Annotated in this window: 53 protein-coding genes and 1 tRNA gene (1 of these 54 running past the window's edge); 28 read left to right on the forward strand and 26 right to left on the reverse strand. The window is 72.5% G+C overall.

Going from position 1 to position 54,485, the window contains the following annotated elements; translation table 11 throughout:
- The coding region (locus D3A59_RS26105) for a cbb3-type cytochrome c oxidase subunit I (RefSeq protein ID WP_240635881.1) at positions 1-504 on the reverse strand (504 nt) is incomplete at its 3' end.
- A gap of 282 nt (positions 505-786) precedes the next feature.
- Between D3A59_RS26105 and D3A59_RS01295 the strand changes: the two genes are divergently transcribed.
- The 4 genes from D3A59_RS01295 to D3A59_RS01310 are packed head-to-tail and all read left to right on the forward strand — an operon-like array spanning position 787 to position 2,522.
- Positions 787-1,014 carry a hypothetical protein gene (locus tag D3A59_RS01295; protein WP_119153130.1) on the forward strand — a complete coding sequence of 76 codons (228 nt, stop codon included), beginning with the start codon at positions 787-789 and terminating at the stop codon, positions 1,012-1,014.
- Positions 1,015-1,016: 2 nt separating this feature from the next.
- The gene (sdhC, locus tag D3A59_RS01300) at positions 1,017-1,463 is read left to right on the forward strand and encodes a succinate dehydrogenase, cytochrome b556 subunit (RefSeq protein WP_119153131.1); all 447 of its coding nucleotides are present in this window, start codon (positions 1,017-1,019) and stop codon (positions 1,461-1,463) included.
- A 4-nt stretch (positions 1,464-1,467) separates the two neighbouring features.
- Positions 1,468-1,809 carry a succinate dehydrogenase, hydrophobic membrane anchor protein gene (sdhD, locus tag D3A59_RS01305; RefSeq protein WP_119153132.1) on the forward strand — a complete coding sequence of 114 codons (342 nt, stop codon included), beginning with the start codon at positions 1,468-1,470 and terminating at the stop codon, positions 1,807-1,809.
- Between the two features lie 17 nt (positions 1,810-1,826).
- A complete protein-coding gene (locus D3A59_RS01310; protein WP_119153133.1) occupies positions 1,827-2,522 on the forward strand; it encodes a succinate dehydrogenase iron-sulfur subunit in 696 nt (231 codons plus the stop codon).
- 51 nt (positions 2,523-2,573) lie between these two features.
- Here D3A59_RS01310 and D3A59_RS01315 read toward each other — a convergent pair whose 3' ends face one another.
- A complete protein-coding gene (locus tag D3A59_RS01315; protein ID WP_119153134.1) occupies positions 2,574-3,644 on the reverse strand; it encodes an NAD(P)-dependent alcohol dehydrogenase in 1,071 nt (356 codons plus the stop codon).
- Positions 3,645-3,747: 103 nt separating this feature from the next.
- Here D3A59_RS01315 and D3A59_RS01320 point away from each other — a divergent pair, with 103 nt between their 5' ends.
- Positions 3,748-4,740 (forward strand): LLM class flavin-dependent oxidoreductase, encoded by a 993-nt coding sequence (locus D3A59_RS01320; protein ID WP_119153135.1) that lies wholly within the window; start codon positions 3,748-3,750, stop codon positions 4,738-4,740.
- Positions 4,741-4,802: 62 nt separating this feature from the next.
- Positions 4,803-5,702 carry an EamA family transporter gene (locus D3A59_RS01325; RefSeq protein WP_119153136.1) on the forward strand — a complete coding sequence of 300 codons (900 nt, stop codon included), beginning with the start codon at positions 4,803-4,805 and terminating at the stop codon, positions 5,700-5,702.
- Here the strand turns inward: D3A59_RS01325 and D3A59_RS01330 are convergent.
- Both D3A59_RS01330 and D3A59_RS01335 read right to left on the reverse strand, forming a co-directional pair.
- Positions 5,635-5,928 carry a YlcI/YnfO family protein gene (locus D3A59_RS01330; RefSeq protein WP_119153137.1) on the reverse strand — a complete coding sequence of 98 codons (294 nt, stop codon included), beginning with the start codon at positions 5,926-5,928 and terminating at the stop codon, positions 5,635-5,637. The two genes, D3A59_RS01325 and D3A59_RS01330, sit on opposite strands and share 68 nt — an antisense overlap.
- Positions 5,925-7,121 carry an amino acid aminotransferase gene (locus tag D3A59_RS01335; RefSeq protein WP_119153138.1) on the reverse strand — a complete coding sequence of 399 codons (1,197 nt, stop codon included), beginning with the start codon at positions 7,119-7,121 and terminating at the stop codon, positions 5,925-5,927. Before D3A59_RS01335 ends, D3A59_RS01330 begins: the two co-directional genes overlap by 4 nt.
- Positions 7,122-7,542: 421 nt before the next feature.
- Between D3A59_RS01335 and D3A59_RS01340 the strand changes: the two genes are divergently transcribed.
- Positions 7,543-8,283, forward strand: coding sequence for a hypothetical protein (locus D3A59_RS01340; RefSeq protein ID WP_119153139.1), 741 nt, complete (start codon positions 7,543-7,545; stop codon positions 8,281-8,283).
- Positions 8,284-8,290: 7 nt separating this feature from the next.
- Positions 8,291-9,313 (forward strand): DUF6976 family protein, encoded by a 1,023-nt coding sequence (locus tag D3A59_RS01345; RefSeq protein WP_119153140.1) that lies wholly within the window; start codon positions 8,291-8,293, stop codon positions 9,311-9,313.
- A gap of 32 nt (positions 9,314-9,345) precedes the next feature.
- Here the strand turns inward: D3A59_RS01345 and D3A59_RS01350 are convergent, their stop codons facing one another.
- The 3 genes from D3A59_RS01350 to lplT form a co-directional block, all read right to left on the reverse strand.
- The gene (locus D3A59_RS01350; protein WP_119153141.1) at positions 9,346-9,831 is read right to left on the reverse strand and encodes a glutathione peroxidase; all 486 of its coding nucleotides are present in this window, start codon (positions 9,829-9,831) and stop codon (positions 9,346-9,348) included.
- A gap of 47 nt (positions 9,832-9,878) precedes the next feature.
- Entirely contained in the window at positions 9,879-10,775 is an 897-nt protein-coding gene (locus D3A59_RS01355; protein ID WP_119153142.1) for a DMT family transporter, read from the reverse strand.
- Positions 10,776-10,836: 61 nt separating this feature from the next.
- Positions 10,837-12,114, reverse strand: a complete 1,278-nt coding sequence (lplT, locus tag D3A59_RS01360) for a lysophospholipid transporter LplT (protein ID WP_119153143.1) — start codon at positions 12,112-12,114, stop codon at positions 10,837-10,839.
- A gap of 222 nt (positions 12,115-12,336) precedes the next feature.
- Between lplT and alr the strand changes: the two genes are divergently transcribed.
- Together alr and D3A59_RS01370 are read left to right on the forward strand one after the other, a co-directional pair.
- Positions 12,337-13,446 carry an alanine racemase gene (gene alr, locus D3A59_RS01365; protein WP_119153144.1) on the forward strand — a complete coding sequence of 370 codons (1,110 nt, stop codon included), beginning with the start codon at positions 12,337-12,339 and terminating at the stop codon, positions 13,444-13,446.
- A gap of 77 nt (positions 13,447-13,523) precedes the next feature.
- A complete protein-coding gene (locus D3A59_RS01370; RefSeq protein ID WP_119153145.1) occupies positions 13,524-14,600 on the forward strand; it encodes a calcium/sodium antiporter in 1,077 nt (358 codons plus the stop codon).
- Positions 14,601-14,629: 29 nt separating this feature from the next.
- Here D3A59_RS01370 and D3A59_RS01375 read toward each other — a convergent pair whose 3' ends face one another.
- Entirely contained in the window at positions 14,630-16,105 is a 1,476-nt protein-coding gene (locus D3A59_RS01375) for an aminotransferase-like domain-containing protein (RefSeq protein ID WP_170162266.1), read from the reverse strand.
- Positions 16,106-16,286: 181 nt separating this feature from the next.
- Between D3A59_RS01375 and D3A59_RS01380 the strand changes: the two genes are divergently transcribed.
- Positions 16,287-16,652, forward strand: a complete 366-nt coding sequence (locus D3A59_RS01380) for a DUF2917 domain-containing protein (RefSeq protein ID WP_157991346.1) — start codon at positions 16,287-16,289, stop codon at positions 16,650-16,652.
- A 63-nt stretch (positions 16,653-16,715) separates the two neighbouring features.
- Positions 16,716-17,204, forward strand: a complete 489-nt coding sequence (locus D3A59_RS01385; RefSeq protein ID WP_119153205.1) for an acyl-CoA thioesterase — start codon at positions 16,716-16,718, stop codon at positions 17,202-17,204.
- 49 nt (positions 17,205-17,253) lie between these two features.
- Here D3A59_RS01385 and D3A59_RS01390 read toward each other — a convergent pair whose 3' ends face one another.
- Entirely contained in the window at positions 17,254-17,634 is a 381-nt protein-coding gene (locus tag D3A59_RS01390; RefSeq protein ID WP_119153147.1) for a c-type cytochrome, read from the reverse strand.
- A gap of 213 nt (positions 17,635-17,847) precedes the next feature.
- Positions 17,848-18,915, reverse strand: coding sequence for a tRNA preQ1(34) S-adenosylmethionine ribosyltransferase-isomerase QueA (gene queA, locus D3A59_RS01395; RefSeq protein ID WP_119153148.1), 1,068 nt, complete (start codon positions 18,913-18,915; stop codon positions 17,848-17,850).
- A 141-nt stretch (positions 18,916-19,056) separates the two neighbouring features.
- Between queA and recG the strand changes: the two genes are divergently transcribed.
- From recG to D3A59_RS01420, 5 genes are all read left to right on the forward strand, one after another.
- Positions 19,057-21,054, forward strand: a complete 1,998-nt coding sequence (gene recG / locus D3A59_RS01400) for an ATP-dependent DNA helicase RecG (protein ID WP_240635885.1) — start codon at positions 19,057-19,059, stop codon at positions 21,052-21,054.
- A gap of 231 nt (positions 21,055-21,285) precedes the next feature.
- Positions 21,286-21,849, forward strand: a complete 564-nt coding sequence (gene ahpC / locus D3A59_RS01405) for an alkyl hydroperoxide reductase subunit C (RefSeq protein ID WP_119153150.1) — start codon at positions 21,286-21,288, stop codon at positions 21,847-21,849.
- Between the two features lie 237 nt (positions 21,850-22,086).
- On the forward strand, positions 22,087-23,670 hold the full coding sequence (gene ahpF / locus D3A59_RS01410; RefSeq protein WP_119153151.1) for an alkyl hydroperoxide reductase subunit F: 1,584 nt from the start codon (positions 22,087-22,089) through the stop codon (positions 23,668-23,670).
- A gap of 255 nt (positions 23,671-23,925) precedes the next feature.
- Positions 23,926-24,846, forward strand: coding sequence for a LysR substrate-binding domain-containing protein (locus tag D3A59_RS01415; RefSeq protein WP_119153152.1), 921 nt, complete (start codon positions 23,926-23,928; stop codon positions 24,844-24,846).
- A gap of 80 nt (positions 24,847-24,926) precedes the next feature.
- On the forward strand, positions 24,927-25,412 hold the full coding sequence (locus tag D3A59_RS01420) for a Dps family protein (RefSeq protein ID WP_119153153.1): 486 nt from the start codon (positions 24,927-24,929) through the stop codon (positions 25,410-25,412).
- Between the two features lie 65 nt (positions 25,413-25,477).
- On the opposite strand, the gene D3A59_RS01425 is transcribed toward D3A59_RS01420, so the two are convergent.
- Both D3A59_RS01425 and D3A59_RS01430 read right to left on the reverse strand, forming a co-directional pair.
- Positions 25,478-25,678 carry a hypothetical protein gene (locus D3A59_RS01425; protein WP_119153154.1) on the reverse strand — a complete coding sequence of 67 codons (201 nt, stop codon included), beginning with the start codon at positions 25,676-25,678 and terminating at the stop codon, positions 25,478-25,480.
- A 53-nt stretch (positions 25,679-25,731) separates the two neighbouring features.
- On the reverse strand, positions 25,732-25,917 hold the full coding sequence (locus D3A59_RS01430) for a DUF3606 domain-containing protein (RefSeq protein WP_119153155.1): 186 nt from the start codon (positions 25,915-25,917) through the stop codon (positions 25,732-25,734).
- A 104-nt stretch (positions 25,918-26,021) separates the two neighbouring features.
- Here D3A59_RS01430 and ubiA point away from each other — a divergent pair, with 104 nt between their 5' ends.
- Positions 26,022-26,879 (forward strand): 4-hydroxybenzoate octaprenyltransferase, encoded by an 858-nt coding sequence (ubiA, locus tag D3A59_RS01435; RefSeq protein ID WP_119153156.1) that lies wholly within the window; start codon positions 26,022-26,024, stop codon positions 26,877-26,879.
- A 33-nt stretch (positions 26,880-26,912) separates the two neighbouring features.
- Here the strand turns inward: ubiA and proC are convergent, their stop codons facing one another.
- Both proC and D3A59_RS01445 read right to left on the reverse strand, forming a co-directional pair.
- A complete protein-coding gene (gene proC, locus D3A59_RS01440; protein WP_119153157.1) occupies positions 26,913-27,725 on the reverse strand; it encodes a pyrroline-5-carboxylate reductase in 813 nt (270 codons plus the stop codon).
- Between the two features lie 87 nt (positions 27,726-27,812).
- Complete coding sequence (locus D3A59_RS01445) at positions 27,813-30,911, reverse strand: L-glutamate gamma-semialdehyde dehydrogenase (RefSeq protein ID WP_119153158.1); 3,099 nt, start codon at positions 30,909-30,911, stop codon at positions 27,813-27,815.
- A 95-nt stretch (positions 30,912-31,006) separates the two neighbouring features.
- Here D3A59_RS01445 and D3A59_RS01450 point away from each other — a divergent pair, with 95 nt between their 5' ends.
- Entirely contained in the window at positions 31,007-31,489 is a 483-nt protein-coding gene (locus tag D3A59_RS01450) for an Lrp/AsnC ligand binding domain-containing protein (RefSeq protein ID WP_119153159.1), read from the forward strand.
- An 18-nt stretch (positions 31,490-31,507) separates the two neighbouring features.
- On the opposite strand, the gene D3A59_RS01455 is transcribed toward D3A59_RS01450, so the two are convergent.
- Positions 31,508-32,194 (reverse strand): YggS family pyridoxal phosphate-dependent enzyme, encoded by a 687-nt coding sequence (locus tag D3A59_RS01455; RefSeq protein ID WP_119153160.1) that lies wholly within the window; start codon positions 32,192-32,194, stop codon positions 31,508-31,510.
- Between the two features lie 81 nt (positions 32,195-32,275).
- On the opposite strand from D3A59_RS01455, the gene D3A59_RS01460 reads away from it, so the two are divergent.
- From D3A59_RS01460 to D3A59_RS01470, 3 genes are all read left to right on the forward strand, one after another.
- A complete protein-coding gene (locus D3A59_RS01460; protein ID WP_119153161.1) occupies positions 32,276-33,319 on the forward strand; it encodes a type IV pilus twitching motility protein PilT in 1,044 nt (347 codons plus the stop codon).
- 67 nt (positions 33,320-33,386) lie between these two features.
- Complete coding sequence (locus D3A59_RS01465) at positions 33,387-34,523, forward strand: PilT/PilU family type 4a pilus ATPase (RefSeq protein ID WP_119153162.1); 1,137 nt, start codon at positions 33,387-33,389, stop codon at positions 34,521-34,523.
- A gap of 17 nt (positions 34,524-34,540) precedes the next feature.
- Entirely contained in the window at positions 34,541-35,434 is an 894-nt protein-coding gene (locus tag D3A59_RS01470; RefSeq protein ID WP_119153163.1) for an NAD(P)-dependent oxidoreductase, read from the forward strand.
- Between the two features lie 49 nt (positions 35,435-35,483).
- Here D3A59_RS01470 and D3A59_RS01475 read toward each other — a convergent pair whose 3' ends face one another.
- The 3 genes from D3A59_RS01475 to D3A59_RS01485 are packed head-to-tail and all read right to left on the reverse strand — an operon-like array spanning position 35,484 to position 37,140.
- Entirely contained in the window at positions 35,484-36,125 is a 642-nt protein-coding gene (locus D3A59_RS01475) for a BON domain-containing protein (protein WP_119153164.1), read from the reverse strand.
- A complete protein-coding gene (locus D3A59_RS01480; RefSeq protein ID WP_119153165.1) occupies positions 36,125-36,718 on the reverse strand; it encodes a phosphoheptose isomerase in 594 nt (197 codons plus the stop codon). Before D3A59_RS01480 ends, D3A59_RS01475 begins: the two co-directional genes overlap by 1 nt.
- 50 nt (positions 36,719-36,768) lie before the next feature.
- Positions 36,769-37,140, reverse strand: a complete 372-nt coding sequence (locus D3A59_RS01485) for a YraN family protein (RefSeq protein WP_119153166.1) — start codon at positions 37,138-37,140, stop codon at positions 36,769-36,771.
- Between D3A59_RS01485 and rsmI the strand changes: the two genes are divergently transcribed.
- The 3 genes from rsmI (at position 37,133) to D3A59_RS01500 (ending at position 40,922) form a co-directional block, all read left to right on the forward strand.
- Positions 37,133-38,074 (forward strand): 16S rRNA (cytidine(1402)-2'-O)-methyltransferase, encoded by a 942-nt coding sequence (rsmI, locus tag D3A59_RS01490; protein WP_240635882.1) that lies wholly within the window; start codon positions 37,133-37,135, stop codon positions 38,072-38,074. The genes D3A59_RS01485 and rsmI overlap by 8 nt on opposite strands.
- A gap of 164 nt (positions 38,075-38,238) precedes the next feature.
- Positions 38,239-39,927, forward strand: a complete 1,689-nt coding sequence (locus D3A59_RS01495) for a cation:proton antiporter (protein WP_119153167.1) — start codon at positions 38,239-38,241, stop codon at positions 39,925-39,927.
- Positions 39,924-40,922, forward strand: a complete 999-nt coding sequence (locus tag D3A59_RS01500; RefSeq protein WP_119153168.1) for a universal stress protein — start codon at positions 39,924-39,926, stop codon at positions 40,920-40,922. The genes D3A59_RS01495 and D3A59_RS01500 overlap by 4 nt, the downstream gene beginning before the upstream one ends.
- A gap of 12 nt (positions 40,923-40,934) precedes the next feature.
- Here D3A59_RS01500 and D3A59_RS01505 read toward each other — a convergent pair whose 3' ends face one another.
- The gene (locus tag D3A59_RS01505; RefSeq protein WP_157991347.1) at positions 40,935-41,816 is read right to left on the reverse strand and encodes a septal ring lytic transglycosylase RlpA family protein; all 882 of its coding nucleotides are present in this window, start codon (positions 41,814-41,816) and stop codon (positions 40,935-40,937) included.
- Positions 41,817-42,172: 356 nt separating this feature from the next.
- Between D3A59_RS01505 and D3A59_RS01510 the strand changes: the two genes are divergently transcribed.
- Positions 42,173-42,694, forward strand: coding sequence for a YfiR family protein (locus D3A59_RS01510; protein WP_119153170.1), 522 nt, complete (start codon positions 42,173-42,175; stop codon positions 42,692-42,694).
- 67 nt (positions 42,695-42,761) lie between these two features.
- Positions 42,762-44,573, forward strand: a complete 1,812-nt coding sequence (locus D3A59_RS01515) for a putative bifunctional diguanylate cyclase/phosphodiesterase (RefSeq protein ID WP_170162267.1) — start codon at positions 42,762-42,764, stop codon at positions 44,571-44,573.
- Positions 44,574-44,834: 261 nt separating this feature from the next.
- Here D3A59_RS01515 and D3A59_RS01520 read toward each other — a convergent pair whose 3' ends face one another.
- The 4 genes from D3A59_RS01520 to D3A59_RS01535 form a co-directional block, all read right to left on the reverse strand.
- Positions 44,835-45,776, reverse strand: a complete 942-nt coding sequence (locus D3A59_RS01520; RefSeq protein WP_119153172.1) for a hypothetical protein — start codon at positions 45,774-45,776, stop codon at positions 44,835-44,837.
- Between the two features lie 179 nt (positions 45,777-45,955).
- Positions 45,956-48,187, reverse strand: coding sequence for a hybrid sensor histidine kinase/response regulator (locus D3A59_RS01525; protein ID WP_170162268.1), 2,232 nt, complete (start codon positions 48,185-48,187; stop codon positions 45,956-45,958).
- A gap of 13 nt (positions 48,188-48,200) precedes the next feature.
- On the reverse strand, positions 48,201-50,357 hold the full coding sequence (locus D3A59_RS01530) for a PAS domain-containing hybrid sensor histidine kinase/response regulator (RefSeq protein WP_119153174.1): 2,157 nt from the start codon (positions 50,355-50,357) through the stop codon (positions 48,201-48,203).
- A gap of 325 nt (positions 50,358-50,682) precedes the next feature.
- Positions 50,683-50,758: transfer RNA gene (locus tag D3A59_RS01535), tRNA-Arg, on the reverse strand.
- A 147-nt stretch (positions 50,759-50,905) separates the two neighbouring features.
- Here D3A59_RS01535 and D3A59_RS01540 point away from each other — a divergent pair.
- The gene (locus tag D3A59_RS01540) at positions 50,906-51,784 is read left to right on the forward strand and encodes a c-type cytochrome (protein WP_119153175.1); all 879 of its coding nucleotides are present in this window, start codon (positions 50,906-50,908) and stop codon (positions 51,782-51,784) included.
- Between the two features lie 36 nt (positions 51,785-51,820).
- Here the strand turns inward: D3A59_RS01540 and D3A59_RS01545 are convergent, their stop codons facing one another.
- The 3 genes from D3A59_RS01545 to D3A59_RS01555 form a co-directional block, all read right to left on the reverse strand.
- Positions 51,821-53,341, reverse strand: a complete 1,521-nt coding sequence (locus D3A59_RS01545) for a diguanylate cyclase domain-containing protein (RefSeq protein WP_119153176.1) — start codon at positions 53,339-53,341, stop codon at positions 51,821-51,823.
- Between the two features lie 83 nt (positions 53,342-53,424).
- Entirely contained in the window at positions 53,425-53,967 is a 543-nt protein-coding gene (locus D3A59_RS01550) for a DUF2946 family protein (protein WP_119153177.1), read from the reverse strand.
- Between the two features lie 14 nt (positions 53,968-53,981).
- A protein-coding gene (locus D3A59_RS01555) for a YheT family hydrolase (protein ID WP_419187225.1) crosses the window boundary here: on the reverse strand, positions 53,982-54,485 show its final stretch. 522 nt of this gene lie beyond the right edge of the window; the window shows 504 of its 1,026 coding nt (coding positions 523-1,026); the start codon falls outside the window, past its right edge — the gene reads right to left on this strand; the stop codon is at positions 53,982-53,984.

Below are 54,485 nucleotides of genomic sequence, written 5' to 3' on the forward strand. Positions count from 1 at the left end.
GATGTGCAGCGCGAAGATCGCCATGTCCATCGACGGGCCCATCTGCAGCGTCAGCGGCGCGTAGATCGTCCAGCCCGCGCTCGGCGCGCCGCCGTCGGTGAAGAAGGAGGCCACCAGCAGGATCGCTGCGGGGATCGTCAGCCAGAAGCTGAAGTTGTTCATGCGCGCGAAGGCCATGTCGGAGGCGCCGATCTGCAGCGGCAGCATCCAGTTCGCGAAGCCGACGAAGGCCGGCATGATCGCGCCGAACACCATGATCAGCCCGTGCATCGTCACGAACTGGTTGTAGAGGTGGGGGTTGGCGATCTGCAGCCCGGGCTGGAACAGCTCGGCGCGGATCAGCAGCGCGAGCACGCCGCCGACCATGAACATGGTGAACGAGAACAGCAGGTAGAGCGTGCCGATGTCCTTGTGGTTGGTGGCGAACAGCCAGCGCCGCCAGCCGTGCGGGTGCTCGTGGTGCTCGTCGTGTGCGGCGTCGTGCGCGGGTGCAAGCGTGGTCATCGGGGTTCCTCCTGCCCGGGTGCCGGAATGGCCCTGCTCGCGGCGGGCAAGAGATGTGCCCCCGCCCCCCGTGACGCGGGCCGCCCACCGCTCGCGACGCAGCGCCCCGGGAGGGGCCGCGCCGGCCAGGCAGGCGCGTCGCCGCAGGAGGAGGCGCCCGCTGTAAGGGCTACCGAAGGCTCGCGAATTTCCACGCCCGCCTTTCAAGCCGCGGCAGGCCTTGCGGGAACGCCGCTTGCCGCTGCCGCGATGCCCCACCTTCCCTGCGACAGGAGAATGCGCATGAAGCCTTCCGACGAATCCTCCCGTCCCGCCGCCCCCGGCTCCGCGGAGCCGCGCGACGCGAGCGGCGGGCGCGTGTCGCCGCGCTCCAACGAGGCCGGCAGCGGCAACACGTTGGGTGACGGCCGCACGGCCGGCGGCGACTACAACGCCGAGCAGCGGGACGAGCTTGCCGACGACCGGGACGGCCCCGGGGCCGAGGGCGGCGACTCCGGCGGGGGCGACTGATCATGGCCACCCGCGCTGACGAAGCCCTGCGCCCGGCGGCCGAGGACCCGGGGGGGCCGCGCCGCCTGTCCGCGCACACCAAGCGGCCGGTGTTCCTCAACCCGCTGCAGACCAAGCTGCCGGTGACCGCGACGGTGTCGCTCGCGCACCGCATCAGCGGCGCGCTGCTGGTGCTCGCGCTGCCGTTCACGGTGGCCGCGCTCGAGCGCTCGCTCGCCAGCGCCGAGGGCTATGCGCGCCTCGCCGCGGTGTTCGGCCACCCGCTCATGCAGTTGCTGCTGCTGCTCGCGACCTGGTCGGTGGCGCATCACGTCGCCGCCGGCGTGCGCCACCTGCTGTTCGACGTCGGCGTCGGCACGCGCTACGGCGCCTCGCGCCAGAGCGCCTGGGCGGTGCACGCGATCGCCCTGCTCGCGACGCTCGCGGCCGCGCTGGCCCTGTGGAGCTGAGGCGATGGCGATACGGACCTTCACCGGCATGCGCGCCTGGACGGTGCAGCGCGTCAGCGCGCTCTACCTGCTGCTCTTCACCGTCGGCTTCCTCGTCGCGCTGCTGCTGCAGCGGCCCGCCGGCTTCGAGGCCTGGCGCGCCTGGGTGCTGCAGCCCGGCATGCGGCTGGCGCTGCTGATGTTCTTCGTCGCGGTGGCCTTCCATGCCTGGGTCGGCGTGCGCGACATCACGCTCGACTACGTCAAGTCGCTGCCGCTGCGCGCCGTCGTGCTGTCGCTCGCCGCCGGGGGCCTGCTCGCCTCGGTCGGGTGGGCCGCGCTCGTGCTGCTGCAGTCCCGAAGCTGAAGGAAGAAGGGAATCCAATGCGCCTGTCGATCTACCGCTACGTGCCGGACAGCGACGACCGTCCCCGCATGCAGGACTACGACATCGAGCCCGGTCCGCACGACCGCATGCTGCTCGACCTGCTGCAGCGCGTGAAGGAGCAGGACCCGAGCTTCAGCTACCGCCGCTCCTGCCGCGAGGGCGTGTGCGGCTCGGACGCGATGAACATCAACGGCAGGAACGGCCTGGCCTGCCTGACCAACGTGTCGCGGCTGAAGGAGCCGGTGGTGCTGCGGCCGTTGCCGGGCTTCCCGGTGATCCGCGACCTGATCGTCGACATGAGCCGCTTCTTCGCGCAGTACCACTCGATCCGGCCCTACGTGATCGACGAGGGGCCGATGCCGGAGAAGGAGCGGCTGCAGACGCCCGAGGAGCGCGACTCGCTCAACGGCCTGTACGAGTGCATCCTGTGCGCCTGCTGCTCGGGCCAGTGCCCGTCCTACTGGTGGAACCCGGAGCAATTCCTCGGGCCCGCGGTGCTGCTGCAGGCCAGCCGCTTCATCGCCGACAGCCGCGACCACGCCACCGAGGAGCGCCTCGAGCAGCTCAACGACGTCTACAAGATGTTCCGCTGCCGCGTCATCCTCAACTGCGCCGACGTCTGCCCCAAGGGCCTGAACCCGGGCCGCGCGATCGAGGGCATCCGCCGCCAGATGCTGATCCGCAGCATCTGACGGCGTGGTGGCGACCGCCGGGGGGCCGGCCCGGCCGCCTGCCACCCCGCCTCAGGCCGCCTGTGCCGGCTCCTGCTTCAGCGTCGCCATGTCGATCACGAAGCGGTACTTCACGTCGCCCTTGAGCATGCGCTCGTAGGCCTCGTTGATCTGCGACATCGCGATCGTCTCGATGTCGCTGACGATGCCGTGCGCGGCGCAGAAGTCGAGCATCTCCTGCGTCTCGGCAATGCCCCCGATCAGCGAGCCGGCGATGCGCCGGCGCCGGAAGATCAGGTTGAACACGTCGGGCGAGGGGTGCGGCTCGCCCGGCGCGCCCACCAGCACCATCGTCGCGTCGCGCTTGAGCAGCACGAGGAAGGCGTCGAGGTCGTGCGGCGCGGCCACCGTGTTGAGGATCAGGTCGAAGCTGCCGGCGTGCGCGGCCATCTGGTCCGCGTCGCGCGACACCACCACCTCGTCGGCGCCGAGCCGCCTCGCGTCCTCCGCCTTGCCCGGCGAGGTGGTGAAGAGCACGACCTGCGCGCCCATCGCGTGCGCGATCTTCACCGCCATGTGGCCGAGCCCGCCCAGGCCCACCACGCCGACCTTCCGCCCCGGGCCGGCGCCCCAGTGGCGCAGCGGCGAGTAGGTCGTGATGCCCGCGCACAGCAGCGGCGCGACCGCGGCGAGGTTCTCCGCGTGTGAGATGCGCAGCACGAAGTCCTCCCGCACGACGATCGTTTCCGAGTAGCCGCCGTAGGTGTTGGCGCCGCTGCCCTGCTCCGGGCCGTTGTAGGTGCCGGTGAAGCCGGTCTCGCAGTACTGCTCCAGCCCCTCGCGGCAGGCGCCGCAGTGCCGGCAGCTGTCGACCATGCAGCCGACGCCGGCGAGGTCGCCGACCTTGAAGCGCGTCACCTCGTCGCCCGTCGCGATGACGCGGCCGACGATCTCGTGCCCCGGCACCGAGGGGTAGAGCGTGTTGTGCCACTCGTTGCGCGCGGTGTGCAGGTCGGAATGGCACACGCCGCAGTAGAGGATGTCGATCTGCACGTCGCGCGGGCCGGGCGGGCGGCGCACGAAGCCGAAGAGGGCGAGCGGGGCGGTCGCGTGCTGCGCCGCGTAGCCGCGGGTCTGGATCATGGAAAGGCTCCTCGCGTCGGGAAGATGGCAGGGGGCCGCATCGGCGGCAGGGTGTAGCAGCGGGGCAAGCGCCCTGCCCGGCGCGCCGTGCCATATTCGGCGCATGATTCCCTTTTCCGTCCTGGACCTCTGCCCCATCGTCGAAGGCGGCGACGCCGCACAGTCCTTCCGCCGCTCGGTCGACCTCGCGCAGCACTGCGAACGCTGGGGTTTCGACCGCTTCTGGCTCGCCGAGCACCACAGCATGCCCGGCATCGCGAGCGCCGCCACCGCGGTCGTGATCGGCCACGTGGCCGGCGCGACGTCGACGATCCGCGTCGGCGCCGGCGGCGTGATGCTGCCCAACCACTCGCCGCTCGTGGTCGCAGAGCAGTTCGGCACGCTCGAGTCGCTCTACCCGGGGCGCATCGACCTCGGGCTCGGCCGCGCGCCGGGCTCCGACCCCGCGACCGCGCGCGCGCTGCGCCGCGACCAGGGCTTCGACGCCGCCGATCAGTTCCCGCGCGACGTGGTCGAGCTGATCAACTACTTCCGGGCGGCGCAGCCCGGGCAGGCGGTGCGCGCGGTGCCGGGCGAGGGCCTCGCGATCCCGGTGTGGATCCTCGGCTCGAGCCTGTTCGGCGCGCAGCTCGCCGCGATGCTCGGCCTGCCCTACGCCTTCGCGTCGCACTTCGCGCCGGCGCTGCTGATGCAGGCCCTCGAGATGTACCGGCGCCACTTCCGCCCCTCGGCGCAGCTCGAGCGGCCCTACGTGATGCTCGGCTTCAACGTCTTCGCCGCCGACAGCGACGAGGAGGCGCGGCTGCTGGCGAGCTCGATGCAGCAGGCCTTCGTGGACCTGCGCAGCGGCCGCGCGCGCCGGCTGCAGCCGCCGGTGGCGGACTACGAGCGCGGCCTCCCGGCTGCGGAGCAGGCGATGCTCGCGCAGACCCTGTCGTGCTCGGCGATCGGCTCGCCGGACACGGTGCGCCGGCAGATCGGGGACTTCGTCGCGCGCACCGGCGCCGACGAGCTGATGATCACCTCGCAGATCTTCGACCACGCGGCGCGGCTGCGCTCCTACGAGATCGTCTCGGGGCTGCGCTCGCCCGGCTGAAGCGGCGTCAGCGTCGCGGCAGACCGGTCTGGATAAACTGCCCGGTTCACCCGCTGCGACCCATGCCCCTGCCCCACCTGCTGCTCGCCCTGGCCGTCGTGTTCGTCTGGGGCACCAACTTCGTCGTGATCAAGTGGGGCCTGGCCGAGCTGCCGCCCTTCCTGTTCGCGACGCTGCGCTTCGCCGCCTCGTCGCTGCCCTTCCTGCTGTTCGTGCGCCGCCCGGCGGTGCCCTTGTACAAGCTCGCCGCCTTCGGCGTGCTGCTCGGCGCCGGGCAGTTCGGGCTGCTGTTCTACGCGATGCGCGCCGACATCTCGCCGGGCCTGGCCTCGCTCGTGATCCAGACGCAGGTCTTCTTCACGATCGGGCTGGCGATGCTGCTGTCGGGCGAGCGCATCCGGCGGCTGCAGCTCGCCGCGCTGGCGCTTGCGGTGGCGGGCATGGCGGTGATCGCCACGCACCTCAATGCGAGCGTCACCGCCACCGGCTTCGTGCTGGTGCTGCTGGCGGCGCTGTCGTGGGCGGCGGCGAACCTGGTGGTGCGCAGCGCCGGCCGCGTCGATGCGCTGAGCTTCATGGTCTGGTCGAGCCTCTTTGCGGTGCCGCCGCTGGTGTCGCTGAGCGTGGTGTTCGACAACCCGCACGTCGCGCTGCGCGGGCTGCAGCAGGCCGGCTGGCTGGCGTGGAGCACGGTGGCCTGGCAGGCGATCGGCAACACGCTGTTCGGCTACGCCGCCTGGAACTGGCTGCTCGCGCGCTATCCCGCGGCCACCGTCACGCCGATGGCGCTGCTGGTGCCGGTGTTCGGCATCGGCGCCTCGGTGCTGGCCTTCGGCGAGCCGCTGCCCGCGTGGAAGCTCGTCGCCGCCGGGCTCGTGATCGGCGGGCTCGCGCTCAACGTGCTGGGGAGCCGCCAGCCGAAGCCGCCGGTGCCGGCGCAGCAAGCGGGCGAACGTCCCTGAGCCAGGCGTCGAGCTGCCCGAGCAGCTCGTCGGCGGCATGCCGGCGGCCGGCGGGCGGCGCCGGCTCCGGCACGAGGGCGCTTTCCGCCGCCGGCGCGCGCCGGCGCTCCAGCTGCTGCCGCACCGCGGCCTCGACGAAGGCGGCGAGGCTCTCGCCCTCGCGCAGCACCTGCCGCACCGCCGCGCACAGCTCGCCCGGCACGGGGAAGGACTGCGGCTCGCTCACGCGCCGAGCACCGCCGCCATCGCCACCGCCGTCTGCTCGACGTTGGCCGAGTTCAGGCCCGCGACGCACATGCGGCCCGAGCGCACTAGGTAGACCGCGTGCTCCTCGCGCAGCCGGTCGACCTGCGCGGCCGACAGCCCGGTGTAGCTGAACATGCCGCACTGCGTCAGGAAGTAGCCGAAATCGCGGCCCGGCAGCTTGGCCGAGAGGACGCGGTGCAGCTCGGCGCGCATCGCCTGGATGCGCCCTCTCATGCCGGCGAGCTCCGCCTCCCAGTTCGCGCGCAGCACCGGGGTCTGCAGCACGCGCGCGACGATCTGGCCGCCGTGCGTCGGCGGGCTGGAGTAGTTGCGCCGGATCGCCACCTGCAGCTGGCCCAGCACCAGCGCCGCCTGTGCCGCGTCGGGGCAGACCACGCTCAGGCCGCCGCAGCGCTCGCCGTAGAGCGAGAAGCTCTTCGAGAAGCTGTTGGCGACGAACAGGCTCGCGCCCGCGTCGGCGAGCGCGCGGATCGCGAAGGCGTCCTCGTCGATGCCGTCGCCGAAGCCCTGGTAGGCGATGTCGACGTAGGGGATCAGCCGCCGCGCGACGATCACCGGGACCAGCCGCGCCCACTGCTCGCGCGTCAGGTCGACCCCGGTCGGGTTGTGGCAACAGGCATGCAGCAGCACGATGCTCTGCTCGGGCAGCGCCTCGAAGGCCGCGAGCATCTCGTCGAAGCGCAGCCCGCCGGTGGCCGCGTCGTAGTACGGATAGGTGTTCACCTGGAAGCCCGCGCCCTCGAACATCGCGCGGTGGTTGTCCCAGGTCGGATCGCTTACCCAGACCTGCGAGTCCGGGAAGTAGCGCTTGAGGAAGTCGCCGCCGACCTTCAGCGCGCCGGAGCCGCCGATGGTCTGGATCGTCGCGACGCGGCCGGACTGCACCGCCTCGTGGCTGCGGCCGAACAGCAGGTGCTGCACCGCCTCGCGGTAGTTCGCCGCGCCCACCATCGGCAGGTAGGGCTTCGGGCCGATCGCGGCGAGCAGCTCGCCCTCGGCCTGGCGCACCGCCTCCATCACCGGCAGGCGGCCGGCATCGTCGAAGTAGATGCCGATGCTGAGGTTGATCTTGTTCGGCCGCGGGTCGCGCCCGAAGGCTTCGTTGAGGGTGAGGATCGGGTCGCCCGCGTAGGGGTCAACGTGCTCGAACATGGCTCATGTCTCTCCAGGGTGGACCGGGGATTATCGGCCGAGTGCCCCGCCCGCCCGGCGACGCATCGCCGGCACCCCCGCCGCGGGCGGCTTCCCGCCACTGATCCAGCCGGCAACGCTGTTTCATATGGATACAAGAGGGTGCTCCTTCCCGGGAACGGCGCCTGGGGTGATCTCGGATTGCCTTGCGGCCGGCCAGCATCCCTAGACGACGCGGCTGCGCTGCCGACACGGCAGGGACCAGCCCGATCCGTGATCTTTTCCACGCTTTCCGGCGCCGGCTCCCCGGCGCGGCGGAGCCGACCGCTCGGGCGGCCCCGGGCTTGCAACCGCGCCCCCTGCAACAGAAGGTGGGCCGGAGCCCGCCGGCGAACCGCCGGCGCGCAAGCCCGGACCCATCGCCCACCGAAGGAGACAGCCGATGACGGGGATCGACAAGGCGCTGCTGCGCCATCTGCTGGCGGTCGAGGGACCGTGGGAGGTCAGCGACTACCAGCTCGACCTGCGCAAGCGCCGCTGCGAGGTCTGGATCGGGCCGCAGGTCGAGCGCGGCTGGTTCGGGCGGCCGAAGGCTCTCGCCGCCGCGCTGCAGACGCACACCTGGCAGCACCTGTCCTTCGGCGGGCTGCGCTTCGTCGTGCACGCCTCGCTGCCGGCGGGACTTGCCGAGGCGCAGCGCCAGCCTTGGATGGGCGAGCCCGGCCTGCCCTTCACCACGGCGCTGGCGCGGCAGGTGTTCGCCTTCTTCAACGAGGGCGTGCCGCTGCGCTCGGTCTGCACGCTGCTCGGCCTGTCGCTCAACGACGTCTGGCACTACCGGCACGCGCTCGACACGGGCCGCGCGCACGTGCAGTCGGCTCCCGCGCCGGCCGAGTCCGCAGCGCCGGCGAGCGCCGCGCTGCCGCCCGAGGTGGCGCAGGACGCCGGCTCGGGCCGCGTGCCGGAGCCGGGCGACCCGATCTGGCTGCGGCTGGCCAGCGGCGAGCTGCAGCTCGACATCCGCGTGCTGAGCCTGAAGCTGATGCTCGCGCGCGTGCGCTCGCAGCTCGACGTGATCTCCGACGAGGAGGTGCGGCAGCTGAAGCTGCGCGAGCTGCACCGCTACTTCGTCAAGAACGAGCGGGTGCTGTCGCACGAGCTCTCGCAACTGAGAATGGGATGAGGCCCGCATGAACGCACGCAACCCCGCCGCGCCGCTGCCGGCCACCGGCGCCCTGATGTCCGTCGACGAGGCCGCGGCGCGGCTGCGCGGCGGCGGCTTCCACTGCGTCGCCGGCGAGGAGGCGCTGCTGCGCCGGCTGCCGCGTGGCCGCTGGATCGGCGGCACGATCCCCTACTTCATGGGCCAGGAAGGCGGCCGCACCACGCGCGAGCAGGTCTTCGTCACCACGCTGCCGGACGGCGCGCTCGCGCCCTCCGTCCGCTGGTACGACGCCGCCGGGCTCGCGAACGTCTGCGTCGACGCGCCGGACAACGGCTTCTCGCTCGTCATCATCCCCGCCTTCTCGGCGATCCATTCGCGCTTCGCACGCGAGGCGCCGCAGTACGAGGACATGTACCTGAAGCCGCTGCTCGGCTGGATCGCCGGCCTGCACCTCGACGACCTGGGGCGCCGCGCGCCGCTGGTCGTCAACGGCGAGACCGGCGAGCTCTGCGGCGAGCGCGCGGTGGTGATGCACGTCCCGCTGCCCGACGACCGGGTGGCGCACCTCGACATCGTCAACCTGTTCCGCCAGGGCGACGGCGACCGCATCCGCTTCACCGAGCCCGGCTTCCACGCGCACGACTGCCTCGTCAACGGCCGCCCGGTGAACTTCGCCGACTACCTCGCGCAGAACGGGATCGACACGCGCTGGCCCTTGGTGGCCGACTACGCGGGCGCGATGGTCAACGTGTCCTTCAAGGGCGTGGACGCGGAGCAGCGGCGCGTGGACTTCTACGCGCCGGTGTTCGACGACGCCGAGTACCGGCTCGCCGCGCCGGTGGAGGACTACCAGCGCGCCTTCGCCGCCGCGATGCCCGGCGGCGGCGCGTCCGTCGCGTGGAGTTGCAACTGCATCCTGAACTACCTGTACTCGGGGCTGGAGGGGCAGCGCACCGGCGCGATCACCGGGCCGATGACCTTCGGCGAGATCGCCTACCAGCTGCTCAACCAGACGATGGTGGTGCTGTCGGCCGACTGGCTCGACTGAGTGAGGCCGGGCGCGCGACGCGCCCGCCGCGCTCAGCCGAGCGCCGCCTCGATGTCGCGCGCGAGCGCCTCGGGCCGGTGCATCGGCGCGTAGCGCCCGAGCACGCGGCCGTCGCGCCCGACCAGGAACTTGGTGAAGTTCCACTTGACCGCCCGGGTGCCGAGCACGCCGGGCTTCTCCTCGCTGAGCCAGCGCCACAGCGGATGGGCGCCGGGGCCCTTGACCTCGACCTTGGCCATCATCGGGAAGCTCACGCCGTAGTTGCGCTGGCAGAAGCCGGTGATCTCGGCCTCGCTGCCCGGATCCTGCGCGCCGAACTGGTTGCAGGGAAAGCCCAGCACCACCAGCCCGCGCTCGCGGTAGCGCTGCCAGAGCTGCTCCAGCCCCGCGAACTGCGGCGTGAAGCCGCAGGCGCTCGCGGTGTTGACGAGCAGCAGCACCCGGCCGCGGTAGTCGGCCAGGCGCACCGGGCGGCCGTCGATGCCGACGGCCTCGAAGTCGTGGAAGCGTACGGACATGGAGGCTCTCCCGAAGGAACTGGAAGGCAGGGATCCTAGCCGGTGCGTCAATGGCCGGACTGCGGCTCGAGCCAGGACAGCGCGGCGGCCGCGAGGATCAGCGCGCCGCCGAGCAGCGTCGCGCCGCCGAGCACGGCGCTGCCGAGCAGCACCGCGGACACCGACGCGAACACCACCTCGACGAGCATCACCACCGCGGTGACGTTGGCCGGCAGCCGCGCCGCGCCGTACTGCAGCGCGAGGTTGCTCAGCAGGAAGGCGACGGCGAGCAGCAGCGCCGGCAGCAGCCACGCGGCCTGCGGCAGCGGCGGCCAGGACGCGCGGCCCGCGCCGACGAGCAGCGACGCGACGAGGCCGGCCACCAGCGCGCCGCCGACGAACATCGCCAGCGCGCGCTGCTCCTGCGGCCGGTGGCCCTCGCGGCGCAGCATCACGTTGTTGAGCGCGAAGGCGAAGCCGCCGAGCAGCCCGAGCCAGTCCGCCAGCCCCTGCGGCAGCGGCAGCCCCTGCCCCTCGGGCCTGAGCACGATCGCCGCGCCACCGAGCGCGAGCGCGACGCGCGCCACCGACAGCGGCGTCAGCCGCTCGCCGAGCAGCAGCCGTGCGAGCACCACCGCCCACAGCGGCATCAGGTAGAACAGCAGCACCACCCGCACCACGTCGCCGATGCTCACCGCCCAGTTGAAGGCGGCGTTGGTCGTGCCCGAGGCCAGCACCAGCACCCACAGCGCCGGCACCGACAGCGCCTCGCGCAGCGCGCGCGGCCGCCACGCGGCGATGCCCAGCACCGCGACGAGGTAGATCAGCACGGTGGACCACAGCGGGTGCAGGCCGAGATCCTGCAGCGTGCGGAAGGGCCACCAGGACACGCCCCACACGAAGGCGTTGAACATCAGCGCCAGCACGGGCAGCGCGAGCGGGGCGGCGGGAAGGGGTCGGGTCATCGGAAGAGGAGGCGCAAGCCGCCCGGCGCACAGGCGCGGGGCGGCGCAAACGGGTCGGGGATCAGTGCCGGTCGGCGCGAGCGATTGCGAGCAGGCGCTCGACCTCGGCGGAGTGGCTCACGGCGTTGCACTCGTGCCAGCGGCGGATCGCCCACATCACCGCGGCGACCACCACGCCGAACAGCGTGATCGCGCCGAAGGCCGACAGCCCGATCAGCGTCGAGCCGGCGTAGAAGGCGCCGAGCAGCAGGATGCACAACTGCTCGTTGAAGTTCTGCACCGCGATCGAGCGGCCCGCGCCCATCAGGTTGTGGCCGCGGTGCTGCAGCAGCGCGTTCATCGGCACCACCAGGTAGCCGCCGAGCGCGCCGAGCAGGATCAGGAAGGGCACCGCAACCCAGACGTTCTCGATCAGGTTCATGCCGATCACGAGCACGCCCATCGTGATGCCCAGCGGGATCACGCGCGTGGCGTGCTCGAGCCTCACGCGCATCGACGCGAACACCGCACCGGCGGCGGTGCCGATCGCCACCACGCCGACCAGCGACGAGGCCTGCGTGGTGGTGTAGCCGAGCGCGGCGGCGGCCCAGGCGAGCACGATGTAGCGCAGGTTGCCCGAGACGCCCCAGAACAGCGTCGTCGTCGCCAGCGAGATCTGGCCGAGCCGGTCGCGCCACAGCCGCTGGTTGCATGCGGCGAAGTCGCGGCTCATCGCGACGAAGGTGCAGGGCAGCGGCTGCAGCGGCGCCTCGGTGCGCGGGATGCGCAGGTTGAAGAGCGCGGCGACGAGGTAGAGCGTGATGAGCGCGGCGATCGCCGCCTCAGGCGCCGACTCGATGCCGGTGTCGACGAGCGGCAGGTCGAAGGCGAGCAGCGCCTGCGAGACCGCCGGGCCGACGAGCTGGCCGCCGAGCAGCACGCCGAGGATGATCGAGCCGATCGTCAGCCCCTCGATCCAGCCGTTGGCCTTGACGAGCTGCGAGGGCGGCAGCAGCTCGGTGAGGATGCCGTACTTGGCCGGCGAGTAGGCGGCGGCGCCGAGGCCGACGATCGCGTAGGACAGCAGCGGGTGCACGCCGAACAGCATCATCAGGCAGCCCGCGACCTTGATGGTGTTCGAGATGAACATCACCCGCCCCTTGGGGATGCAGTCGGCGAAGGCGCCGACGAAGGGGGCGAGCACGACGTAGAACAGCGCGAACATCGGCACCAGCGCGGCGCGCTGCCATTCGCCGGAGCCCGACGCGCGCAGCAGCTCGACGGCGGCCACGAACAGTGCGTTGTCGGCCAGCGAGCTGAAGAACTGCGCCGACATGATCGTGTAGAAGCCTCGTTTCATTCCATGCGTTCTGGTTCTGATTCGCGGCTTCCGGCCTGCTGTTGTGCCCCCTTCGTCAGGCCCGGCCACCCCGGCAAGGATGGGGGGCGGGCCTGAGCGCCCGGGTTTATAGCACGCCCTCCGGGGCTTGCGGCCCCCGGGTCGGCCCCAGTGCGCCGTGGCCGCACGCAGGCGGAATCGGCGTGAAATCCGCCCGCCGCGACCCACTGGCAGAATCGCCGCATGCCCCGCCCGATCCGCGCCCTGATCCACACCGACGCCCTCGCCCGCAACCTGCAGCGCGCCCGCCGCGCGGCACCCGACGCACGCGTGTGGGCGGTGGTGAAGGCCAACGCCTACGGCCACGGCATCGAGCGCGCCTACGCCGGGCTGCAGGGCGCCGACGGCTTCGCGCTGCTCGACCTCGCCGAGGCCGAGCGCGTGCGCGCGCTCGGCTGGCGCGGCCCGATCCTGCTGCTCGAGGGCTGCTTCGAGCCGCGCGACCTGGAGCTGTGCTCGCGACTGAACCTGTGGCACGTGATCCACCGCGACGCGCAGATCGACTGGCTCGCGACGCACAAGACCACCTGGCCGCAGCGCGTGTTCCTGAAGGTCAACACCGGCATGAACCGGCTCGGCTTCGCGCCCGCCGAGGCGCGCAGCGCCTGGCTGCGGCTGTCGGGGCTGACGCAGGTCGACGAGATCTCGCTGATGACGCACTTCTCCGACGCGGACACCGGCCGCGGCATCGCGCACCAGGTGGCGGCCTTCGAGGCGGCCTGCGGCGACCTGCCGGGCGAGCGCTCGCTCTCCAACAGCGCCGCGACGCTGCGCTTCGCGCCGGACCACCCGGCCGTGCGCGCCGACTGGGTGCGCCCAGGCATCATGGTCTACGGCTCCTCGCCCGACTTCCCCGCGCACTCGATCGAGGACTGGGAGCTGCGGCCGACGATGACGCTCGAGAGCGAATTGATCGCGGTGCAGCGGCTGCAGGCCGGCGACACGGTCGGCTACGGCAGCCGCTTCGTCGCCGAGGCGCCGATGCGCATCGGGGTGGCGGCCTGCGGCTATGCGGACGGCTACCCGCGCCACTGCCCGGGCGACAACGAGCGCAGTACCCCGGTGCTGGTGGACGGCGTGCGCACGCGGCTGGTCGGCCGCGTGTCGATGGACATGATCACGGTGGACCTGACGCCGGTGCCCTCCGCGCAGCCCGGCAGCCGCGTGACGCTGTGGGGCGAGGGGCCGCGCGGCACGCGGCTGCCGATCGACGAGGTGGCGCAGGCCGCGGGCACCGTCGGCTACGAGCTGATGTGCGCGCTGGCGCCGCGCGTGCCGGTGCAGGTCCTGTAGCTCGCGGCGCCCTGCCGGCGCGTCGCTGCGCCGGGCTCCCGAGGCAATCCCGGAGAAGACGACGGAGGACGCGAACGATGAACCTGCTGCTGTTCCTGCTCGGACTCGGGGCGCTGCTGGCCGGCGCCGAACTGGTGGTGCGCGGCGCCTCGCGGCTGGCGCTCGCCTTCGGCGTCTCGCCTCTGGTGGTGGGGCTGACGATCGTCGCCTTCGGCACCAGCGCGCCGGAAATCGCGATCGCGGTGGGGGCGGCGCTCAAGGGCAGCGCCGACCTCGCCGTGGGCAACGTCGTCGGCAGCAACATCTTCAACGTGCTGTTCATCCTCGGGCTGTCGGCGCTGATCGCACCGCTCGTCGTGCACCTGCAGATCATCCGCCAGGAGGTGCCGTTCATGATCGGCGCGTCGCTGGTCGTTGCGGTGATGGCGCTCGACGGCGTGCTCGGCCTGTGGGATGCGACGCTGCTGTTCGGGCTGCTGCTCGCCTATGTCTTCTACCTGATCCGCCAGTCGCGCGCCGAGCCGCAGGAGACGGCGGCGGAGTTCGAGCGCGGCATGCCGCATGGCGGCTGGGACACGAAGCGCCCGGTGCAGCTGCTGATGGTGGTGGCGGGCGTCGCGCTGCTGGTGCTCGGCTCGCGCTGGCTGGTCGCCTCGGCGACCGCCTTCGCACAGGCGATCGGCGTGAGCGACCTCGTGATCGGGTTGACGATCGTCGCGGCCGGCACCTCGATGCCCGAGGTCGCGACCTCGGTGATGGCGGCGGTGCGCGGCGAGCGCGACATCGCGGTCGGCAACGTGATCGGCAGCAACATCTTCAACCTGCTCGGCTGCCTCGGGCTCGCCGGGCTGGCGGCCGGCGGGGACCTCTTGATCGCGCCGGCGGTGCTGCGCTTCGACTTGTGGGTGATGGTGGCGGTGGCGCTCGCCTGCCTGCCGGTCTTCATGACCGGCTTCCGCATCGGGCGCTGGGAGGGCGCGGTATTCCTGGGCTACTACGTCGCCTACACCGTCTACCTGATCCTCGCGGCGCAGCAGCACGATGCGCTGGAGGCGTTCTCGAACGTGATGCTCGGCTTCGTCGTGCCGATCACGATCATCACGCTGATGGTGCTGATGCTGCGCTGGATGAACCGCGACCGGCCCGACGCCTGAAGCGGCGCAGGCGCGGGCAGACCCCGGATTCAGGCCGGCGGCAGGCCCGCGTCGACGCCCGCGGGATCGGCCGCCAGTTCCGCCACGATCGCGCCCAGCCGCCGGATCGCCGCCTCCAGGCGCGGCGACCAGGGGTCTCCATACTGCAGCCGGATGAAGTGGTCGAAGCGCCGGCTGCAGCTGAAGGCCGCGCCGGGCGCGACGCCGATGTGCTCGCGCCGCGCGCGCTCGAACACCGCGCGCGAATCGATCCCGCGCGGCAGCTCGATCCACAGCATCAGCCCGCCCTGCGGCACGCTGAGCCGGCAGCCGGCCGGGAAATGGCGCGCGACCGCCTCGGCCATCTGCCGCATCTGCGTGCGCAACGCCGCGCGCAGCCGGCGCAGGTGGTGGTCGTAGCCGCCGTCGCGGATGAACTGTGCCAGTACCTCCTGCTGCAGCATCGGGCAGGCTACCGACGTGCGCCACTTCAGCCCCTGCGTCTTCAGGAAGTGCCGCCCCGGCGCGACCCAGCCGAGGCGGTAGCCCGGCGCCACCGTCTTCGTGAAGGCCGAGCACAGGATCACGTCGCCGTCCGGGTCGAAGCTGCGCAGCGCCGGCGGGCGCTGCTCGCCGAAGTGCAGCTCGCCGTAGATGTCGCTCTCGATCAGCGTGAAGCCGCGCTCGGCGGCGAGTCCGACCAGGCGGCGCTTGTGCGCCACCGGCATCAGGCTGCCGAGCGGATTCGGGAAGTTCGGCAGCAGCACGCAGGCGCGCACCGCACCGGGCTCCCGCGTCGCGAAGTCGAGCGCCTCGATCGACAGGCCGTCCCGTGGATGGCTCGGGATCTCCAGCGCGCGCATGCCCAGGCTCTCGATCACCTGCAGCAGGTGGAAGTAGGTCGGCGACTCGAGCGCGACCGTGTCGCCGGCGTTCGCGACCGCGCGCAGCGCGAGGTAGACCGCCTCCATGCCGCCGTTGGTGACGACGATCTCCTCGGGCCGCAGCTGCACCCCCGACGAGATCGCCCGGCGCGCGATCTCGCGCCGCAGCGCGGCGCTGCCCTCCATCCGGTAGCCGCTCGCGTATTCGGGGTGGCGGCGGTTGATGCCCGCCAGCAGGTGCTGCAGCTTGGCCTCGGGCAGCAGGGTGCGCGCGGGCGCCGCATGGAAGGACGGCAGCGCCTCGGGGTCCTCGACGACCCGCATGAACTCCTGCAGCACCGCGTCCACGCTGACGAAGGAGGCCTGCTCCATGCACGGATCGAGCCGCGGCTCGGGCAGCGGGGCGGGCGGCGTCGGGGCCACGAAATAGCCCGACCTCGGCCGCGCCTGCACGAGCGCCCGGTTCTCGAGCCAGCGGCAGGCCTGCAGCGCGGTGTTGAGGCTCACGTCGTGCTGCTGCGCGAGCCGGCGCACCGAGGGCAGGCGGTCGCCCGGTTGCAGCGCACCGCTCGCCATCGCGCGCTCGAGCAGGCCGGCGAGGCGCCGGTAGAGCGGGGCGGGGTCGTCGTGGGCAGCGTCCATGCAGGGCGATTGTCGCGGGCCGCCGGGCGGCGCGCACAGGTACAGATGGGCGGGGGAAGGACCGGCACAGTTGCGCGGCACGCGATCTGTTGCGGTGCGCTTCGTGCGGCCCTGCATCTGTGCGAGCGCGCGCCGCGCGGCAACACTGGAGACCGCTCGATTCCCTTCCAGGAGGCCCGCCATGCTCAGGTTCGAAACGCCCCTCGTGCTGCAACTGCAGGACGGCCAGCTGCTGCGCTGGGAGCAGCCCGACAGCGCCGTGCTTCGCGTCGAGGAGGGCCGGATCTGGCTGACCCGCGCCCACGACCCGCTCGACCATTTCCTAGAGGCCGGCGCCCGCTTCGTGCTGCGCCCCGGCGAGGCGGTGCTGATCGGCGCCGAGGGCCGCGCCCAGATCGGCCTGTCGGCGCTGCCCGGCCCCGCCGCCTGGCTGCTAGGCCGGCTGCGCGACGCCGCCGCGCGCTGGAGCGAGCGGCACCTCGGCGGACGCGCCGCGCCGCGCCTGCCGGGGCAGGCCGGAGAGACCCGCCGCCGCGTGGGTGCTTGACGCCGGCAGGGGAGCGTTCCCCCGCCCGACAATGCAGGCCCCCTCCACTTCCGGTCCCACATGATGAACCTGCCCAACCACCAGCTGACGATGACGGTGCTGATGACGCCCGACATGGCGAACTTCTCGGGCAAGGTCCACGGCGGCGCGCTGCTCAAGCTGCTCGACCAGGTGGCCTACGCCTGCGCGAGCCGCTACGCGGGGCGCTACGTCGTCACGCTGTCGGTGGACCAGGTCACCTTCCGCCAGCCGATCCAGGTCGGCGAGCTCGTCACCTTCCTCGCGTCGGTGAACCACACCGGCAGCTCGTCGATGGAGATCGGCATCAAGGTGGTGGCCGAGGACATCCGCAGCCAGGCGGTGCGCCACGCCAACAGCTGCTTCTTCACGATGGTGGCGGTGGACGACGACGGCCGGCCGACGCCGGTGCCGACGCTGGAGCCGGTCACGCCCGACGAGCACCGCCGCTTCGCTGCGGCACAGGTGCGCAAGCAGCTGCGCCGCGAGCTCGAGGCGCGCTTCACGCAGACGCGGCAGGCGCCGGGCGTCTGAGGCCGCCGCCCGCACGCCCGGCTGCCGCGAGGCGTGCGGGGCGGACCGCTCACTTCGCCAGCCCGAGGATCCACTGCACGAGCTGCTGCGCGTCCTCGCGCCTGATCGCCACCGCGTTGGGCGGCATCGACAGGCCGCTGACCTCGCCCTTCCAGTGGCTCTCGTAGGGGCTGGAGCCGCGCATCACCGTCTCGGTCAGCGCGGCAAGCGCGTTCGCGTCTCCCCGGTACTTCACCGACACGTCGCGCCAGGCCGGGCCGATCGGCTTGGCGCCGCCGGGGCCGGGACGGCCGGTCTCGATGCCGTGGCAGGCCGTGCAGCCGCTGGTCGCGGCGAGCTTGACCATCTGGTCGTCGCGCGCGTCGGCATGGGCCGGGGCGGCCACGGCGAACAGCAGCGCGAGGGCGGGGGCGGCAAGCGTCTTTCTCATCGGGTTCCTCCTGTTGACATCAAAGAAAAAGTGTCTTTCGGAGGAGCACGCTACCGGCGGCGCCCACCGCGCGATTGATGCCGCTCAAGCGCGGTCGGAGGCTGTGCCGCATTGGCGCAGGCCGCACGACCAACGGTTGCCGCCTGTCGCAGGCTGAAGCAGCCGCCCGGCGCCAAGCGAAAGCCGGGCCGGGCGGGCGCAGCCACTGCCGGCTCAGCGCCGCGGCAGCAGCATCGCGTCGCCGTAGCTGAAGAAGCGGTAGCGCTCCCGGATGGCGTGGCGGTAGAGCGCCATGATCGGCTCGTAGCCGGCGAAGGCGCTCACCAGCATCATCAGCGTGCTCTTGGGCAGGTGGAAGTTCGTCACCAGCAGGTCCGCGGCGCGGAAGGTGAAGCCCGGCGTGATGAAGATGTCGGTGTCGCGGCTGCCGGCCATGAGCTCGCCGGAGACGGCCGCCGACTCCAGCGCGCGCAGCGTCGTGGTGCCGACCGCGACCACGCGCCCGCCGGCGGCGCGCGTCGCGCGGATCGCGTCCACCGTCGCCTGCGGGACCTCGAACCACTCGCTGTGCATCCTGTGCTCGGCGATGTTCTCGACCCGCACTGGCTGGAAGGTGCCGGCGCCGACGTGCAGCGTGACGCTGGCGCGCGCGACGCCGCGCGCATCGAGCGCCGCGAGCAACGCCTCGTCGAAGTGCAGCGCCGCAGTCGGTGCCGCCACCGCGCCGGGCTTGTCGGCGAACACCGTCTGGTAGCGCCGCGCGTCGTCGGCCGAGTCCTCGTGCTCGATGTAGGGCGGCAGCGGCACGTGGCCGTGCGCCTCGAGCAGCGCGAAGGGGTCGGCGGGGAAGCGCAGGTGGAAGAGGCCGCCGTCGGGGCCGCCGCGGCCGAGCACCTCGGCGTCGAAGGCGTCGGCGAAGCGCACCGTGCTGCCGGGCTTCGGCGACTTGCTCGCACGCACGTGCGCGAGCACCTCGCAGCTGCCGGGCAGCACCCGCTCGACGAGCGCTTCGACGCTGCCGCCCGTGGCCTTGGCGCCGTGCAGCCGCGCCTTGATGACGCGCGTGTCGTTGAAGACCAGCAGGTCGCCGGGAGCGATCAGCGCGGGCAGCTCGCGGAAGACGCGGTCGACGGGCGCGTCGGCGCGGCCGTCGAGCAGGCGCGAGGCGCTGCGCTCGGCGGCCGGGTGCTGCGCGATCAGCTCGGGGGGCAGCTCGAAGTCGAAGTCGGAGACGGTGAAGGCGCGCGCGGCGCCGCGATCGGTGGGGGCGTGAGAGGACATGCCGTTGAGGGCCGGACGGACCCGTGCCAAGGAAGGGGGCAGAATTGTCCCATGTCGTCCCCTCTCCCCCGCGACCTCCCCGGCGATGCCCCCGCGGCCGCCCCGCCCCCGAAGAAGGACAAGTCCGCGCCGCAGCGCGCGATGGAGAAGCTCGGGCTCGTGCGCGACATCGACCTCGCGCTGCACCTGCCGCTGCGCTACGAGGACGAGACGCGCTTGACCTCGCTGCGCGACGTGCGCGAGGGCGAGACGGCGCAGATCGAGGGCGTGGTCGCGCACTGCGAGGTCTCGCTGCGACCGCGCCGGCAGCTGGTGGTGCGGCTGAAGGAGGGGCGCGAGGAGCTGATGCTGCGCTTCCTGCACTTCTATCCCTCGCACCAGAAGACCTTCGCACCGGGCGCGCGCATCCGCGTGCGCGGCGAGGTGCGCGGCGGCTTCTTCGGGCTGGAGATGGTGCACCCGAGCTTCCGGGCGGTCGACGAGGACACGCCCCTGGCCGAGGCGCTCACGCCCGTCTACCCGGCCAGCGCCTCGCTGCCGCAGGCCTACCTGCGCAAGGCAGTGGCCTCGGGACTGCAGCGCGCGCCGCTGCAGGAGCTGGTGCCGCCCGAGCTGCTGCCGCCGGGGCTGCCCACGCTGAAGGAGGCGCTGAACTTCCTGCACCACCCGACGCCCGAGGTGTCGCTCGCGACGCTCGAGGACCACAGCCATCCGGCCTGGCAGCGGCTGAAGTACGAGGAGCTGCTCGCGCAGCAGCTGTCGCAGCTGCAGGCGCAGCGCGAGCGCGCCGCGCTGCGCGCGCCCGAGCTGCCGCTGCGCCGCGACGGCCTGCAGGAGAAGCTGCTTGCCGCGCTGCCCTTCGCGCTCACCGGCGCGCAGCGTCGCGTCGTCGAGGAGATCGCGCACGACCTGGCGCGCCCGCAGCCGATGCACCGGCTGCTGCAGGGCGACGTCGGCTCGGGCAAGACGGTGGTCGCAGCGCTCGCCGCCGCGATCGCGATCGACGCCGGCTGGCAGTGCGCGCTGATGGCGCCCACCGAGATCCTCGCCGAGCAGCATTTCGCCAAGCTCGTGCAGTGGCTCGAGCCGCTGGGCGTCGGCGTCGCGTGGCTGACGGGCAGCAGGAAGGGCAAGGCGCGCGCCGAGATGCTCGCGCGCGTCGCCGACGGCAGCGCGCAGCTCGTCGTCGGCACGCACGCGGTGATCCAGGACCAGGTCGAGTTCGCGAAGCTGGGGCTGGCCGTGATCGACGAGCAGCACCGCTTCGGCGTCGCACAGCGGCTCGCGCTGCGCCACAAGCTCGAGAGCCAGGAGCTCGAGCCGCACCTGCTGATGATGAGCGCGACGCCGATCCCGAGGACGCTCGCGATGAGCTACTTCGCGGACCTAGACGTCAGCACGATCGACGAGCTGCCGCCCGGGCGCACGCCGATCGTCACGAAGGTCTTCGCCGACGCCAAGCGCGAGGCGGTGATCGAGCGCATCCGCGACGAGGTCGCGCGCGGCGCGCAGGCCTACTGGGTCTGCCCGCTGATCGAGGAGAGCGAGAAGATCGACCTGCAGAACGCCACCGAGACGCACGCGCAGCTGTCCGAGGCGCTCGCGGGCTTCGAGGTCGGGCTGCTGCACGGGCGCATGGCGCCGGCCGAGAAGGCCGCGGTGATGGCGCGCTTTTCCTCGGGCGAGATGAGCGTGCTGGTGGCGACCACGGTGATCGAGGTCGGCGTGGACGTGCCCAACGCGAGCCTGATGGTGATCGAGCATGCCGAGCGCTTCGGCCTGTCGCAGCTGCACCAGCTGCGCGGCCGGGTCGGGCGCGGCGCGGTCGCGAGCGTGTGCGTGCTGCTCTACACCACGCCGCTGTCGGAGACCGGCCGCTCGCGGCTGAAGGCGATGGCCGAGACCACCGACGGCTTCGAGATCGCGCGGCGCGACCTCGAGATCCGCGGCCCCGGCGAGTTCATGGGCGCGCGCCAGAGCGGCGCGCCGCTGCTGCGCTTCGCCGACCTCAACGAGGACGAGGCGCTGCTGAAGCAGGCGCGCCGCATCGCGCCGCTGATGCTCGATCGCCACCCTGACGCCGCACGCCGCCACGTGGAGCGCTGGCTCGGCGGCAAGGCGGAGTTCCTGAAGGCCTGAACCCGCCGCCGGCGCCCGCTTCCCCAATGCCCCCGGGGCCTTCCGGGCAGCCGCTTGCCCGCGGACCGGCAGCTCTGCTGCAATGCCCAGTTCCCGACTCTGCGCAAGCCCTGCGGCTTGCGCCTAAAGTCCGATAGGCAGTCTCAATCGCGGTCATTTATTAACTTTAACAATTGATCCTAGATTGCCGATAAGATTTCATCCATCCCATCAACCAACCCACTGCACGCCATGTCGCTGATCAACACGCAAGTCCAGCCCTTCAAGACCCAGGCCTTCCACAACGGCAAGTTCATCGAGGTCAGCAACGAGACGCTCAAGGGCAAGTGGTCCGTCCTGATCTTCATGCCCGCGGCATTCACCTTCAACTGCCCGACCGAAGTCGAGGACGCGGCCGACAACTACGCCGAGTTCCAGAAGGCCGGCGCCGAGGTCTACATCGTCACGACCGACACGCACTTCTCGCACAAAGTGTGGCACGAGACCTCGCCGGCCGTCGGCAAGGCCCAGTTCCCGCTGGTCGGCGACCCGACGCACCAGCTGACCAACGCCTTCGGCGTGCACATCGCGGAAGAAGGCCTGGCGCTGCGCGGCACCTTCATCATCAATCCGGAAGGCGTGATCAAGACGATGGAAGTCCACTCCAACGAGATCGCCCGCGACGTCAAGGAAACCCTGCGCAAGCTCAAGGCCGCCCAGTTCACCGCCGCCAACCCCGGCCAGGTCTGCCCGGCCAAGTGGAACGAAGGCGCCAAGACGCTGACCCCGTCGCTGGACCTCGTCGGCAAGATCTGACCTGACTTGTCCCACCCCCTACGCGCTTCGCGCGCCCCCTCGAGGGGGCACCGCCAGCGGCCCGGCGAAGCCGGTTCCGCGGCGGTCGCCGGGTGGGGGCTCCTCCCCTGCCCCCGGCCCGATCCCCGGATCAGGCCCCGCTGAAAGCGTCCCGCGGCTTGTCCCCGGACGCTTTCGACGGGGTCGGAACGCCTGCGCCCGAACCCGCCCGAATCTCCGCTGAACAAGGACCGCACCATGTTGGACGACAGCACCAAGGGGCAACTCGCCGCCTATTTCGAGCGCATCACCCAGCCGATCGAGCTGATCGCCTCGCTGGACGAGCGCCCCGCCTCGCAGGAAATGCGCGAACTGGTGAGCGAGATCGCCGCCATCGCCCCTGCCAAGATCAGCGCCCGCTTCGACGGCCGGGACGCGCGCCGCCCCAGCTTCCAGATCACCCGCGCCGGCAGCGACCTGGGCGTGCGCTTCGCCGCGATCCCGATGGGCCACGAGTTCACCTCGCTGGTGCTCGCGCTGCTGCAGGCCGGCGGCCACCCGCCGAAGCTCGAGGCCGACGTGATCGAGCAGATCAAGGCGCTGGACCCGGACGACAAGGGCGACTTCGTCTTCGAGACCTACATGTCGCTGACCTGCCACAACTGCCCGGACGTGGTGCAGGCGCTGAACCTGATGGCGGTGCTCAATCCGCGCATCCGCCATGTCGCGATCGACGGCGGCCTCTACCAGCAGGAGATCGAGGAGCGCCAGATCATGGGCGTGCCGACGATCTACCTCAACGGCCAGGTCTTCGGCTCGGGCCGCATGGAGATCGGCGAGATCCTCGCCAAGATCGACACCGGCGCGGCCAAGCGCGACGCCGCCAAGCTCAGCGCGAAGGAAGCCTTCGACGTGCTGATCGTCGGCGGCGGCCCGGCCGGCGCGGCCGCGGCCGTCTATGCGGCGCGCAAGGGCATCCGCACCGGCATCGTCGCCGAGCGCTTCGGCGGCCAGACGATGGACACGCTGGCGATCGAGAACTTCGTCTCCGTGATGGAGACCGAGGGGCCGAAGTTCGCCGCGGCGCTGGAGTCGCACGTGCGCGCCTACGACGTGGACGTGATGACGCTGCAGCGCGTCGAGCAGCTCGTGCCGCCCTCGCAGCCCGGCGCGTTCGCGACCGTGAAGCTCGTCAACGGCGCCGAGCTCAAGAGCCGCACCGTGATCCTGTCGACCGGCGCGCGCTGGCGCAACGTCAACGTGCCGGGCGAGCAGGAGTACAAGAACAAGGGCGTGGCCTACTGCCCGCACTGCGACGGCCCGCTGTTCAAGGGCAAGCGCGTCGCGGTGATCGGCGGCGGCAACTCGGGCGTCGAGGCGGCGATCGACCTCGCCGGCATCGTCGCGCACGTGACGCTGCTGGAGTTCAACGAGCAGCTGCGCGCCGACGCGGTGCTGGTCAACAAGCTCAAGAGCCTGCCCAACGTCACGATCCTCACGAACGCGCAGACCACCGAGATCACCGGCGACGGCCAGAAGGTCAACGGCCTGCGCTACAAGGACCGCGTCTCGGGCGAGGAGCAACTGGTGCCGCTCGAGGGCATCTTCGTGCAGATCGGCCTGGTGCCCAACACCGAGTTCCTGAAGGGCACGGTGGAGCTGAGCAAGTACGGCGAGATCATGGTCGACGCGAAGTGCCACACCAACCTGCCGGGCGTGTTCGCCGCGGGCGACGTGACCACGGTGCCGTACAAGCAGATCATCATCGCCACCGGCGAGGGCGCGAAGGCGGCGCTGTCGGCCTTCGACTACCTGATCCGCATGCCGGTCGCGGCACAGTGACCGGCCGGGGGCAGGCGCGACGCCGAGCGCCCTCCTCCATCGATGCGGGCCCCACGGGGCCCGCTTTTCTTTTCGGGCCACGGAGCGCGGCGGAGGAAGGCCCGCAGCGGCGGCGCGCGGATTGCAAGCGCCCACGGGACGTGCGCGCAAACCGTGACGCGCTGCACGCCGGCGGCGCATCCGTCGCACAATCGAAGCGATGAGCCCGACTGAATCCCTCTATCGGCCCGCCGCCTCGCACCGGAGGCCTGTGTCATGACGCTGACCGAACTGCGCTACATCGTCGCCGTCGCACGCGAGAAGCACTTCGGGCGCGCGGCGGAGGCCTGCTTCGTCTCGCAGCCGACGCTGTCGGTGGCGATCAAGAAGCTCGAGGAGGAGCTCGACGTGAAGATCTTCGAGCGCGGCACGAGCGAGATCAGCGTGACGCCGCTCGGCGAGGACATCGTGCGCCAGGCGCAGGCGGTGCTCGAGCAGGCCGCGGCGATCAAGGAGATCGCCAAGCGCGGCAAGGACCCGCTGGCTGGGCCGCTGCGCCTGGGCATGATCTACACGATCGGCCCCTACCTGCTGCCCGACCTGGTCAAGCAGGTGATCGAGCGCGTGCCGCAGATGCCGCTGATGCTGCAGGAGAACTTCACCGCGAAGCTGCTGGAGATGCTGCGCACCGGCGAGCTCGACTGCGCGATCCTCGCCGAGCCCTTCCCCGAGACGGGGCTGGCGGCCGCGCCGCTGTACGACGAGCCCTTCCTCGTCGCGGTGCCGAAGAGCCACCCGCTCGCCAAGCGGGAGTCGATCTCGTCGGAGGAGCTCAAGCGCGAGACGATGCTGCTGCTCGGCACCGGCCACTGCTTCCGCGACCACGTGCTCGAGGTCTGCCCCGAGTACGCACGCTTCTCGAGCGACGCCGAGGGCATCCGCAAGAGCTTCGAGGGCTCCTCGCTCGAGACGATCAAGCACATGGTGGCCTCGGGCATGGGCATCACGGTGGTGCCGCAGCTCAGCGTGCCGGCCGGCGGCTCCGAGCATGTCGTCTACGTGCCCTTCAGCGACCCAGTGCCCACGCGCCGCGTCGTGCTGGTGTGGCGCCGCACCTTCCCGCGCTACGAGGCGATCGCCGCGCTGCGCAATGCCATCTACGCCTGCGACCTGCGCAGCGTGAAGCGGCTGTCCTGAAGAACCCGGTGCGGCACGCGCCGTGCCGCAGCGATCCGTCCGTCCCGAAAACCCCCGCCTTTTTCCAGAAGGAGTTGCACATGGCGAAGAACCTGCAAATCAACATCGGCATCGACGAGGCCGACCGCGCGGCGATCGCAGGCGGCCTGAACAAGCTGCTGGCCGACACCTTCACGCTCTACCTGACCACGCACAACTTCCACTGGAACGTGACCGGGCCGCAGTTCAACACGCTGCACAACATGTTCATGGAGCAGTACACCGAGCTGTGGAACGCGGTCGACCCGATCGCCGAGCGCATCCGCGCGCTGGGCTTCCCGGCACAGGGCTCCTACGGCCAGTTCGGCGCGCAGGCCACGCTCGCGGACGTGCCGGCCGAGCCGCCCAAGGCGACCGAGATGCTGCGCATCCTGGTGCAGGGCCACGAGGCGGTGGCGCGCACCGCGCGCAGCCTCTTCCCCGCGGTCGAGAAGGCCTCGGACGAGCCCACCGCCGACCTGCTGACGCAGCGCCTGGACATCCACGAGAAGACCGCGTGGATGCTGCGCAGCATGCTGGAGGAGTGAACCTCCGCACGCAGGGGCGCTGAGGCGCCAGGGCGGGTGCGGCGCCCGCCCGATGGCGGCGCGGCTCAGGCGCCGCCGATGCCCTCGACGATCTTGCCCGTGCCCTGGCACTCGGGGCAGGGGCCGCCGTCGATGCGGCCGCTGCCGCCGCAGTTGCGGCACAGGTTCTCGCCGGTGCCGGGCGTCCCCGGGGGCGCCTCGTCGCCCGGGTTCATGTCCTGGCTGCCCTGCTGCGGGGCCGTCTTGCCTGATTCGCTGGTATTCACCTGAAGCTCCTTTCCTGCGTTGGACCCTGCGGTCCGTCCTGCGGGCGCGGCGCCTAGGCGGCGTGCGCCGCGAGGTACTCGCGCACCGCCTCGGCGTCGGTGCCGACGGCGGCCACCGCCTCGCGCAGCCGCGCCTCCGGCACCCCGAACTCCTCGATCCAGTCCTGCACCTCGATCGGGTCGTCGAGGTCGATGCGGGTGCGGTCGTGGATGCCGCCCCGGTCCCGTGTCTGGCTCATGTGCTGCCTCCGGCCTGTGATGGGTGTGCGCAGAGCCGGGCAGCACATCGCGTGCCTTGCACCCGCGAGGGGTGGCGCACGGCGCGCTGACGATAATCGCGCCCATGTCACGCCTCTCCCTCTACCTGCAGCTGATCCGCTGGGACAAGCCGGTCGGCTCGTTGCTGCTGCTGTGGCCGACGCTGGCGGCGCTGTGGATCGCCGCGGACGGCTTTCCCGGCTGGCACCTGATCGCGGTGTTCACGCTCGGCACTTTCCTGATGCGCTCGGCCGGCTGCGCCGTCAACGACGTGGCCGACCGCGACTTCGACCGCCACGTCAAGCGCACCGCCGAGCGCCCGGTGACGAGCGGCAAGGTCTCCCCGCGCGAGGCGCTCGCGCTCGGCGCCGCGCTCGCGCTCGCCGCCTTCGCGCTGGTGCTCACCACCAACGCCGCCACCATCGCCTGGTCCTTCGCGGCGCTCGCCGTGTCGATCTTCTATCCGTTCACCAAGCGCTTCTTCTCGATGCCGCAGGCGGTGCTGGGCGTTGCGTTCAGCTTCGGCATCCCGATGGCCTTCGCCGCGGTGCGTGGCGAGGTGCCGCTGCTGGCCTGGGCGCTGCTGCTGGGCAACCTGTTCTGGGTCGTCGCCTACGACACCGAGTACGCGATGGTCGACCGCGACGACGACATCCGCATCGGCATCCGCACCTCGGCGCTGACCTTCGGCCGCCACGACGTCGCGGCGGTGATGGCGCTCTACGGCGCCTACCTCGCCACCTGGGGCGCGATCGGCGCGGCGATCGGGCTCGGCTGGCCCTATGCGCTCGGGCTGCTCGCCGCCGCGGCGCAGATCGGCTGGCACTACACGCTGATCCGCGAGCGCGGCCGCGAGGGGTGCTTCCGCGCCTTCCGGCTCAACCACTGGGTCGGCTTCGCGGTGTTCGCGGGCCTGGTGCTCGACCGCGCGCTGGCGGGCTGAGCCCGCGGCACGCCGGCGCCGGCCGGGCGCCGCTCAGCGGCCGAACTCGTCGCCGAGCTCGCGCGCGCGCGCCTGCGCCGCCTGCATCGCCCGGACGAACGCGTCCTTCACGCCGGCCGCCTCCAGTGCGGTGAGCGCGGCGTAGGTGGTGCCGCCCTTGGACGTGACGCGCTCGCGCAGCACCGCCGGCGTTTCGCTCGAGCGCTCGGCGAGCTCGGTGGCGCCGCCGAAGGTCGCCAGCGCCAGCTCGCGCCCCTGCTCGGCGCTCAGGCCCATCGCCTGCGCCGCCTCGATCATCGCCTCGATGAAGTAGAACGCGTAGGCCGGGCCCGAGCCCGACAGCGCCGTGACGGCGTCGAGGTCCTGCTCCTGCGCCACCCACAGGCAGCGTCCGGTCGGCGCGAGCAGCTGCTCGACGCGCTCGCGCTCGGTGTCGGTGACCTCGGGGCGGGCGTAGAGACCGGCGATGCCGCGCCCGATCAGCGCCGGCGTGTTGGGCATGCTGCGCACCACGCGCTCGCTGCCGGTGGCCGCGACGATCGCCTCGCTGCGGATGCCGGCCATCACGCTGAGCTGCAGCGCACCCGCGACATGCGCGGCGCAGGGCGCGGCGGCCTCGCGGAAGACCTGCGGCTTGACCGCCCAGACGACGACGAACGCCTCGGCCAGCGTCGCGTCGGCCGCGGCGAGCGTGCGCACGCCGTGCGCCTCCTCGAGCCGCTCGCGCTGCGCCTCGTTCGGCTCGAGCACCAGGATGCTCTGCGGCGCGCGGCCGTTGCGGATCAGCCCGCCGAAGATCGCGGAGGCCATGTTGCCGCCGCCGATGAATGCCAGGGTATCTTTCATGTCGCTCCGTTCAGGGGTGGGTGGCGCCGCCCCGCTCCCCTGCGCGAGTCCTCGCGGAGGGACGGGCGGCAGCGCGAGCCCGGATTGTCAGCCCCCGCCGGCCAGCAGCGTGGCATTGCCGCCGGCGGCCGCGGTGTTGACGGTCACCGTCTGCTCGGCGCAGAAGCGCGGCAGGTAGTTCGGGCCGCCCGCCTTCGGCCCGGTGCCCGACAGGCCCTCGCCGCCGAAGGGCTGCACGCCGACCACCGCGCCGATCATGTTGCGGTTGACGTAGACGTTGCCGACGCGCGCGCGTGCCGCGATGCGCTCGGCGCGGCAGTCGATGCGCGTCTGCACGCCGAGCGTGAGGCCGTAGCCGAGCGCGTTGATGCGGCCGACCAGCGCGTCGACCTCGCCGCTCCAGCGCAGCACCTGCAGCACCGGGCCGAAGATCTCCTCGCGTACCGTGCCGAGGTCGGGCACCTCGAACGCGACCGGCGCGATGAAGCAGCCGTCGAGCCCCGCCGGCAGCGGCGTGCGCGCGACGAGCCGCGCCTCGCGCTCGAGCCGCTGCACATGGCGCGCGAGGCCGGCATGCGCCTCGGCGTCGATCACCGGGCCGACGTCGGTGGCGAAGTCGCCCGCATCGCCCACGCGCAGCGCGGCCATCGCGCCGGCGAGCATCTCGAGCAGCCCGTCGGCGACGCTGTCGTGCACGCACAGCAGCCGCAGCGCCGAGCAGCGCTGGCCGGCGGAGCGGAAGGCGCTCTGCACCACCGCGTCGATCACCTGCTCGGGCAGCGCGGTGGAGTCCACCACCATCGCGTTGATGCCGCCGGTCTCGGCGATCAGCGGCACGATCGGGCCCTCGCGTTCGGCGAGCGTGCGGTTGATCAGGCGCGCGACCGCGGTCGAGCCGGTGAAGCACACGCCCGCGGTGCGCGCGTCGGCGACGAGCGCGGCGCCGACCGTCTCGCCCGGGCCGTGCAGCAGCGCGATCGCGTCGTACGGCACGCCCGCCTCGCGCAGCAGCTCGACGAAGCGCTGCGCCACGCCCGGCGTCTGCTCGGCCGGCTTGGCCGCCACCGTGTTGCCGGCCACCAGCGCCGCCACCACCTGGCCGGCGAAGATCGCGAGCGGGAAGTTCCACGGGCTGATGCAGACGAACACGCCGCGGCCGTGCAGCCTCAGCTCGTTGCGCTCGCCGGTCGGGCCGGGCAGCAGCTGCGGCGCAAGGCGCGCCTCGGCCTGCTGCGCGTAGTAGCGGCAGAAGTCGATCGCCTCGCGCACCTCGGCGACGCAGTCGCCCGGCGTCTTGTGCGCCTCGCGCACCAGCAGCCCGCAGAAGGCGTCGAAGCGCGCCTCGAGCAGGTCCGCCGCGCGGCGCAGCACCGCGGCGCGCTCGGCCAGCGGCTGCGCGTTCCAGCCCGGGAAGCCCGCCTGCAGCCGCGCCATCGCGGCGGCGGCGTCGGCGGGAGTCGCCTCGCGCACCGCCGGCACCCGCGCGCCACGCGCCGCGGCAAGCAGCGGCTCGCGGTGCACCGGGCTCGCGAGGTCGCGACCGGCCGAGTTGGGGCGCCCCGGCCCGTACAGCGCCACCGGCAGCGGCAGCCTGGGCCCGGCCGCGGGCGCGTCGCCCAGCGGCGACGCGAGCAGCTCGGCCGGCGCCACCTGCTCGTCGGCGAGCTGGTGCACGAAGGACGAGTTCGCGCCGTTCTCCAGCAGCCGCCGCACCAGGTAGGCGAGCAGGTCGCGGTGCTCGCCGACCGGGGCGTACACGCGCAGCGCCGGCGGCGCCGGCCGGCCCGGGCGCTCGCGCATCACCTCGCGGTAGACGGCCTCGCCCATGCCGTGCAGGCGCTGCATCTCGAAGGGCGCACCGCGCTCGCGCGCCATGTTCAGCACCGCGGCGATCGTCGCGGCGTTGTGGGTCGCGAACTGCGGGAACACCGCGGCCGGCGCGCCGTCGGCGCCGGGCAGCGCCGCGTCGAGCAGCATCTGCGCGCAGGCGAGGTAGGACAGGTCGGTGTGCGCCTTGCGCGTGAAGACCGGGTAGCCGGCGAGGCCGAGCTCCTGCGCGCGCTTGATCTCGCCGTCCCAGTACGCGCCCTTGACGAGCCGCACCATCAGCCGCAGCCCGTGTGCGCGCGCGAGCCGCACCACCTCGCTCACGGCCTCCGGCGCCCTTGTCTGGTAGGCCTGCACCGCGAGGCCGAAGCCCTGCCACCGCGGGTGCTCGCGGGCGATGCGCGCGCACAGCGCGTCGAGCAGGTCCAGCGACAGCTCGAGCCGCTCGCTCTCCTCGGCGTCGATCGTCAGGTTCAGGTTCGCGCGCGCGGCCTGCTCGCACAGGCGCCACACGCGCGGCAGCAGCACCGCGAACACGCCCTCGCGCTGCGCCTCCTCGTAGCGCGCGTAGAGCGCGCTGAGCTTGATCGAGATGCCGTCGGCGTCCTCGGGACGCGACGCGACGCGGCCCTCGGCGATCGCGCGCAGGGCATGGGCATAGGAGGCGAGGTGGCGCTCGGCGTCCGCGTCGGTGCGCGCGCCCTCGCCGAGCATGTCGTAGCTGAAGCGCAGCCGCGGCTGCTCGCGGCGCTGCGCGGCGGCCTGGCCGCGCGCCTCGCCGATGGTCTGGCCGAGCACGAACTGGCGGCCGAGCAGCTGCACCGCGCGCACCGTCGCGGCGACCACGGTGCGCGCGCCCAGGCGCTGCAGCACGCCGCCGCCGGCGCCGTCCTCCGGCAGCAGCCTCTTCGACAGCGCGAGCGCGCTCGCCGACAGGCTCGCGAGCAGCGGGTGGGCGCTGTCGCCGTGCGCGCCGAAGTCGGCACGGCCCAGCTGGTCGGCGGTGAGCGCGATCGCGGTCTCGGCGTCCGGCACGCGCAGCAGCGCCTCGGCCAGCCGCATCAGCGCAAGCCCCTCGGCGCTGGAGATCGGGTACTCCTTCAGCAGCGACTCCATGGCCCAGAACGGGGCCGGCTGGCGGCGCACCGCCTCGACCCAGGGGGTGGCGAGCGCGACCACCTCGCCCCAGCGCAAGTGCGGCGAGAGTTGCCGCTGCAGCGCCGCGAGCACCTCGGCCTCGTCGCGCCAGGGCACCGGCAGCCGCGCACGTGCAGCGGCGGGCGGCGGGAAGCCGCCCGGTGGCGGGACCGGCGCGGCGACGCCGGGCGAAACGGTGGAGTCGAGGGCGGCGGCTTGCATGGCGACAGTCCTTCAGTTGAATGTCTTGCTAGGTTACGCCGATCGATCTAGGATAATTCTCCGATCTTCAGCAAACCGAGAGAGGAAAATAAGGAATGAAGGCCGCCACGGAGGAGTACCGGGATCTCGACAAGATCGACCGCAAGATCCTGCGCGTGCTGCAGCAGGACGGCCGCATCGCCAACCTGAAGCTGGCCGAGACGGTGCACCTGTCGCCCACCGCGGTGCTCGAGCGGGTCAAGCGCCTGACGCGCGAGGGCTACATCCTCGGCTACGAGGCGCGGCTGAACCCCCTCAAGCTCGGGGCCGGGATGCTGGTGTTCATCCAGGTCATGCTCGACCGCACCACGCCGGACGTGATGAACGCCTTCCGCGCCGCGGTGCAGGCGCGCCCCGAGATCCTCGAGTGCCACCTGGTGGCCGGCGGCTTCGACTACCTGATCAAGGTGCGCGTGGCCGACATGCCGGCCTACCGGGAGCTGATCGGCTCGGTGATCTGGTCGCTGCCGGGCGTGCGCGAGACGCACACCTACGCGGTGATGGAGGAAGTGAAGAACACGGGACAGCTGCCGATCTGAGGCACCACCGCGCCGCCTTCAGCGCGCGCCGAAGATCGCGGTGCCGACGCGCACGATCGTCGCGCCCTCGGCGACCGCCGCCTCCAGGTCGGCGCTCATGCCCATTGACAGCGTGTCGAGTCCGAGCCCCTCGCCGCGCAGGCGCTCGAGCAGCGCGCGCAGCGCGCGGTGCGGCGCGCGCTGCGCATCGAAGTCCGCGGCCGGCTCGGGAATGCTCATCAGCCCGCGCAGCCGCAGCCCCGGCAGCGCCGCCACCGCGTGCGCGAGCGCGGGAAGCTCCCCGGGCGCGACGCCGCTCTTGCTCGCCTCGCCGCTGACGTTGACCTGCAGGCAGACCTGCAGCGGCGGGAGTTGCGGCGGGCGCTGCTGCGACAGGCGCTGCGCGATCTTCAGCCGGTCGACCGAGTGCACCCAGTCGAAGTTCTCCGCCACCACGCGCGTCTTGTTGGCCTGCAGCGGGCCGATCAGGTGCCACTCGATGCGCGCGCGCTCGGCGGCGAGCGCGGCGATCTTGTCGAGCGCCTCCTGCACGTAGTTCTCGCCGAAGCAGCGCGCGCCGGCGTCGAGCGCCTCGCGCACCGCGTCCGCGCCGAAGGTCTTGCTGACCGCCAGCAGCGTGACGCTGTTCTCGCTGCGGCCGGCTGCCGCGCACGCGGCCGAAATCCGCGCTCTTACTTTTTGTAGCCTGTCCGGGATCGTCGCCATAATGGCGCAGCTTAAATGAGCCGCGCCCGGGCTCGAGCCGAACATTCACCGCCCCTGGCGGCGAGGGAAGTAAGAAGCTTCATGGACATCACGCAACTGCTGGCGTTTTCCGTCAAGAACAAGGCCTCCGACCTGCACCTGTCCGCGGGCCTGCCGCCGATGATCCGGGTGCACGGCGACGTGCGCCGCATCAACGTCGACCCGCTGGACCACAAGCAGGTCCACTCGATGGTCTACGACATCATGAACGACTCGCAGCGCAAGGCCTACGAGGAGACGCTCGAGTGCGACTTCTCGTTCGAGATCCAGGGTCTCGCGCGCTTCCGCGTCAACGCCTTCAACCAGAACCGCGGCGCCGGCGCCGTGTTCCGCACCATCCCGAGCAAGATCCTGACGCTCGAGCAGCTCAACGCGCCCAAGATCTTCGGCGACCTCGCGCTCAAGCCCCGCGGCATGGTGCTCGTGACCGGCCCGACCGGCTCGGGCAAGTCCACCACGCTCGCGGCGATGATCAACCACCTCAACGAGACCGAGTACGGCCACGTGCTCACCGTCGAGGACCCGATCGAGTTCGTGCACGAGTCGAAGAAGTGCCTGATCAACCAGCGCGAGGTCGGGCCGCACACGATGAGCTTCAACAACGCGCTGCGCTCGGCGCTGCGCGAGGACCCGGACGCGATCCTGGTGGGCGAGATGCGCGACCTCGAGACCATCCGCCTGGCGCTCACCGCCGCCGAGACCGGGCACCTCGTGTTCGGCACGCTCCACACCTCGAGTGCCGCCAAGACGATCGACCGCATCGTCGACGTGTTCCCCGCGGCCGAGAAGGAGATGGTGCGCGCGATGCTGTCCGAGGCGCTCGTCGCGGTGATCTCGCAGACGCTGTGCAAGCTCAAGGACGGCAGCGGCCGCGCCGCGGCGCACGAGATCATGCTCGGCACCTCGGCGATCCGCAACCTGATCCGCGAGAACAAGATCGCGCAGATGTACTCGGCGATCCAGACCGGCAACAGCCTCGGCATGCAGACGCTCGACCAGAACTTGACCGATCTGGTGCGCCGCAACATGATCAGCCCCGCCGAGGCGCGCGCGAAGGCCAAGTTCCCGGAGAACTTCCCCGGCTGAGCCACGCGTCGCACTGCGGCGGCCGCGCCCGTCGCGGCCGATTCCCACCCCCTTTTTCCGGATCCGCATGGAACGCGACCAGGCCTCCAAATTCATCAACGACCTGCTGCGCCTGATGATCTCGCGCGGCGGCTCGGACCTGTTCCTCACCGCCGACTTCCCGCCGGCCTTCAAGATGGACGGCCGCGTCACCAAGGTCTCGCCGCAGCCGCTGACCGCGCAGCACACGATGGCGCTGGCTCGCTCGATCATGAACGACCGCCAGGCCGCCGAGTTCGAGCGCACCAAGGAGTGCAACTTCGCGATCTCGCCGCAGGGCATCGGGCGCTTCCGCGCCAACGCCTTCGTGCAGCAGGGCGCGGTCGGCCTGGTGCTGCGCGTGATCCCGCAGACGCTGCCCGAGCTCGACGCGATGGGCATGCCCCCGGTGCTCAAGGACATCACGATGACCAAGCGCGGCCTCGTGATCCTGGTCGGCGGCACCGGCTCGGGCAAGAGCACGACGCTCGCGGCGATGATCAACCACCGCAACACCCACTCCTACGGCCACATCATCACGATCGAGGACCCGGTGGAGTTCGTGCACCCGCACAAGAACTGCATCATCACGCAGCGCGAGGTGGGGCTCGACACCGAGAGCTGGGACGCGGCGCTGAAGAACACGCTGCGCCAGGCGCCCGACGTGATCCTGATGGGCGAGATCCGCGACCACGAGACGATGGAGCACGCGGTGGCCTTCGCCGAGACCGGCCACCTGTGCATGGCCACGCTGCACGCCAACAGCGCCAACCAGGCGCTCGACCGCATCATCAACTTCTTCCCCGAGGAGCGGCGCGGCCAGCTGCTGATGGACCTGTCGCTGAACCTGAAGGCCCTGATCTCTCAGCGCCTCGTGCCGCGCCAGGAGGGCAAGGGGCGCGCGGCGGCGGTGGAGATCCTGATCAACTCACCGCTCATGTCCGACCTGATCTTCAAGGGCGAGACGGCCGAGATCAAGGAGGTGATGAAGCGCTCGCGCGAGGCCGGCATGCAGACCTTCGACCAGGCGCTGTTCGACCTCTACGAGAACAACATCGTCAGCTACGAGGACGCGCTGCGCAACGCCGACTCGCTCAACGACCTGCGCCTGCAGATCAAGCTGCACAGCCAGCGTGCGCGCGGCAGCAACCTCGAGTCGGGCACCGAGCACCTGACGATCCTTTGAAGTACCCGGGAATCCCCATGAGCAGCAAGACCTACGAACCCGTCGCGCCCCGCAAGGTGGCCTTCCTCGGCCTCGGCGTGATGGGCTGGCCGATGGCCGCCCACCTGCTGCGCGCCGGCCACGACGTGACCGTCTACAACCGCACCGCGGCGAAGGCCGCGCAGTGGGTGGCCGAGCACGGCGGCCGCGCGGCCGCGACGCCGCGCGAGGCGGCGCAGGGCGCGGCGCTGGTGTTCGCCTGCGTCGGCAACGACGACGACCTGCGCTCGGTGGTGCTTGGCGCGGACGGCGCCTTCGCCGGCATGGCGCACGGCGCGATCTTCGTCGACCACACCACCGCCTCGGCCGACGTGGCGCGGGAGCTCGGCGCCGAGGCGCGCTCGCGCGGCCTGGCGTTCGTCGACGCGCCGGTCTCGGGGGGCAACCTCGGCGCGATCAACGGCGTGCTGACGGTGATGTGCGGCGGCGAGGCCGACGCCTTCGACGCGATGCGCCCGGTGGCGATGGCCTACTCGCGCGCCGTCACGCTGCTCGGCCCGGTCGGCGCGGGGCAGCTGGCGAAGATGGTCAACCAGATCGCGATCGCCGGGCTGCTGCAGGGCCTGTCCGAGGCGGTCGCCTTCGGGCAGAAGGCCGGCCTCGACATGGAGGCGGTGCTGGCGGTGATCGGCAAGGGCGCGGCGCAGAGCTGGCAGCTCGAGAACCGCGGCCCGACGATGGCGCGCGGCGAGTTCGACTTCGGCTTCGCGGTCGACTGGATGCGCAAGGACCTCGGCCTGTGCCTGGACGAGGCGCGCCGCAACGGCGCGCGGCTGCCGGTCACCGCGCTGGTCGACCAGTTCTATGCCGACGTGCAGGCGATGGGCGGCGGCCGCCAGGACACCTCGAGCCTGGTGCGCCGGCTGCGCTGAGGAAGGCCGCGCCCGGCGTGGCCGGCGCGGCGACGGGCATCCTGCCGCGTCAGGACGCGGAGCGCGGCTGCAGGCTCATCAGCTCGCTGTCGCTGACGATCTCGACCACGCGCACGACCCGCTGCACCCCGGGCACCGCGCTCGCCAGCAGCGCGGCGCGCTGCGCCTCGCGCTCGGTGACGCGGCCCATCAGGTAGATGATGCCGCGCTCGGCGACGACCTTGAACGCGGCGGCCGAGACGTTGCCGTCGTTGGCCAGCGTCGCCTTGACCTTGCCCGCCAGCAGCGCGTCGTTGGAGCGCGAGGTCAGCGAGCTGTTGCCGGCGACCGCGATCTCGTTGACGACCGTCTTGACGTTGTCGATGCTCGCCACGGTGCGCTCGATCGCCTGGCGCTCCATCTCGTTGCGCGCCTCGCCGGTGAGCAGCAGCACGCGGTTGTAGCTGGTGGCGTTGACATGCGCGCGATCGCCGACCGACTCGCGCAGCCGGTTCGCGGCCTTGGTCTCGATGATCTGGTCCTCGAGCTGGGTGCCGGCGGTGCGGCGGTCGCTCGCCACCATCGCGCTGCCGGCGATCGCGCCGCCGATCAGCAGCGGCGCACAGGCCGACAGCGTGCTTGCGAGGCCGGCGGCCGCCAGCAGCAGCGCCCCCAGCCGGATGCGGCCCGAAGCCGCCTGGTTCTTGCTCATCACTCCTCCTGATCTCCGAGCAATTGGGCGTCCACCGCATCGCACAGGCAGTGCAGCGCGAGGATGTGGACCTCCTGGATGCGGGCGGTGCGCTCGTGCGGCACGCAGATGTGCACGTCGGTCTCGGCGAGCCGCTCCTTCATCTGGCCGCCGCCGCGGCCGGTGAACGCGATCACCGTCATCTCGCGCTCGTGCGCCGCCTCCACCGCCGCCATCACGTTGGCCGAGTTGCCGCTGGTGGACAGCGCCAGCAGCAGGTCGCCGGGCTGGCCGAGCGCCTGCACCTGGCGCGCGAAGACCTGCGAGAAGTCGTAGTCGTTGGCGACCGCGGTCAGGATCGAGGTGTCGGTGGAGAGCGCCAGCGCCGCGAGACCCGGGCGCTCGCGCTCGAAGCGGCCGACGAACTCGGCGGCGAAATGCTGCGCGTCGCTCGCCGAGCCGCCGTTGCCGCAGACCAGCAGCTTGCCGCCGGACGTGATGCAGCCGATCACGGCGTGCACCGCGTCGGCCAGCGGCCGCGCGAGCGTCTCGGCCGCCTGGTACTTCAGGTCGGCGCTCTCGAAGAACTGTTGTTGGATGCGTTGCTCAAGCATGGCGGGGATGATAAGTCAGCCCCGCCCGGCCCCCGCCGCACCGCAGCCCTTCAGTCGGCCGTGAAGGCCGCGCGCAGCCACTCGAGCCGCTCGCCGTCGATCGCGACGACGTCGAAGCGGCAGGGCGGCGGCGCGGCGAAGCGCAGCAGGAAGCAGCGTGCGGCATGGATCAGCCGGCGCTGCTTGTGCAGGCCGACGCTCGCGGCCGCGCCGCCGTGGCTCGTGCGGCTGCGGCAGCGCACCTCGACGAAGACCAGCGTGCCGTCGCGCTCGCGCATCACCAGGTCCACCTCGCCGGCCCGCGCGCCGGGCCCCGCGGCGACGCGATAATTGCGCTGCACCAGCCTCAAGCCCGCGCGCTGCAGGTACGTCAGCGCGCGATCCTCCCCCGCCTCACCGAGCTGCCTTGTCGTCGTGACCATCCCCGAGGCCCCCTCCTCCCTGCTGCTGCGCGCCGCCGCGCAGGCCGCTGCCGGCCAGCACCATCCCGCCTCCGCACTCTACGTGGTGGCCACGCCGATCGGCAACCTCGCCGACATCACGCTGCGCGCGCTGCACGTGCTGTCGCTGGTCGATGCGGTGGCCTGCGAGGACACGCGCCACAGCGCGGCGCTGCTGCGCCACTACGGCCTGCACAAGCCGCTGCTGGCGCTGCACGAGCACAACGAGCGCGAGGCGGCACAGCAGGTGCTGGCGCGGCTGGCCGCCGGCGAGCGCGTCGCCTTCGTCAGCGACGCCGGCACGCCTGCGGTCAGCGACCCCGGCGCGCGGCTGGTCGCGATGGCACATGCCGCGGGCCACGCGGTGGTGCCGCTGCCGGGCGCGAGCGCGGCGCTCGCAGCGCTGAGCGTCGCGGGCGACGTGCAGAGCGGCGGCTTCCAGTTCGTCGGCTTCCTGCCGCCCAAGGCGCGCGAGCTCGAGGCCGCGCTGCGCGAGATCGCCGCGCGCCCCGTGGCACAGATCCTGTTCGAGGCCCCCCACCGCATCGAGGCGCTCGCCGCCGCGCTGGCGCAGGTCTGCCCGGCGCGAGCGCTCACCGTCTGCCGCGAGCTCACGAAGCAGTTCGAGACCGTCGCGGCGATGGCCGCGGGGGAGCTCGCCGCGTGGCTGGCCGCCGACGCGCAGCGCCGCCGCGGCGAGTTCGTGCTGGTGCTGCACGGGCAGCCGGTGGCGGCCGAGGCGCCGCTGGTGCGTGCCGAGCCGGCGCTGCGCGCGCTGCTTGCGGCGCTGCCGCTGAAGCAGGCGGTGGCGCTGGCGGCCGAGCTCAGCGGCGCGCCGCGCAACGCGCTCTACGAGCGCGCGCTGGAACTGCGGCGCGAGAGCAACGAAAGCGAGGACCAGGGCGCGGACGGCTGAGCGCGCCGTGCCGCGCCCTTGACCCGCGTCAACATATCCGCGTCCGCGCCAGCCTCTTGAGGCGGCCGCGGCGCGAGCCCTGTTAGCCTTTGGGCTCCCCGTGCGGCCGGCGACGGGACGGCGGGGATGCCGCCCGGCGGCCGGCCCGGAAGTGCCGCCCGCCCATGGACGTCTACCAGGAATTCGCCCTGCTGCTGCTGCTCGGCGCCGCCTTCGGCCTCGCCGCGCTGCGCCTGCGCCAGCCGCTGATCCTCGCCTACATCCTGCTGGGCCTGCTGGTGAGCCCGGCGGTGCTCGGCTGGGTGAGCGCGCACCACCAGATCGACCTGCTGGCGCAGATCGGCATCACGGTGCTGCTGTTCGTCGTCGGGCTGAAGCTCGACCTGCAGCTGGTGCGCAACCTCGGGCCGGTGGCGCTCGCCACCGGGCTCGGCCAGCTGTTCTTCACGATCGTGATCGGCTTCGCGCTCGCGCTCGCCTTCGGCATGGAGACGCTCACGGCGTTCTACGTCGCGGTGGCGCTGACCTTCTCGAGCACGATCATCATCGTCAAGCTGCTGTCGGACAAGCGCGAGATCGACGCGCTGCACGGCCGCATCGCGATGGGCTTCCTGATCGTGCAGGACCTCGCGGTGGTGATCGCGATGATGGTGCTGGGCAGCCAGCGCGCGGGCGGCGACGGCGCCTGGTGGCTCGCGCTGGCCGGGATCGCGCTGAAGGTGGGGCTGGCGCTGGCCGTCGTGGCGCTGCTGATGCGCCACGTGCTGCCGCGGCTGATGCCGCGCATCGCCGCGTCGCAGGAGCTGCTGCTGCTGTTCGCGGTGGCCTGGGGCACCGGCTTCGCCGCGGCGGGCGAGTCGCTCGGCTTCAGCAAGGAGATCGGCGCCTTCCTCGCCGGCTTCTCGCTCGCCTCCAATCCCTTCCGCGAGGCGCTGAGCAGCCGGCTCACGCCGCTGCGCGACTTCCTGCTGCTGTTCTTCTTCATCGACCTCGGCGCGCGGCTGGACCTGTCGGCGCTCGGCTCGCAGCTGCCCGAGGCGCTGGCGCTGTCGCTGTTCGTGCTGGTCGGCAACCCGCTGATCGTGATGGCGATCATGGGCTGGATGGGCTATCGCAAGCGCACCGGCTTCCTCGCCGGCCTCACGGTGGCGCAGATCAGCGAGTTCTCGATCATCTTCGTCGCGATGGGCATCGGGCTCGGGCATGTCGGCCCCGAGGCCCTGAGCCTCGTGACGCTGGTGGGCCTGGTGACGATCGGGCTGTCCACCTACATGATCCTGTACTCGCAGGCGCTGTACGAGCGGCTGCGGCCGTGGCTCGGCGTCTTCGAGCGGCGCCGGCCGGTGCGCGAGATGGCGCTCGAGGGCGGGCCGCCGCCGCAGGCGCCGCAGGTGCTGCTGTTCGGCGTCGGCCGCTACGGCGAACGCCTCGCGCAGCGGCTGGCCGAGGCGGGCGTGCCACTGCTGGCGGTCGACTCGGACCCGGAGGTGATCCGGGGCGCGCGCCGCGCCGGGCTGCCGCTGGTCTTCGGCGACGTCGAGGACAGCGAGTTCCTCGACACGCTGCCGCTGCGCGAGGTGCGCTGGGTCGTCAGCACGCTGGCGCATGCGGAGCTGAACATCGAGCTGGCCCGCGCGCTGCAGGCGCGCGGCAGCACGGCGGCCTTCGCGGCCACCGCCCATACCGAGGCGAACGCGCAGCGCCTGCAGCACTGCGGCATCGCGCATGTGCTCACGCCCTACCGGGACGCGGCCGACCTCGCGGCGGCGCGGCTGTGCCGCGAGCTGCGCGCGGACGCCGGGAAGGCGCCCCCGCCCGAGCGCCGCGACGACAGACAGGAGGTGTCCGCATGAACCCGATCCCCCCCGCCGCGCCGGCGGCGGAAAGCGCCGCCCCCGCCCCTTCCGGGACCGCCGCGGAGCAGGCGCACCGCGGCGCTGCCGCAGGGCTGCGCCGGCTGCTGGTGGCCACGGATTTCTCCGCCGCGGGCGAGCGCGCGGTGCGCCGCGCCGCGATGCTGGCGCGCGCGCAGGACGCGGCGCTGGAGCTGCTGCACGTGCACGAGCCGCCGCTGCCCGGCAGCGTGTGGCGCTCGCTGCAGCCGCTGCTGGCCGACCTCGGGCTCGCCGGCGACGACGCGGCGCTGGGCTCGCGCAGCCGCGCGCGGCTGCAGGCGCAGTGCGAGGCGCTGCGGCAGGAGTTCGGCATCGCCGTCGGCGCGCAGCTGCGCGAGGGCCGCGCGGCCGAGACGATCGCGGCGCGCGCGCGCGAGTGCGGCGCGCAGCTCGTCGTCGTCGGCGCCCACGGCGAGCATGCGCTGCCGCAGATGCTGCTCGGCACCACCGCCGAGCAGCTGCTGCGCGTGCTCGAGACCGACCTGCTGCTGGTGCGCGCCGAGCCAGCCGAGGGCTATGCACGCCTGCTGCTGCCGACCGACCTGTCGGCGCAGGCGCTCGCGGCCGCGCGCCGGCTGCGGCAGCTCTTCCCCGCGGCGGCGAGCTGCCTGCTGCACGCCTACGAGCTGCCGCACGAGAGCAAGCTGCGCTACGCGGGGGTGGAGACGGCGCAGCTCGAGGCCTGGTGCGCGCGCGCCGAGGCGGCGCTGCAGCTCGAGCTCGGCGCCTTCGCCCGCAGTGCCGGCTTCAGCGACCTGCCCGGCAGCTGCCGCGTCGTGCACGGCCACGCGCCGCGCGTGATCGCACAGCAGGCGCAGCGCATGCAGGCCGACCTGATCGCGCTGTCGGCGGGCGAGAAGTCGGCGCTCGAGCGCGTGGTGCTCGGCAGCGTGAGCCTGCAGATGGCGATGGACGCGCCCTGCGACGTCTGGGTGGTGCGGGAAGCGGCGTGAGCGGGCGGCCGCTCAGCGCTGGCGCACCACCATCGGCGTCAGGTGCAGCCCATCGCGCGCCTGGCGCGCGGCCACCGCCGCCTCCTGGTGCGTGCGGTAGGGGCCGGCCTGCAGCTTGAACAGCTTCCCGTCGTTGAACAGCTTCAGCCGTGTCGCGAGCGTGCCACTCTGACCGGCCAGCTGGCGCTGGAAGCGCTCGGCGCCGTCGCGCTGCTGGAAGGCGCCGAACTGCAGCCAGTAGCCGGGCGACGGTGCCTGCGCCGACGCGGTGGTCCTGGCAGGCTGCGCGGCGACGGGCACCACCGGCTGGTAGTCGGGCGGCGGGGAAGCCGGCACCGGGAACGAGGTCGCCACCGCCGGGTCATCGCGGCGCCATGCGCCGGCGCGGATCGACTCGTTCGTGAGCCGCTCGATCTCGACGATCGCGCTGCCCCCGCCGAGGAGGCCGAGCTGCTGCGCGGCGCTGTAGCTCAGGTCGATGACGCGGTCGCTGTGGAAGGGGCCGCGGTCGTTGATGCGCACGATCACCTCGCGCCCGCTCGCGACGTGCCGCACGCGCGCGTAGCTCGGGATCGGCATCGTCGGGTGCGCCGCCGTCATCTTGTACATGTCGTAGGGCTCGCCGCTGCTGGTGCGCCGGCCCTGGAACTTGTTGCCGTACCAGGAGGCGACGCCGCGCTGGCGGAACTCGGGATCGCCGGTGAGCGGCACGTAGCTGCGGCCCAGCACGGTGTAGGGGTTGTTCGCCCCCGGTGTCGGGGACTCGACGCGCGGCACGGCACCCGGGATCGGGGCGGCATGGCTCGCTGCCGGCAGGGCCACGCTGCCCATGCCGTGATCGCCGCGCGCCAGCGTGGCCGGGGGCTCGTCCAGATCGAGCGGCGCCTCGGACACGGGAGGCGCAGAGGCGCAGCCGGCAAGGAAGAGCACCGCCGGCGCCAGCAACCACCCCCTGTGGTCCCTGCGCGCCCGCCCGAGGCTTGGAGATACACCGAACATGAGAACACCCTGCATCAATGACGAGTCCGCTGCGCACGATAGCGCAATGAAAGTGAAAAATTAAGAATCCAGCAGTTACTCTTATACACTTTTTATTACATTAGGCCCTGCTCCCTATCCCGCAGCCGCAGTGTGATCCCGCCCGCTCCGATGCCGATGCCCCGTCCGTCCTGCTGCTGCACCGCTGCCGCTCACGCTGCGAGCGCGACCGCCACCGGGCCTGTCCCGCCCCGCTTCCTGACGCACGGGTGATGAAGAACGTCCTGTCGCGCACGGCGCTGGCCCTCGTGCTCCCGCTGCTCGCCTGCCTGCCCGCGGCGGGCAGCCCCGCCGGCGAGGCCGTGCTGAAGGCGCAGGTGCTGCAGCGCGTGCTGCTGTTCGTGAAATGGCCGCCGAAGCTGCTGGCGTCCGGACAGGCGCTCGAACTGTGCCTGCTCGACGAGACGCCGCTCGCCGCGGCCCTCGGCGCTCCGGGGAACCGGCCGCCGCCGGGACTGGCGCTGCGCACGCGCTCCGTCTCGCTCGACGAGCTGGGGGGCTGCCACGCGCTCTATCTGGGCGGCCAGACCGCCGCGATGGCGACGCTGCCGCGACGCCCCGGGCTGCTGCTGATCGGAGACACGCAGGGCCTGCTCGAGCGCGGCGTGATGCTCAACCTGCTGACCGAGCAGGGCCAGGTCGCCTTCGACGTCGGCTTGCAGGCGGCGCGCGCAGCCGGCCTGGAAATCAGCCCGCAACTGCTGCGCCTCGCGCGCCGCGTGAAGGATGCATGAGGTCGCGGCCCTCCCTCCCCGCCCGCGGCATCGCCAGCGGTACGCGGCCCTGCTCTTCATTGCCGTGATGCTGTCGTGGGCCGGCGTGATGGCGGCGCTGCAGTACCTCTCGCTGGCGCAGCGCTTCTCGGCCGAGCTCGCCACGCAGGCGCGCATCGTCGGGCAGGGCGCCACCGCGGCGCTAGTGTTCGAGGATGCGCGCGAGGCGGCGCAGTTGCTGGCGGTGCTGGCCGCCGCGCCCCAGGTGCATTCGGCCCGGCTGCTGCACGACGACGGCCGCCTGGTCGCGCAATACGAGCGCGAGGACCGCAAGGACTGGGTGTCGGCGCTGGCCGGGCTGGAGACCGTCGCGCAGCCGGTGCGCATCGACCAGCGCCAGGTCGGCTGGCTGGTGCTCGAAGGCAGCCGCGACGCGGTGCTGCGCGACGTGGCGAAGTTCTCGGCCGGCGGCCTGGGCATCATGGCCGCGGCGATGGTGCTGCTGCGCTTCGCCTCGCGGGGCCTGCGCGCGAGCGTGCGCGCGGCCGAGGAGCACACGCGCCACATGGCGCTGCACGACGCGCTGACGGGCCTGCCCAACCGCGCCGCCTTCCACCACGCGCTGGAGCAGGCGGTGGCCCCGGGGGCGCGCGCTCACGCGCTGCTGTTCATCGACCTCGACAACTTCAAGCAGATCAACGACACCCACGGGCACCCGGGCGGGGACCGCGTGCTGCGCGTGGTGGCGCAGCGGCTGCGCGAGCGCGTCGCCCCCGGCGGCATCGTGGCCCGGCTCGGCGGCGACGAGTTCGCGCTGCTGCTCGACGCCGGCGACCAGCCGCTCGATGCGGCCGGCCGCATCGCCGAGGACCTGGTGCGGCGGATTCCCGAGCCGATCGACTTCGAGGGGCGGCGCCTGAGGGTGAGCGTGTCGGTCGGCGTCGCGCTGCTGCCGCACGACGCCGCCACGGCCGACGATGCGATGCAGTGCGCCGACGCCGCCATGTACCTCGCCAAGCGCGAGGGCAAGGACGCCTGGCGCCTGTACTCGCCCGCGCTCGGCGACGAGATCCGCGCCCGCCTGTCGCTCGAGGCGGACCTGCGCGCTGCGATCGAGGCGCGGCAGCTGCACCTGCACTACCAGCGCATCTTCGATGCGGGCGGGCGCGTCGTCTCGATGGAGGCGCTGCTGCGCTGGCAGCACCCGGTGCGCGGCACGGTGATGCCAAGCCGCTTCATCGAGCTGGCCGAGTCGAGCGGGCTGATCGCCGAGCTCGGCCTCGCGGCCCTCCACTGCGTGCGGCGCGACCTCGACGCGGCGCGGCGCGCGGGCGTGCCGCTGCCGCGCATCGCGCTCAACCTGTCCTCGCACCAGTTCCGGCGCACCGCCCATCGCCAGCGCTTCCTCGCGGCACTCGACGAGCTCGCGCTGACGCCCGCGCAGCTCGAGTTCGAGCTCACCGAGACCGCGGTGTTCGAGGACATCAGCCAGCCCGGCTCGATCCTGCGCGCGCTGCGCGAGCGCGGCTACGCGCTGGCGATCGACGACTTCGGCACCGGCTACAGCTCGCTGAGCTACCTGCGGCGCCTGCAGTGCAGCAAGCTGAAGATCGACCAGAGCTTCATCCGCGACCTCGGCAGCAGCGAGGAGGCGGTGGCGATGGTGCAGTCGATGATCGATGTCGCGCACGCGCTGCACATGCAGGTCGTCGCCGAGGGCGTGGAGACCGAGGCGATGCGCGCGCGGCTCGTGCAGATGGGCTGCGAGCTGATGCAGGGCTTCCTGCTGTCGCGCCCGCAGCCGGTCGAGGCGCTGCTGGAGCCGTGTCTCCGGGACGCGCCGCCGCTGCCGCCCGCCCCGGCCGGCGTGCCGCGGGACGCCGCGCTCCCGGCCTCCTGAGCTTGCCGCCCGGGTCTCGCCTCACCCGGACTCGTCTTCCTCGCACAGGAGCAGTTGCGCGTGGCGCAGGATCAGGGCGACGACCACGACCGTTCCGACGACGATTCCGAGCAGGGTCAGCATGGCTTCCTTGTAGCAAGGGGGCGGCGCACCGCCATCCTTCGCCTGGGTGCCGCCGCCCCCGGGGCCGGGCACCGGTCGCGCACCAGCCGGGCAGGCCGTGACGGCGCGCACGTCCTGTCCACCTGCCCTGCGGCCCCCTCAAGGATCGGGCGAGCGGCCCGGGCCTGCCGCGTCGAAGCCGAGCGCCTCCTGCCAGCGGGCATGCGGCGGATCCGTCGCGCCGGCCGCCTCGGTCCAGCCGAGCGTGGCGCGGGTACAGCGCTGCTGGCCGGGCACGCCACCCTGCATGCAGCTGAGCGCCGCCGCGGCGACGAACTCCGCCGCCGCATCCTCGCGCCGGCCGGCGGCGAGCAGCGCACGCGCGAGCGCGAGGCGCAGGTCGGCGACGCGCTGCGCCGGGACCTGCCCGGACGCGTCGCCCCCCTCCTGCGCCAGCGCGCGCCTCAGCACCCAGCTTTCGGCGCGGCGCGAGGCCTCGATCATGCGCTGGCTCGCGAGCTGCGCGTCCAGCCCCGCGACCGGTGCCTCGATGCGCCGCGCGTAGAAGTCGGCGAGCGCGGTCTCCAGCGCCTCGCCCTCGCGCAGGCCCGCGGCGGCGAGCCGCGAGGACGCCTCGTCGGGCGAGCCCTCTGATTCGCGCCGCGCATGGGCGAGCTCGACCGTGCGGCGCGCGGTGGCGATGAACTCCTCGCCGAGGGCCACCCGACCGAGCTGGACCAGCGTCATGCCGTACTCGGCCTGCAGGCGCAGGCCGTCGACATAGGCCTGCAGCGGGGCGGCGCCCTCGTCGCGGCCGAGCATCTCGTCGTGCCCCTGCTCCAGCACCGCCAGCGCGGCCTCGAGATCCCCCTGCTCGCGCAGCCCGGCGCCGCGTGACGCGATCTCCTGGAGGCGCCGCGGGCGGCTCGCCTCGCCCCGTCCTGCGCCGGCGGGCCTCGCGTCGCCGGCGGCGCGCTCGACCGCCGCCACGGAGGGCGGCTCGGGCCCGTCCCCGGCTCCTGCGGCCGTCGGCAGGCAGGCAAGCAGCAGGAGCGCCGCGCCGAGGGCGGGGCCGAAGGGTCTGCGGGCAGGATGCGGCATGCGGGACCTCCGTCGACGAGCTGCGGCTCGGTCGGGTCCGTCCATGTTCGTCGAGCGCCTCCCGGCCTTCGATCCCCGGAAGCGGGGAGGAGGAACCCGGGCCTGCGCGACTGCGAGCCCCCCTCTGCCGGTGCACGGCCCGACATCCAGCAGCCGCTGCGCCGGGACTGCGCCTGCGGCTAGCCCCCCCCGGCGCGCAGCGACGCGAGCACCGACAGCAACCGCTCGGCGTCGACCGGCTTGGCGAGGTGCAGGTCGAAGCCCGCGTCGAGCGCCTGCTGCCGGTCCGACGCCTGCCCGTACCCGGTCAGCGCCAGCAGCGCGGCACCGACCCCGGCGGGATGCGCGCGCAGCCGCCGCGCCAGCTCGTAGCCGTCCATGCCGGGCAGGCCGATGTCGAGGATCGCCACATCGGGCACGAAGGCGTCGAGGGCCTGCAGCGCGGCCTCCGGATGGTGCTCGGTGCGGACCTCGTAGCCGTGCATGCCGAGCCAGGTCGCGAGCGAATCCGCCGCGTCGACGTTGTCGTCGACCACCAGGATGCGGCCTTCGCCGCGCACGGCAGCGGCAGGGTGCGGCGCGGCAGGCACTGCCGCCGGCTCGCTCGCCGCCGGCAGCGTCACCGTGAAGCAGCTGCCCCGCCCCGGCCCCTCGCTGTGCACGCCGACCTGCCCGCCGTGCAGCTCGACCAGGCTCCTGACGATCGCCAGGCCGAGCCCCAGCCCCTCGGAGGTGCGCTCGCCCTCGCGGGACGCCTGCGTGAAGAGGTCGAACACCCGCGGCAGGAACTCCTTCGGGATGCCGCGCCCGCTGTCGGTCACCCGCACCTCGACCCGCTCGCCGCCCGCCCGCACCTCGACCTCGACGCGCCCGTCGGGCGGCGTGAACTTGAAGGCGTTGACGAGCAGGTTGGAGACCACCTGCACGAGCCGGACCTCGTCGCCGCTGACGCGCGCGGGCACATCGGCGAGCCGCACCGACAGCCGCGGGGCGGCGGCGCCCGGCGCGGGCGCCGCCGCCTCCACGGCGCGCTCGACCACCGCGTTCAGGTCGAGCGGCGCCCTCTTGAGCTCGACGCGGCCGGAGGTGATGCGCGAGACGTCCAGCAGGTCGTCCACGAGCCGCGTCATCTGGGCGACCTGCCGGCGGATGAGGGCGCGCTGCGGCGCCGTCGCCGTGTCGCCCTTGCGCTCCATCACGTGCAGCGAGGTGACGATCGGCGCGAGCGGGTTGCGCAGCTCGTGCCCGAGGACCGCCAGGAACTCGTCCTTGGCGCGGCCGGCCGCCTCGGCACGCGCGAGCGCGGCCTCCGTCGCCTTCAGCAGCGCCTCCCGCTGCGCCTCGGAGGACTGGAGCTCCTTCAGCGCGGCGGCGAGGGCGGCGGCGACCTCGTCGATCTCCCGCACCCCCGAGCGCACCTCGGGCAGCGGCTCGCGGCGGCCGAGCGCGCGCGCCGCCTCGCGCAGGCTGGCCATCGGCCCGGTGACGCGCCGCGACGCAAGGAACGCCAGCGAGATGCAGAGCAGGCAGGAGACGAGGAGGCCGCCGGCGTGCAGCAGGGTCTGGCGCCGCAGGACCGCGCGCACCCGGGAGTCGGGCAGGCCGACCACCACGGACCAGCCGAACTCGCTGCGCCGGCTGAAGCCGGTGTGGACCGCCTCGCCCTCGACGGTGGTCGCGATGCCGGAGCCCTCGGGCGTCGCGCCCTGCATCAGGCGCTGCAGCGACGGCGTCGCGCGCGCCCCGACGCTCTCCTCGTGGGCCCGGGAGCGGGCCACGCGCAGACCGCTCTCGTCGTAGACGGCCACGGTCCAGTCCTCGGCGATGCCCTGGCGCACGAGCACCGCGTGGATCGCGGCGGGATCGACCGGGACGCTCAGCACGTAGCGCACCTTGCCGTCGCGCAGCACCGGCACGCGGACCGTGAAGGCCCACCTGCCGCGGAAGGTCCGCACCCCGCCGACGACCGGCGCCCCGGTCGCCACCGTGCGCTGGAAGCTCGGCGGATCGACGATGTCGATCGGCGGCGGGGGAAAGGGAAAGCCGGTGTTGAAGACGCGGTGCATGCCCGCGTCGGTCAGCGAGACGCTGCGCCAGTGCGGCTGGCGCTGCGCGAGCCGCCGGCAGCGCTCGTAGAACGCCTGCAGCTCGCCGCGCTCCAGTTCCGGGGACTGCGCCAGGACCTCGAGGACCGCGATGGTGCGCCGCAGCTCCGCATCCACCGAATGGATCAGGATCCGGGACAGTTCCATCGCCGTCAGCCGGGTCTCGGCGCGGCGCTCCGCGGCGATCTCGGCGATCGCCAGCGCCGCCACGAGGGCGAAGGGCAGCAGGGCCGCCGCGGCGAGCCAGAACAGCCGGTAGCGCAGCGACGGGACAGCGCCCCCGGGATGGCGGAGGCGGCTCGGCAAGGCGACCATGCGCTCAGCCCGGCCGCCAGCCCCTGAGGCTCGAGACGACGGCGAGCAGCTCGGCGGGCTCGACCGGCTTGGCCACGTGCATCTGGAAGCCGTGCGACAGCGCGCGCAGCCGGTCCTCGACGCGCGCGTAGGCGGTCAGCGCGATGGCCGGCACCGGCGCGCGGCCCGCGGCGCGCTCGCGCCGGCGCAGCTCCTGGATGAACTCGTAGCCGTCGCGCCCGGGCATGCCGATGTCGCTGATGACGACGCCCGGCTCCAGCCCCTCGGCCAGCGACAGCCCCTCGTCGGCCGAGGCCGCGGCCGCCACGCTTGCGCCGCTGCTCTCGAGCACCGAGGCCAGCAGTGTGCGTGCGTCGTCGTCGTCCTCCACCAGCAGCACCGTGCAGCCCTCGAGGCCGTAGCGCTCCATCTCCTCGGCGCCGAGCGTGCTGAGCGCGCGCGGGTTCACGCGCGGCTCGGACGAACTCTGCGGCGCCTGCACCGGCGCCAGCGGCAGGCACACGGTGAACACCGCGCCGCGGCCCGCGCCCTCGCTGTGCGCGGTGACGGTGCCGCCGTGCATCTCCACGAGCTGGCGCACGATCGCCAGCCCCAGCCCCAGCCCGCCGTGCTCACGCGTGGTGGAGGCGTCCACCTGGGTGAATCGCTCGAAGATGTGCGGCAGGAACTGCGGCTCGATTCCCGCGCCCGTGTCGCGCACCGCGAGCTCGACATGCGAGTTCACCCGCTCGACCGTCACCTGCACGCGTCCGCCCTTGGGCGTGAACTTCACCGCGTTGGCCACCAGGTTCCACACGATCTGCTGCAGCCGCTCCGGGTCGCCCGAGATGGGCCCGGCCTGCGGGTCCACCAGCAGCTGCAGCCGGATGTCCTTGGCGACCGCCGCGGGGCGCACCGCCTCCACCGCCGCCTCGATCGCCTGCGAGGGCGAGAACAGCTGCACGTTCAGCCGCAGCTTGCCGCTGACGATGCGCGAGATGTCGAGCAGGTCCTCGACGATCTGCGCCTGCGCGCGCGCATTGCGGTCGATCGTGGTGATCGCGCGCTGCACCATCTCCGGCCCGAGCCGCCCGCCGGCGAGCATCTTGGTCCAGCCGAGGATCGAGGTCAGCGGCGTGCGCAGCTCGTGCGAGACGGTGGCGAGGAACTGGTCCTTGAGCCGGTTGGCCTCGGCCGCCTCCTTGTAGAGCCGGTCCTTCTCCTGCGCCTCGCGCTCGGCGTGCAGCCGCGCCTGGTGGGCCGCCTCGAAGAGCTTGGCCTTGTTCACGCCGATGGCCGCCTGCGCCGCGAGCGCCTCCACCAGCCGCTCGTGCTCGGCGGTGAAGACACCCGTCGCCTCGTGGCCGAAGAAGAGCCCTCCGACCACCTCGCCGTCGCCGAGCTTGACCGGCACCGCCAGGTAGCTGCGCACCGGCAGGTGTCCGGACGGCATGCCGTGGTAGGGCGCCATCTGTCCGTAGCGCGGGTCGCGCTGCACGTCGTCGAGACGCACCGGGCCCTTGCCATGGAAGGTCGGCTCGAACACCTTGGTAGCGCGCGGCAGCGGGAAGTTGGAAAACCTCTCGCGCGGCACGCCCGACAGCACGTAGAGCGTGTAGCTCTCGCCCTTCGCGTCGATGAGGTTGTAGAAGAAGGCACCGAACTGCGCGCCGGTGAGCTGCGTCGCGGTGTCGGTGACGGCCTGCGCGATCTTCTCGACCTCGAGCTCCTGCAGGATCAGCAGGCCGATGCGGCGCATCGCCTCGCGCTCCGCCTCCTGCTGCTTCCTCGCGGCGATGCCCTGCACCTCGATGACGGTGCCCACCACGCGGCCGTCGCGGCGGATCGGGCTGGCGGTGAAGGCCACCGGGTAGAAGCTGCCGTCCTTGTGCACGAACACCTCCTCGCCGCGCTCCTGGTTGTTCTGCGGCGCGGCGCGATCGATCGGGCAGTCCTCGAGCGGGTAGGGCGAGCCGTCGGGGCGGTGGTGATGCACGAAGTCGTGCAGCGGACGGCCCTGCACCTCCGCGAGCGTGAAGCCGGTGAGCTGCTCCGCGGCACGGTTCATGTAGGCGCAGTGCTGGCGCTCGTCCATCACGAACAGCGCGACGGTCGCGTTCTCGCACACGTCCTGCAAAGGATTCAGCGGCGAATCAAGTCCCTCGGTCGGTAAAGCCTGCATCTTGGGTACGTCTGTGGCAGGAGCGGGAGCATGAGGGCTGCGGTCGCGTTCCCGGACTGTGCCGTGTCTTCCGCAGGGCACAGGCAGGCGAAAGCGAGGCTCGCGGCCTTCCGCTCCCGCGGCGCGGATCGAGCACCGGCGCCTTGCCACCGCCCGTTCGCCCCGGCTCCGGCCTCATGGATGCAATGCCGGAAAACATTGCCCCCTGCCGGGCGGCTTGCGCCGGACGACAGGAAACGAGGACTTTCAGGGAGTTTTCGGAGACCGGCGGCCCGGATGCGCGCGAAGGCGGCATGGCAGCGTCGATCCGCAAGGAATGGAAGGTTGGCGCGCCCGGCTGGGATCGAACCAGCAACCCCTGCCTTCGGAGGGCAGTACTCTATCCATTGAGCTACGGGCGCAACAGCACAGCCATTCTAGCAGGACAAATAGAAAAAACCCTCTGTTTTTGAGGGCCACTGCCTATAATCCGAAGTTTTGCGCCCGCCGATCCGGTAAAGGGTGTCACTTCTTCCGCCTCACTTACCACTCGCTGTCCGAGGAATTTCATGAGCGTTCAGTCCGATCTCAACCAGGAACACGACGGCCCGCACGAAGGCCCGATCAGGACCCCCAAGCAGTTGATGTGGGCGGTGATCTTCGCGTTCCTGATCCCGATCGTCGGCATCGGCCTGCTCGTGACCTACGTCGCCACGGGCCAGAAGTCGGGCGCGGGCAGCAACGCGCTCAGCGAGGAGGCGGTGGCGCTGCGCATCCAGCCGGTCGGCCACGTCGAGCTGCGCGACGCCTCGGGCCCCGCCGTAGTCCGCACCGGCGAAGAGGCCTTCAAGGTCCAGTGCGCCGCCTGCCACACCAGTGGCGCGGCCGGTGCACCGAAGGTGGGTGATGCCGGCGCCTGGGGCGCGCGCATCTCGCAGGGCTTCGAGACGCTGCTCGCCTCGGCACTGAAGGGCAAGGGCGCGATGCCGCCGCAGGCCGGCGGCGCGCTCAGCGACCACGAGGTCGCCCGCGCGGTGGTCTACATGGCCAACAACTCCGGCGGCAAGCTGGCCGAGCCGGCCGCCCCTGCCGGCGCCCCGGCCCCGGCCGCGCCCTCGCAGGCCGCGCCCCCGTCCCCGCCGCCCACCCAGCCCGCTGCCGCAGCGGCGCAACCCGCAGCGACGGCGCCCGCTGCACCGGCCGCGACGGCGAACGCCGGCGAAGCGCTGTACAAGCAGGCCTGCGCCGCCTGCCACACCGCCGGCGTGGCCGGCGCGCCGAAGCTCGGCGACAAGGCCGGCTGGGCGCCCCGCCTCGGCCAGGGCCTCGATGGCCTGAGCGCCAGCGCGATCAAGGGCAAGGGCGCGATGCCCCCGCGCGGCGCGAGCACCGCTTCCGATGCCGAGATCCGCGCCGCCGTCGAGTACATGATCGGCACCGTGAAGTAAGCAGGCGCTCGCCTCTCGCTCACGAAAGGCCGGCCCTCAGGGGCCGGCTTTTTTTCGTCCCGGCACACCCTCCGCGGGTGGCCTCGCCCCCGCGCCCGCCTCCCCTTGCACGGGGCGTATCTCGCCGACCCAGGCGTAGCCGTTGCGGCCGTTCTGCTTGACGTGGTAGAGCGCCTCGTCGGTGCGCATCAGCAGGCCCGCCATGTCGCAGCCGTCGTGCGGGAACAGCGCGATGCCGATGCTCGCGCCCACCTGCCCGCTGCCGCCCTCCAGGTCGAGCGGTTGGGACAGGCTGCGGATCAGGCGCAGGGCGACGTCGGCCGCCTGGGGCAGGCGCTCGACCCCGCGCAGCAGCACCGCGAACTCGTCGCCGCCGGTGCGCGCGACGAGGTGCGGCGCGCGCACCTCGTCGCGCATGCGCTGGGCGAGCTGGCGCAGCGCGGCATCGCCCGCGGGATGGCCGAGCCGGTCGTTGATCGCCTTGAAGCCGTCGAGGTCCACCAGCAGCAGCGCCCCGGGCGCCTCGTCGAGCCGCGCCCGCAGCAGCGCCTCGCCCAGCTGCTCCTGGAACATGCGGCGGTTGGGCAGCCGCGTCAGCGCGTCGTGGAAGGCCATGAAACGGATGCGGGCCCGGCTGCGCAGCGTCACATGCACCAGCAGCCCGGAGCCGATGCTCATCAGCGCGCCGAGCACCGCCAGCATCGCGGTTGGCTCGCTCCACTGCCGCCAGCCGGCCTCGGGACGCGCCGCCAGCTCCCATTCGCCGGTGCCCGGCAGCGACATGCGCAACGCCACGTGCGGCTGGCCGAACAGCGCCGCATCGCCCCACAGCACCGCGTCCCCACCCGCGGGCCCGCCGTGCAATGCCCGCATCGCGACGCGCAGGCCGACCTGGGCCGAGGCCTGCCGCAGGCGCTCGAAGAACTGCCGCGCGTCGATCAGCACCGCGACCGTGCCCCAGTAGCGATCCCGTTCGGACGCGCTGTGCGGCATCGCCAGGAACACCGGCGTGTAGGCGACGAGGACCTCGTCGTCGGGGCCCAGGGCCACCGGTCCGGTCGTGAGGCTTCGGCGGGACGCCCGCACGGCGGCCAGGGCGTCGAGGTGCCGCCGGGGATCGGCCTCGGCGGCCCCGGAGACGGGCTCGTCGATCGCGAAGGCCGGGACGGTGTTGCTGCCGCGGATCAGGGACACGCCGCGGATCAGCGCCTCGCCCTGCGTGAAACCCTCGGCGAGCTCCATGAACAGCGCCCGGTCGATGCCGCCGCGCAGCGCGATGATCCGCCCCAGGCCCTCGCTGAGCGCGAGCGCCGACGGCAGCCGCTGCATCAGCTGGGCCTGCAGCCCGTTGAGGCGCTCGCCGACCAGCACCTGCTGCTGGTGCAGCTCGGCGCGCCATTGCGCCTGCGTCGCGAGCGCCGTGAGCGAGAGCAGCAGCAGCCCCGCCAGCGTCGAGATCAGCCTGATGCCGGCCGGCGCCCGCAGCAGGTCCTGCCACGAGCGGGCGCCGTAGCGGCGTCCCGCGAACAGCAGGCGGCGCAAGCGGCCGAGCGGCATCGTGGATCCCCCTCCCAAGGAATCCCTACTCTAGCCAGCGCTTCATGCCCGCAGGGCGCGGCGCCCCCCCTGCCTCGCGGGGGTCAGGTCGATTTTTCCTGCTCGGGACTCAGGCGGTAGCCGTGGCGCCCGGGCAGCTCCGCGAAGGGCAGCTCCTGCACGGGCCAGGCGCCGGATTCGACCGCGGCGGCGGCCAGGTGCATGTCCTGCGGATGCACGAGGCCGAGGCCGAGGTCGGTGGCGAGGAAGAGCCGGCCCTGCTCGTCGAGCAGCGCGGCCTCGAAGCGCGCGTCGCGCCCGGTGTGCGAGACGAGGCGCGGCGCCGCCCCCGCAGCCTGCTCGTGCAGCCGCCACACCCAGGGCGCCGCCTCCAGCTCGACGTAGACGCGCTGCGGCCCGTTCTGGAAGAACCAGGCGCCGCGCTCGTCGGCGGCGTAGTTGCGGCCGATGAACTCGCGCAGCACGTCGTGCTCGACGCGGCTGCCCCTCGAGCGCGGGAAGGGGCCGGCCGCCTGCGCGGCCTCGTCGCGCAGCCACCAGTCGCCGCGCGCGTCGAGCGCGAGCCAGCCCCAGGCATGCGGCACGTTCGGCCACTTCTTCAGCGCCGCCTTGACGATCTCGTCCATGCCCCGATCCTCCCTCAGAGTTGACGCCGCATCCAGTCCATCACCGCCGCGGGCAGGGACATCACGTGCCCGGGAAAGCGCCCGGCCGGAAAACCCACGTGGCCGCCGCAGGCCGGCTGCCACAGCGTGACCGCGGGGCCCGCCCCGGACGGCCCGGGCAGGCACTCGGCCGGCACGAAGGGATCGTTGCGGGCGTTGAGCACCAGCGCCGGCAGGTGGCGCATCGACGCGAGCCCCGGCTTGGCCGAGGCGCGCGCCCAGTAGTCCTCGGTGTCGCGGAAGCCGTGCAGCGGCGCGGTGAAGAGGTTGTCGAACTCGTAGAGGTCGCGCACCGCCTGCAGCTTCTCGGCGTCGAACAGCCCCGGGTGCTGCGCGAGCTTGGCCAGCGCCTTGGGCCGCATCGAGCGCAGGAACATGCGGTTGTAGAGCAGCCGGTTCAGGCCCCGCCCGATCGCCCGCCCGCCCGCGGCGAGGTCCACCGGCGCGCTGACCGCCGCGACCGCGCGCACGAGCCGCGT

The sequence above is a fragment of the Caldimonas tepidiphila genome (genome assembly GCF_003569765.1).
GTDB lineage: Bacteria > Pseudomonadota > Gammaproteobacteria > Burkholderiales > Burkholderiaceae_C > Caldimonas > Caldimonas tepidiphila.

Coding starts and splice junctions, on each gene's coding strand:
- D3A59_RS01295 (WP_119153130.1), top strand. CDS start 787: ATGAAGCCTTCCGACGAATCCTCCCGTCCCGCCGCCCCCGGCTCCGCG.
- sdhC (WP_119153131.1), top strand. CDS start 1,017: ATGGCCACCCGCGCTGACGAAGCCCTGCGCCCGGCGGCCGAGGACCCG.
- sdhD (WP_119153132.1), top strand. CDS start 1,468: ATGGCGATACGGACCTTCACCGGCATGCGCGCCTGGACGGTGCAGCGC.
- D3A59_RS01310 (WP_119153133.1), top strand. CDS start 1,827: ATGCGCCTGTCGATCTACCGCTACGTGCCGGACAGCGACGACCGTCCC.
- D3A59_RS01315 (WP_119153134.1), bottom strand. CDS start 3,644: ATGATCCAGACCCGCGGCTACGCGGCGCAGCACGCGACCGCCCCGCTC.
- D3A59_RS01320 (WP_119153135.1), top strand. CDS start 3,748: ATGATTCCCTTTTCCGTCCTGGACCTCTGCCCCATCGTCGAAGGCGGC.
- D3A59_RS01325 (WP_119153136.1), top strand. CDS start 4,803: ATGCCCCTGCCCCACCTGCTGCTCGCCCTGGCCGTCGTGTTCGTCTGG.
- D3A59_RS01335 (WP_119153138.1), bottom strand. CDS start 7,121: ATGTTCGAGCACGTTGACCCCTACGCGGGCGACCCGATCCTCACCCTC.
- D3A59_RS01340 (WP_119153139.1), top strand. CDS start 7,543: ATGACGGGGATCGACAAGGCGCTGCTGCGCCATCTGCTGGCGGTCGAG.
- D3A59_RS01345 (WP_119153140.1), top strand. CDS start 8,291: ATGAACGCACGCAACCCCGCCGCGCCGCTGCCGGCCACCGGCGCCCTG.
- D3A59_RS01350 (WP_119153141.1), bottom strand. CDS start 9,831: ATGTCCGTACGCTTCCACGACTTCGAGGCCGTCGGCATCGACGGCCGC.
- D3A59_RS01355 (WP_119153142.1), bottom strand. CDS start 10,775: ATGACCCGACCCCTTCCCGCCGCCCCGCTCGCGCTGCCCGTGCTGGCG.
- lplT (WP_119153143.1), bottom strand. CDS start 12,114: ATGAAACGAGGCTTCTACACGATCATGTCGGCGCAGTTCTTCAGCTCG.
- alr (WP_119153144.1), top strand. CDS start 12,337: ATGCCCCGCCCGATCCGCGCCCTGATCCACACCGACGCCCTCGCCCGC.
- D3A59_RS01370 (WP_119153145.1), top strand. CDS start 13,524: ATGAACCTGCTGCTGTTCCTGCTCGGACTCGGGGCGCTGCTGGCCGGC.
- D3A59_RS01375 (WP_170162266.1), bottom strand. CDS start 16,105: ATGGACGCTGCCCACGACGACCCCGCCCCGCTCTACCGGCGCCTCGCC.
- D3A59_RS01380 (WP_157991346.1), top strand. CDS start 16,287: ATGCTCAGGTTCGAAACGCCCCTCGTGCTGCAACTGCAGGACGGCCAG.
- D3A59_RS01385 (WP_119153205.1), top strand. CDS start 16,716: ATGAACCTGCCCAACCACCAGCTGACGATGACGGTGCTGATGACGCCC.
- D3A59_RS01390 (WP_119153147.1), bottom strand. CDS start 17,634: ATGAGAAAGACGCTTGCCGCCCCCGCCCTCGCGCTGCTGTTCGCCGTG.
- queA (WP_119153148.1), bottom strand. CDS start 18,915: ATGTCCTCTCACGCCCCCACCGATCGCGGCGCCGCGCGCGCCTTCACC.
- recG (WP_240635885.1), top strand. CDS start 19,057: ATGGAGAAGCTCGGGCTCGTGCGCGACATCGACCTCGCGCTGCACCTG.
- ahpC (WP_119153150.1), top strand. CDS start 21,286: ATGTCGCTGATCAACACGCAAGTCCAGCCCTTCAAGACCCAGGCCTTC.
- ahpF (WP_119153151.1), top strand. CDS start 22,087: ATGTTGGACGACAGCACCAAGGGGCAACTCGCCGCCTATTTCGAGCGC.
- D3A59_RS01415 (WP_119153152.1), top strand. CDS start 23,926: ATGACGCTGACCGAACTGCGCTACATCGTCGCCGTCGCACGCGAGAAG.
- D3A59_RS01420 (WP_119153153.1), top strand. CDS start 24,927: ATGGCGAAGAACCTGCAAATCAACATCGGCATCGACGAGGCCGACCGC.
- D3A59_RS01430 (WP_119153155.1), bottom strand. CDS start 25,917: ATGAGCCAGACACGGGACCGGGGCGGCATCCACGACCGCACCCGCATC.
- ubiA (WP_119153156.1), top strand. CDS start 26,022: ATGTCACGCCTCTCCCTCTACCTGCAGCTGATCCGCTGGGACAAGCCG.
- proC (WP_119153157.1), bottom strand. CDS start 27,725: ATGAAAGATACCCTGGCATTCATCGGCGGCGGCAACATGGCCTCCGCG.
- D3A59_RS01445 (WP_119153158.1), bottom strand. CDS start 30,911: ATGCAAGCCGCCGCCCTCGACTCCACCGTTTCGCCCGGCGTCGCCGCG.
- D3A59_RS01450 (WP_119153159.1), top strand. CDS start 31,007: ATGAAGGCCGCCACGGAGGAGTACCGGGATCTCGACAAGATCGACCGC.
- D3A59_RS01455 (WP_119153160.1), bottom strand. CDS start 32,194: ATGGCGACGATCCCGGACAGGCTACAAAAAGTAAGAGCGCGGATTTCG.
- D3A59_RS01460 (WP_119153161.1), top strand. CDS start 32,276: ATGGACATCACGCAACTGCTGGCGTTTTCCGTCAAGAACAAGGCCTCC.
- D3A59_RS01465 (WP_119153162.1), top strand. CDS start 33,387: ATGGAACGCGACCAGGCCTCCAAATTCATCAACGACCTGCTGCGCCTG.
- D3A59_RS01470 (WP_119153163.1), top strand. CDS start 34,541: ATGAGCAGCAAGACCTACGAACCCGTCGCGCCCCGCAAGGTGGCCTTC.
- D3A59_RS01475 (WP_119153164.1), bottom strand. CDS start 36,125: ATGAGCAAGAACCAGGCGGCTTCGGGCCGCATCCGGCTGGGGGCGCTG.
- D3A59_RS01480 (WP_119153165.1), bottom strand. CDS start 36,718: ATGCTTGAGCAACGCATCCAACAACAGTTCTTCGAGAGCGCCGACCTG.
- D3A59_RS01485 (WP_119153166.1), bottom strand. CDS start 37,140: ATGGTCACGACGACAAGGCAGCTCGGTGAGGCGGGGGAGGATCGCGCG.
- D3A59_RS01495 (WP_119153167.1), top strand. CDS start 38,239: ATGGACGTCTACCAGGAATTCGCCCTGCTGCTGCTGCTCGGCGCCGCC.
- D3A59_RS01500 (WP_119153168.1), top strand. CDS start 39,924: ATGAACCCGATCCCCCCCGCCGCGCCGGCGGCGGAAAGCGCCGCCCCC.
- D3A59_RS01510 (WP_119153170.1), top strand. CDS start 42,173: ATGAAGAACGTCCTGTCGCGCACGGCGCTGGCCCTCGTGCTCCCGCTG.
- D3A59_RS01515 (WP_170162267.1), top strand. CDS start 42,762: ATGCTGTCGTGGGCCGGCGTGATGGCGGCGCTGCAGTACCTCTCGCTG.
- D3A59_RS01520 (WP_119153172.1), bottom strand. CDS start 45,776: ATGCCGCATCCTGCCCGCAGACCCTTCGGCCCCGCCCTCGGCGCGGCG.
- D3A59_RS01530 (WP_119153174.1), bottom strand. CDS start 50,357: ATGCAGGCTTTACCGACCGAGGGACTTGATTCGCCGCTGAATCCTTTG.
- D3A59_RS01540 (WP_119153175.1), top strand. CDS start 50,906: ATGAGCGTTCAGTCCGATCTCAACCAGGAACACGACGGCCCGCACGAA.
- D3A59_RS01545 (WP_119153176.1), bottom strand. CDS start 53,341: ATGCCGCTCGGCCGCTTGCGCCGCCTGCTGTTCGCGGGACGCCGCTAC.
- D3A59_RS01550 (WP_119153177.1), bottom strand. CDS start 53,967: ATGGACGAGATCGTCAAGGCGGCGCTGAAGAAGTGGCCGAACGTGCCG.